The 56,622-nt window shown below is 44.6% G+C and carries 62 protein-coding genes (1 of these 62 only partly in view); 54 read left to right on the forward strand and 8 right to left on the reverse strand.

The window, feature by feature from the left end:
- The 7 genes from C508_RS0111570 to C508_RS18465 form a co-directional block, all read left to right on the forward strand.
- On the forward strand, positions 1-257 hold a 257-nt coding region (locus C508_RS0111570; protein WP_018703734.1), incomplete at its 5' end, for an IS3 family transposase.
- 131 nt (positions 258-388) lie between these two features.
- Positions 389-1,567: an IS256 family transposase gene (locus tag C508_RS0111575; RefSeq protein WP_018703735.1), complete on the forward strand. Its 1,179-nt coding sequence runs from the start codon at positions 389-391 to the stop codon at positions 1,565-1,567.
- A 305-nt stretch (positions 1,568-1,872) separates the two neighbouring features.
- The gene (locus C508_RS0111580; RefSeq protein WP_018703736.1) at positions 1,873-2,448 is read left to right on the forward strand and encodes an RNA polymerase sigma factor; all 576 of its coding nucleotides are present in this window, start codon (positions 1,873-1,875) and stop codon (positions 2,446-2,448) included.
- Between the two features lie 118 nt (positions 2,449-2,566).
- The gene (locus C508_RS18460; RefSeq protein WP_018703737.1) at positions 2,567-2,836 is read left to right on the forward strand and encodes a carboxymuconolactone decarboxylase family protein; all 270 of its coding nucleotides are present in this window, start codon (positions 2,567-2,569) and stop codon (positions 2,834-2,836) included.
- A gap of 31 nt (positions 2,837-2,867) precedes the next feature.
- Positions 2,868-3,221 (forward strand): putative zinc-binding protein, encoded by a 354-nt coding sequence (locus C508_RS0111590; protein WP_018703738.1) that lies wholly within the window; start codon positions 2,868-2,870, stop codon positions 3,219-3,221.
- 27 nt (positions 3,222-3,248) lie between these two features.
- The gene (locus C508_RS0111595) at positions 3,249-3,455 is read left to right on the forward strand and encodes a hypothetical protein (protein ID WP_018703739.1); all 207 of its coding nucleotides are present in this window, start codon (positions 3,249-3,251) and stop codon (positions 3,453-3,455) included.
- 23 nt (positions 3,456-3,478) lie between these two features.
- Positions 3,479-3,967 (forward strand): putative zinc-binding protein, encoded by a 489-nt coding sequence (locus C508_RS18465; RefSeq protein ID WP_018703740.1) that lies wholly within the window; start codon positions 3,479-3,481, stop codon positions 3,965-3,967.
- A 165-nt stretch (positions 3,968-4,132) separates the two neighbouring features.
- On the opposite strand, the gene C508_RS0111605 is transcribed toward C508_RS18465, so the two are convergent.
- Both C508_RS0111605 and C508_RS0111610 read right to left on the reverse strand, forming a co-directional pair.
- On the reverse strand, positions 4,133-4,942 hold the full coding sequence (locus tag C508_RS0111605; protein ID WP_018703741.1) for an arsenite methyltransferase: 810 nt from the start codon (positions 4,940-4,942) through the stop codon (positions 4,133-4,135).
- Positions 4,935-5,435: a MarR family winged helix-turn-helix transcriptional regulator gene (locus C508_RS0111610; protein ID WP_018703742.1), complete on the reverse strand. Its 501-nt coding sequence runs from the start codon at positions 5,433-5,435 to the stop codon at positions 4,935-4,937. Before C508_RS0111610 ends, C508_RS0111605 begins: the two co-directional genes overlap by 8 nt.
- A 256-nt stretch (positions 5,436-5,691) precedes the next feature.
- Here C508_RS0111610 and C508_RS0111615 point away from each other — a divergent pair, with 256 nt between their 5' ends.
- The 21 genes from C508_RS0111615 to C508_RS0111720 all read left to right on the forward strand — a co-directional run bounded on the left by C508_RS0111615 (position 5,692) and on the right by C508_RS0111720 (position 26,864).
- A complete protein-coding gene (locus tag C508_RS0111615; RefSeq protein WP_018703743.1) occupies positions 5,692-7,281 on the forward strand; it encodes an amidohydrolase in 1,590 nt (529 codons plus the stop codon).
- A gap of 20 nt (positions 7,282-7,301) precedes the next feature.
- A complete protein-coding gene (locus tag C508_RS0111620) occupies positions 7,302-8,033 on the forward strand; it encodes a sulfite exporter TauE/SafE family protein (RefSeq protein WP_018703744.1) in 732 nt (243 codons plus the stop codon).
- A 119-nt stretch (positions 8,034-8,152) separates the two neighbouring features.
- On the forward strand, positions 8,153-8,536 hold the full coding sequence (locus tag C508_RS0111625; protein WP_018703745.1) for an ArsR/SmtB family transcription factor: 384 nt from the start codon (positions 8,153-8,155) through the stop codon (positions 8,534-8,536).
- Between the two features lie 2 nt (positions 8,537-8,538).
- A complete protein-coding gene (arsD, locus tag C508_RS0111630) occupies positions 8,539-8,910 on the forward strand; it encodes an arsenite efflux transporter metallochaperone ArsD (protein WP_018703746.1) in 372 nt (123 codons plus the stop codon).
- Positions 8,910-10,676 carry an arsenical pump-driving ATPase gene (arsA, locus tag C508_RS0111635; RefSeq protein WP_018703747.1) on the forward strand — a complete coding sequence of 589 codons (1,767 nt, stop codon included), beginning with the start codon at positions 8,910-8,912 and terminating at the stop codon, positions 10,674-10,676. Before arsD ends, arsA begins: the two co-directional genes overlap by 1 nt.
- A gap of 145 nt (positions 10,677-10,821) precedes the next feature.
- Positions 10,822-12,501 (forward strand): FAD-dependent oxidoreductase, encoded by a 1,680-nt coding sequence (locus C508_RS0111640; RefSeq protein WP_018703748.1) that lies wholly within the window; start codon positions 10,822-10,824, stop codon positions 12,499-12,501.
- Between the two features lie 19 nt (positions 12,502-12,520).
- Complete coding sequence (locus tag C508_RS20370; protein ID WP_018703749.1) at positions 12,521-12,661, forward strand: hypothetical protein; 141 nt, start codon at positions 12,521-12,523, stop codon at positions 12,659-12,661.
- Between the two features lie 59 nt (positions 12,662-12,720).
- The gene (locus C508_RS18470) at positions 12,721-13,818 is read left to right on the forward strand and encodes a tungsten cofactor oxidoreductase radical SAM maturase (RefSeq protein WP_018703750.1); all 1,098 of its coding nucleotides are present in this window, start codon (positions 12,721-12,723) and stop codon (positions 13,816-13,818) included.
- 84 nt (positions 13,819-13,902) lie between these two features.
- Positions 13,903-14,277, forward strand: coding sequence for an ArsR/SmtB family transcription factor (locus C508_RS18475; protein WP_018703751.1), 375 nt, complete (start codon positions 13,903-13,905; stop codon positions 14,275-14,277).
- Positions 14,278-14,420: 143 nt separating this feature from the next.
- Entirely contained in the window at positions 14,421-14,906 is a 486-nt protein-coding gene (locus C508_RS0111660; protein WP_018703752.1) for a glutathione peroxidase, read from the forward strand.
- 261 nt (positions 14,907-15,167) lie between these two features.
- Positions 15,168-15,437: a glutaredoxin family protein gene (locus tag C508_RS0111665; RefSeq protein WP_018703753.1), complete on the forward strand. Its 270-nt coding sequence runs from the start codon at positions 15,168-15,170 to the stop codon at positions 15,435-15,437.
- 52 nt (positions 15,438-15,489) lie between these two features.
- Positions 15,490-16,878 (forward strand): class II fumarate hydratase, encoded by a 1,389-nt coding sequence (gene fumC, locus C508_RS0111670; protein ID WP_018703754.1) that lies wholly within the window; start codon positions 15,490-15,492, stop codon positions 16,876-16,878.
- Between the two features lie 246 nt (positions 16,879-17,124).
- Entirely contained in the window at positions 17,125-19,026 is a 1,902-nt protein-coding gene (locus C508_RS0111675; protein WP_018703755.1) for a DUF2207 domain-containing protein, read from the forward strand.
- 38 nt (positions 19,027-19,064) lie between these two features.
- Positions 19,065-19,709 carry a hypothetical protein gene (locus tag C508_RS0111680; RefSeq protein WP_018703756.1) on the forward strand — a complete coding sequence of 215 codons (645 nt, stop codon included), beginning with the start codon at positions 19,065-19,067 and terminating at the stop codon, positions 19,707-19,709.
- A 193-nt stretch (positions 19,710-19,902) separates the two neighbouring features.
- The gene (locus C508_RS0111685) at positions 19,903-20,529 is read left to right on the forward strand and encodes a TetR/AcrR family transcriptional regulator (RefSeq protein WP_018703757.1); all 627 of its coding nucleotides are present in this window, start codon (positions 19,903-19,905) and stop codon (positions 20,527-20,529) included.
- Between the two features lie 62 nt (positions 20,530-20,591).
- Positions 20,592-21,359 (forward strand): class I SAM-dependent methyltransferase, encoded by a 768-nt coding sequence (locus C508_RS0111690; protein ID WP_018703758.1) that lies wholly within the window; start codon positions 20,592-20,594, stop codon positions 21,357-21,359.
- Between the two features lie 206 nt (positions 21,360-21,565).
- Entirely contained in the window at positions 21,566-22,366 is an 801-nt protein-coding gene (locus C508_RS0111695; protein ID WP_018703759.1) for a MerR family transcriptional regulator, read from the forward strand.
- A gap of 205 nt (positions 22,367-22,571) precedes the next feature.
- Positions 22,572-23,756, forward strand: coding sequence for a trans-sulfuration enzyme family protein (locus tag C508_RS0111700; RefSeq protein ID WP_018703760.1), 1,185 nt, complete (start codon positions 22,572-22,574; stop codon positions 23,754-23,756).
- A gap of 24 nt (positions 23,757-23,780) precedes the next feature.
- Positions 23,781-25,352 (forward strand): BCCT family transporter, encoded by a 1,572-nt coding sequence (locus C508_RS0111705; protein WP_018703761.1) that lies wholly within the window; start codon positions 23,781-23,783, stop codon positions 25,350-25,352.
- Between the two features lie 185 nt (positions 25,353-25,537).
- Positions 25,538-26,113, forward strand: a complete 576-nt coding sequence (locus C508_RS18480) for a MarR family winged helix-turn-helix transcriptional regulator (protein WP_018703762.1) — start codon at positions 25,538-25,540, stop codon at positions 26,111-26,113.
- 430 nt (positions 26,114-26,543) lie between these two features.
- Positions 26,544-26,864, forward strand: coding sequence for a TfoX/Sxy family protein (locus C508_RS0111720; protein WP_018703764.1), 321 nt, complete (start codon positions 26,544-26,546; stop codon positions 26,862-26,864).
- A 143-nt stretch (positions 26,865-27,007) separates the two neighbouring features.
- On the opposite strand, the gene C508_RS0111725 is transcribed toward C508_RS0111720, so the two are convergent.
- Positions 27,008-28,060 carry a threonine aldolase family protein gene (locus C508_RS0111725; protein WP_018703765.1) on the reverse strand — a complete coding sequence of 351 codons (1,053 nt, stop codon included), beginning with the start codon at positions 28,058-28,060 and terminating at the stop codon, positions 27,008-27,010.
- 218 nt (positions 28,061-28,278) lie between these two features.
- On the opposite strand from C508_RS0111725, the gene C508_RS0111730 reads away from it, so the two are divergent.
- The 4 genes from C508_RS0111730 (at position 28,279) to C508_RS0111750 (ending at position 33,934) form a co-directional block, all read left to right on the forward strand.
- A complete protein-coding gene (locus C508_RS0111730; RefSeq protein WP_018703766.1) occupies positions 28,279-29,769 on the forward strand; it encodes an aminotransferase-like domain-containing protein in 1,491 nt (496 codons plus the stop codon).
- A gap of 232 nt (positions 29,770-30,001) precedes the next feature.
- A complete protein-coding gene (locus C508_RS0111735; RefSeq protein WP_018703767.1) occupies positions 30,002-31,123 on the forward strand; it encodes a DUF6765 family protein in 1,122 nt (373 codons plus the stop codon).
- Between the two features lie 228 nt (positions 31,124-31,351).
- On the forward strand, positions 31,352-32,551 hold the full coding sequence (locus C508_RS0111740; protein WP_018703768.1) for a DUF3800 domain-containing protein: 1,200 nt from the start codon (positions 31,352-31,354) through the stop codon (positions 32,549-32,551).
- Positions 32,552-32,992: 441 nt separating this feature from the next.
- Positions 32,993-33,934: an AEC family transporter gene (locus C508_RS0111750; protein ID WP_018703769.1), complete on the forward strand. Its 942-nt coding sequence runs from the start codon at positions 32,993-32,995 to the stop codon at positions 33,932-33,934.
- Between the two features lie 86 nt (positions 33,935-34,020).
- Here C508_RS0111750 and tsaA read toward each other — a convergent pair whose 3' ends face one another.
- The 4 genes from tsaA to C508_RS0111770 all read right to left on the reverse strand — a co-directional run bounded on the left by tsaA (position 34,021) and on the right by C508_RS0111770 (position 36,732).
- Positions 34,021-34,497 carry a tRNA (N6-threonylcarbamoyladenosine(37)-N6)-methyltransferase TrmO gene (gene tsaA / locus C508_RS0111755; RefSeq protein WP_018703770.1) on the reverse strand — a complete coding sequence of 159 codons (477 nt, stop codon included), beginning with the start codon at positions 34,495-34,497 and terminating at the stop codon, positions 34,021-34,023.
- Positions 34,498-34,586: 89 nt separating this feature from the next.
- A complete protein-coding gene (locus tag C508_RS0111760; RefSeq protein WP_018703771.1) occupies positions 34,587-35,132 on the reverse strand; it encodes a gamma-glutamylcyclotransferase family protein in 546 nt (181 codons plus the stop codon).
- 212 nt (positions 35,133-35,344) lie between these two features.
- Positions 35,345-35,746: a FosX/FosE/FosI family fosfomycin resistance hydrolase gene (gene fosX / locus C508_RS0111765; protein ID WP_018703772.1), complete on the reverse strand. Its 402-nt coding sequence runs from the start codon at positions 35,744-35,746 to the stop codon at positions 35,345-35,347.
- Positions 35,743-36,732, reverse strand: a complete 990-nt coding sequence (locus tag C508_RS0111770; protein ID WP_018703773.1) for an NAD(P)-dependent oxidoreductase — start codon at positions 36,730-36,732, stop codon at positions 35,743-35,745. Before C508_RS0111770 ends, fosX begins: the two co-directional genes overlap by 4 nt.
- A 190-nt stretch (positions 36,733-36,922) precedes the next feature.
- On the opposite strand from C508_RS0111770, the gene C508_RS0111775 reads away from it, so the two are divergent.
- From C508_RS0111775 to C508_RS0111795, 5 genes are all read left to right on the forward strand, one after another.
- Complete coding sequence (locus C508_RS0111775; RefSeq protein WP_026319496.1) at positions 36,923-37,267, forward strand: PAS domain-containing protein; 345 nt, start codon at positions 36,923-36,925, stop codon at positions 37,265-37,267.
- A 143-nt stretch (positions 37,268-37,410) separates the two neighbouring features.
- Positions 37,411-38,145 carry a sulfite exporter TauE/SafE family protein gene (locus C508_RS0111780; protein WP_026319497.1) on the forward strand — a complete coding sequence of 245 codons (735 nt, stop codon included), beginning with the start codon at positions 37,411-37,413 and terminating at the stop codon, positions 38,143-38,145.
- A 236-nt stretch (positions 38,146-38,381) separates the two neighbouring features.
- Positions 38,382-39,065 carry a LolA-like protein gene (locus C508_RS0111785; protein WP_018703776.1) on the forward strand — a complete coding sequence of 228 codons (684 nt, stop codon included), beginning with the start codon at positions 38,382-38,384 and terminating at the stop codon, positions 39,063-39,065.
- A gap of 210 nt (positions 39,066-39,275) precedes the next feature.
- Positions 39,276-40,463: an NAD-dependent dihydropyrimidine dehydrogenase subunit PreA gene (gene preA / locus C508_RS0111790; protein WP_018703777.1), complete on the forward strand. Its 1,188-nt coding sequence runs from the start codon at positions 39,276-39,278 to the stop codon at positions 40,461-40,463.
- 59 nt (positions 40,464-40,522) lie between these two features.
- Complete coding sequence (locus tag C508_RS0111795; protein ID WP_018703778.1) at positions 40,523-41,155, forward strand: hypothetical protein; 633 nt, start codon at positions 40,523-40,525, stop codon at positions 41,153-41,155.
- A gap of 10 nt (positions 41,156-41,165) precedes the next feature.
- Here C508_RS0111795 and C508_RS0111800 read toward each other — a convergent pair whose 3' ends face one another.
- Complete coding sequence (locus C508_RS0111800; protein ID WP_018703779.1) at positions 41,166-42,035, reverse strand: LysR family transcriptional regulator; 870 nt, start codon at positions 42,033-42,035, stop codon at positions 41,166-41,168.
- A gap of 247 nt (positions 42,036-42,282) precedes the next feature.
- On the opposite strand from C508_RS0111800, the gene C508_RS20375 reads away from it, so the two are divergent.
- The 17 genes from C508_RS20375 to nuoL form a co-directional block, all read left to right on the forward strand.
- Positions 42,283-42,441, forward strand: coding sequence for a hypothetical protein (locus tag C508_RS20375; RefSeq protein ID WP_018703780.1), 159 nt, complete (start codon positions 42,283-42,285; stop codon positions 42,439-42,441).
- A gap of 235 nt (positions 42,442-42,676) precedes the next feature.
- A complete protein-coding gene (locus tag C508_RS0111810) occupies positions 42,677-44,086 on the forward strand; it encodes a diguanylate cyclase (RefSeq protein ID WP_018703781.1) in 1,410 nt (469 codons plus the stop codon).
- Positions 44,087-44,173: 87 nt separating this feature from the next.
- Positions 44,174-45,508 carry a putative DNA modification/repair radical SAM protein gene (locus C508_RS0111815; protein WP_018703782.1) on the forward strand — a complete coding sequence of 445 codons (1,335 nt, stop codon included), beginning with the start codon at positions 44,174-44,176 and terminating at the stop codon, positions 45,506-45,508.
- Positions 45,487-46,311 (forward strand): TIGR03915 family putative DNA repair protein, encoded by an 825-nt coding sequence (locus C508_RS0111820; RefSeq protein WP_018703783.1) that lies wholly within the window; start codon positions 45,487-45,489, stop codon positions 46,309-46,311. Before C508_RS0111815 ends, C508_RS0111820 begins: the two co-directional genes overlap by 22 nt.
- A gap of 161 nt (positions 46,312-46,472) precedes the next feature.
- Positions 46,473-47,756 carry an MFS transporter gene (locus C508_RS0111825; protein WP_018703784.1) on the forward strand — a complete coding sequence of 428 codons (1,284 nt, stop codon included), beginning with the start codon at positions 46,473-46,475 and terminating at the stop codon, positions 47,754-47,756.
- Positions 47,757-47,943: 187 nt separating this feature from the next.
- Complete coding sequence (gene bioB, locus C508_RS0111830; RefSeq protein ID WP_018703785.1) at positions 47,944-48,927, forward strand: biotin synthase BioB; 984 nt, start codon at positions 47,944-47,946, stop codon at positions 48,925-48,927.
- Positions 48,928-48,952: 25 nt separating this feature from the next.
- Complete coding sequence (gene bioB, locus C508_RS0111835; RefSeq protein ID WP_018703786.1) at positions 48,953-49,948, forward strand: biotin synthase BioB; 996 nt, start codon at positions 48,953-48,955, stop codon at positions 49,946-49,948.
- Positions 49,949-50,096: 148 nt separating this feature from the next.
- Positions 50,097-50,681: a UbiX family flavin prenyltransferase gene (locus C508_RS0111840; RefSeq protein WP_018703787.1), complete on the forward strand. Its 585-nt coding sequence runs from the start codon at positions 50,097-50,099 to the stop codon at positions 50,679-50,681.
- Positions 50,682-51,159: 478 nt separating this feature from the next.
- Positions 51,160-51,516, forward strand: a complete 357-nt coding sequence (locus C508_RS0111850; RefSeq protein ID WP_018703789.1) for an NADH-quinone oxidoreductase subunit A — start codon at positions 51,160-51,162, stop codon at positions 51,514-51,516.
- Entirely contained in the window at positions 51,507-52,022 is a 516-nt protein-coding gene (locus C508_RS0111855) for an NADH-quinone oxidoreductase subunit B (protein ID WP_018703790.1), read from the forward strand. The genes C508_RS0111850 and C508_RS0111855 overlap by 10 nt, the downstream gene beginning before the upstream one ends.
- Positions 52,019-52,495, forward strand: coding sequence for an NADH-quinone oxidoreductase subunit C (locus tag C508_RS18490; RefSeq protein WP_018703791.1), 477 nt, complete (start codon positions 52,019-52,021; stop codon positions 52,493-52,495). Before C508_RS0111855 ends, C508_RS18490 begins: the two co-directional genes overlap by 4 nt.
- Positions 52,495-53,592, forward strand: coding sequence for an NADH-quinone oxidoreductase subunit D (locus C508_RS0111865; protein WP_018703792.1), 1,098 nt, complete (start codon positions 52,495-52,497; stop codon positions 53,590-53,592). The genes C508_RS18490 and C508_RS0111865 overlap by 1 nt, the downstream gene beginning before the upstream one ends.
- Before the next feature lie 42 nt (positions 53,593-53,634).
- Positions 53,635-54,675: an NADH-quinone oxidoreductase subunit NuoH gene (nuoH, locus tag C508_RS0111870; RefSeq protein WP_018703793.1), complete on the forward strand. Its 1,041-nt coding sequence runs from the start codon at positions 53,635-53,637 to the stop codon at positions 54,673-54,675.
- Between the two features lie 12 nt (positions 54,676-54,687).
- Entirely contained in the window at positions 54,688-55,164 is a 477-nt protein-coding gene (locus C508_RS0111875; protein ID WP_018703794.1) for a NuoI/complex I 23 kDa subunit family protein, read from the forward strand.
- Complete coding sequence (locus C508_RS0111880) at positions 55,164-55,676, forward strand: NADH-quinone oxidoreductase subunit J family protein (protein ID WP_018703795.1); 513 nt, start codon at positions 55,164-55,166, stop codon at positions 55,674-55,676. The genes C508_RS0111875 and C508_RS0111880 overlap by 1 nt, the downstream gene beginning before the upstream one ends.
- The gene (gene nuoK, locus C508_RS0111885; RefSeq protein WP_018703796.1) at positions 55,673-55,981 is read left to right on the forward strand and encodes an NADH-quinone oxidoreductase subunit NuoK; all 309 of its coding nucleotides are present in this window, start codon (positions 55,673-55,675) and stop codon (positions 55,979-55,981) included. The genes C508_RS0111880 and nuoK overlap by 4 nt, the downstream gene beginning before the upstream one ends.
- 25 nt (positions 55,982-56,006) lie before the next feature.
- A protein-coding gene (gene nuoL / locus C508_RS0111890; RefSeq protein ID WP_018703797.1) for an NADH-quinone oxidoreductase subunit L crosses the window boundary here: on the forward strand, positions 56,007-56,622 show its beginning. The gene runs 1,295 nt beyond the window's last position; the window shows 616 of its 1,911 coding nt (coding positions 1-616); it begins with the start codon at positions 56,007-56,009; its stop codon lies beyond the right edge, outside the window.

Raw genomic sequence — 56,622 nt, forward strand, 5'->3', positions numbered from 1 at the left:
CTAGAATGAAAAACGCGGGTCTTCAACGCTCCATGTCAAAGAAGGGGTGCTCTCCAGACAACTCTGCTTGTGAAGGTCTGTTTGGACGTTTGAAAAATGAAATGTTCTATAATCGTAACTGGTCCGGTGTAAGCATTCATCAGTTTATCGAAATCCTTAACAACTACTTAATCTGGTACAATGAAACAAGGATTAAAACGTCACTGGGAAATAGAAGTCCATTGGAGTACCGACGAAGTCTTGGATTGGTTGCTTAGGGTGTCCAAGATATCGTCCGCACCCCCTAAGGTAGAATAAGTTTCGCAAATTGGAAAAAGAAAAAGGACATGAAAGCAGCTCGATGGAAGAATAAAGTTACCACACCCATTCATCGAAAGGAGCTGCAAACATGTCTAATAAAATTATACAGTTGAACGAGGATGCCATCAAGGGAGAACTAAAGGAATTGGTTCGTAACAGCGTGGAAGAAACGCTGAACAATCTCTTAGATCAAGAAGCAAAAGAGCTAACGCAAGCGGCGAAATATGAACGAACCCAAGTCCGCCAAGGGTATCGATCCGGTCATTACAGCCGAAATCTAACAACGACCTCTGGTGATGTAACCTTAAAAGTACCCAAATTAAAGGGCGTTCCCTTTGAAACTGCCATTATTGAGCGATACCGCCGCCGCGAAAGTTCAGTAGAAGAGGCGTTAATCGAAATGTATCTAGCTGGCGTTTCCGTCCGCCGGATTGAAGATATTACCGAAGCCTTATGGGGCAGCAAAGTCTCGCCGTCTACCATCAGCGAATTGAATAAGAAAGCCTACGTGCACATTGAGGAGTGGCGAAATCGCCCGTTACATGGCGGACGATATCCGTATGTGTATGTAGACGGCATTTATTTGCGCCGCAACTGGGGCGGAGAATATGAAAACATCAGCATTCTTGTTGCTATCGGCGTAAATGAAGATGGCTACCGCGAGGTTTTGGGAGCTTCTGAAGGTATGAAAGAAGACACAGCTAGTTGGATGGAATTCTTCAAATGGCTCAAAGGTCGGGGACTAGATGGAGTTAAACTTATCATAGGAGATAAATGCTTAGGTATGCTTGGGGCGGCAAACGAGGTGTTCCCTGACGCCAAATACCAACGTTGTACAGTTCATTTTTACCGAAACGTATTCTCCGTAGTGCCTCGCTCAAAAGGAAAATTAGTAGCCAAAATGCTTAAAGCCATTCATGCTCAAGAAAACAAAGAAGCCGCTCGAGAAAAAGCAAAACAAGTGGCGCAAACGCTCCGCGAAATGAAGTTGAAAGAAGCGGCTGCTAAAGTGGAAGCCAGCATAGAAGAAACACTGACCTATATGGGCTTTCCCTCAGAACATTGGATAAAAATCCGTACCAACAATGTGATCGAGCGCCTAAACCGAGAAATTCGAAGGCGAACAAGAGTCGTCGGAACCTTTCCAGACGGCAATTCGGCATTGATGCTTGTTTGCGCTCGTCTTCGCCATGTTGCCGGAACCCAATGGGGCAGTAAAAAATATATGAGCATGAAGCATTTTGAGCCATCTTACTCAGAAGAGTAACTCGGTTTCCCTAGAGCTGCAAAAACGAATTTGCGAAACGATCTTGACGGTACCGATTTTTCTATGGTTGGCTTCAATGATTAATGGTGAATTTTAGGTAATTGCTAAAAAATATAGGGGGTTGGCAGGAATTTGAAAATGAGAATGGTATAGTTAACCGTGAACTCAATATATTGGACAGGTAACATTCAAAGCTCAATGGCAGAAATAAGTATTGCTAGTTGATTACGTAGTTGATTGTGGAATGCTGCTGCTTTCAGTGAACTAAAATAGAACTTTTATAATCTGTGCCAAGGAGGTGCCTTATGGAGCCGAAAAATCCTGATTTTACCGCTATATACCAAGAGTTTGCAAAACCAATAGAACGGTATTTGCTTAGGTTTTTGGAGCCTAGAGAAGCTGAAGAAGTTACACAAGAGGTTTTTTTAAAAGTAAATTCAAGCTTGGCAGACTTTCGGCATGAGGCAAAACTTTCTACGTGGATCTATAAGATTGCTACTAATATGGCGATCGATCGACTAAAAAAGGCTTCTTATCGCTTTGAGACAAAACAAATTTCGCTGCAAGAATCGGAGCGAAGTGTGCCAATGGAAGCGCAACATGCGAATTCAGTGGAGTCAAATACAATTCATAAAGAAATGAATCAGTGCATTCGAGGCGTTATTGATAAATTGCCGGAGAACTACCGGATGGTAATCGTATTAAGTGAGTTAGGGGGATTTTCAAATCAAGAGATTTCCGAGGTGTTGGGATTGAGCGTTGGCGTTGTGAAAACGCATCTTCATCGAGGCAAGACGCGGCTTAAAGAAGAGCTTATAAAGGCCTGTGACTTTTCTTGGGATGAAAGAAATGAATTTTCCTGTGATCCCAAAAGAGGATGAATTGTTTTCAGTGCTTATAAAATACCGTCTGTCTTATAAAGGCAAGCGGTATTTTTTTTGTTCAAGTGTATCTTTTTTGGTCTATTTCTCGTCTATATAAGAAAAGGAGGTGTAATATATGGCTATTTCTGAACAAGTTCGTTCTTTAATCTCTATTGGTGTTTCTGTAGGAGTTAATTGCCAGCCTTGTTTGCAGTACCACGTTGCAAAAGCAAAGGAAAACGGAATTGACGAGAGTGACATCCTTGAGGCGATTGCAGCAGGCAAGGCAGTGCGAAAGGGCGCAGCTTATAAAATGGATGAATATATTAAAGTAATTGCTGGAAAAAGCGCAACAGGAACGGCAGAGCGGGAATTGCTTGCTAGCCATAGTTGCTGCAAAAGCTAAAGAAACCATTGGATAAGAAAGGGGGATATAGATGTTAGGAGAAGAGAATAATGAGTTGGTTTTGCTTTTTGCATGCGCGGGAGGCTCTAACGTAGGACAACTGGCAAATGAAGCGGGGAAAGCCTTGACGATGGAAGGCAAAGGAAAGCTATTTTGTTTAGCTGGAATTGGCGGACAGGTAGAAGGGATTGTAACGGCAGCAAAAGAGGCGAAGCAAGTGATCGCTATTGATGGATGTAGCGTTCGATGTGCAGGAAAAACTCTTGAAAAAGCCGGAGTTGTGGTCCATCGTCATACTGTGCTGACAGAAGTTGGTTTTGAAAAAAATAGCAACTTATCGGTTAGTGATGAGGAAATTGCAAAGGCCAAGATGTATATTGAGTAGTTTGAAGCGAGTAAAGAGGTGAATCGAATGTGGTGGAATTCAGCGAGTTGTCTGAACGGAAGTGAATGGTTGTTTTGTTTCGCTGTGATGCTGGTGGTCGCAATGTTTTTTATGGGTGTTTGCTTTTTCTTTAGAAAGAGAATGGGTATGCTGTGTTGCTGCGGTTCCAATGCTCGTTCGCATTGCGGCGGTTTTTCTAAACTAGATACAAAAGACAATGACCAAGGAAAATAGTTGGAGCTTAAGGAGGCTGTTGTATGGGCGCTTGCCATGCGGGAAATAGCAATGTACGGGTTTGTCCGGAAGGAGCTCGATATGTTGAGAAAAAGATGGAAGGAGAACCCAAGATAGCCATAATGGCCTGTGAGGGAGGCTGCATCAAAGGTGAAGTCGCTAGGGTAGCTGCCAATATAGTAGCGTATCAACGAGCCAGAGAAGAAACGATTAGGATTTGTTTAGGAGATGCAATGACAGGGGAGTCTGGTTTTAGAACTATAATTGAAAGAGCTCCTCGCGTGCTTGTTATTGAAGGCTGCTTCTTGCATTGTGGAACCAAAATGATACAAATGCGTCTTCCAAGTTTTTCTCCTACCATAGTTGAAGCAACAACTTTGTATGATTTCGACAGAGAAAAATATTTTGAAATACTTGATCTTCCTCGGGAGCAGATTGAAGGTTTCGCCGTGCAGGTTGCTTCTCATGTTCAAGACGTGCTTGCAGAAAAGAGGCACAGAAGCGATTCTTAAGCGCTTTGTAAAGTATACAGTAAAATTAAAAAGCGATCTCTTGCGGCAGTGGGCAAGAGATCGCTTTGCTTTTTATGAGGCTATATGGTGCTAATGAAAAAAGGACACGTCATGCAGTTTGTTGGGAGAATAAAATTATCGTGGAAGAAATGCTAAACAATAAACTTATTTTGAAGAAGGTTTACTTGCGCGGATAAAAGCGCTTGCAATCGAATTTTCAAGATTTGCTTGTTCATCTGTAGTTAGTCCTGAATATATATCACTGGCGATTTCGGAAAACTCATAGGTTTGTGTAATTTCAACGTCAACTTTTTCGAAGCCTGCTTTGAGTAGTTTGTTTTGGTACTCTGAAATTGTCATAGCGCCGGAAATACAACCGGCCCAAGCTAAGAGATTTTTTCTTATCTTCTCGGGTAATTCGCGAAGAATTACAATGTCAGAAACGGCAAAACGTCCTTCGGGCTTCAATACTCGGAATGCTTCTTTGAGGACCTTGTCTTTATCGCCAGAAAGATTGATTACACAATTGGATATTATTACATCAACCGTGCTGTTTGGGAGGGGGATTTCTTCAATATGACCTTTGAGAAATTCTGCATTTGTAAGACCAGATAACTCTCGGTTCTTTTCTGCAACTTCCAGCATTTCATCGGTCATATCAAGGCCGTACGCTTTTCCGGTTGGCCCTACTCGTTTAGCAGAAAGTAATACATCGAGACCGGCTCCGCTGCCTAAATCTAGCACTGTTTCACCTTCATGAAGTTCAGTGAGAGCAGTTGGGTTGCCACATCCAAACGAAGAAGCGAGTATATCTTCGGGCAATTCGCTTACTTCTAAATGTGAATATAAGTTGCTTGTTATTTGACTTGTACCGCCGGTGCCACCACAACAAGAAGAACTATTGGCGCCGCAGCCAGTTCTGCTTTGAATGGCCTCTGCATATTTTTTCTTAACCGTTTGCCTGATCTTATTCATTACTTGACCCTCCTTTAACTTGTCTAGAGATTGAGTCTTCGATCTTGGTATCAAACATGGTGCTTTCCGTAATCGCTTTTAATAAATGCGGGAGAGCTTCATAGACTACGCTTCTAGTTTCGCTAGGAATTGAGTCGATAATTTTCGAGTAATATGCCTCCAGACTTTCATTGATTGAAGTAAATACGTTACGACCCTTGTCTGTTAATTCGATGGTTACATATCGGCGATCTTCAGGATTTTCCTTTCGATGTACCAAGTTGCCTTTAACCATGCTCTCAAGAGTGCGACTTACAGTGCTTCGGTCAAGATTCAGCAATTTTGCGCATTCGTTTGCTGCCATTTCTCCAGCGTTGCCTATTTCAATTAAGGCGTGACATTGTGTAAGTGTGACTCCACAGCAAGAAGTTTCTTTTTTTTGCAGATATCCTTGTTTTCTTAATGACACTCTTATGATGTCTCTAAGTAACATAGCTCCTTGTTTCGAATCCATAGTAAGCTCCTTTCATTAAAACTTGTTAGAATAATTGTAACATGCACTGATTGCAAAATACAACTATATTTATAAAGAGCTTGCAAGCAAAATCTAAATACCTATTCAATACAGAGAATATCTGGATTTGGCGTAAACCTGTTTTGAATTGACAAATCAGAAAAAAGAAAATATGATTAAAATTGAATATAAGCATACAAAGGGATTAATAAACGTAGCTTTGCATAGGACCTAAACAATAGAGAGGATGCTTTATATGCTTTTAGAGGAAAAACTACCCCCAAAGTATGTGTTGCTTCATGGGAATATTATTACCATGGATGATGCTAATTCAAAAGCAGAAGCAGTTGCGATAGATAATGGTCAAATTGTTTGTGTTGGCTCATTAAGCGATATGAAAAAATTTTTAGAGCAAGGCTGGCCCTATTATGATGTTGGTGGGAAGACCGTTATACCAGGCTTTATCGACTGCCATAGTCATTTGGATCTTACGGGAATCATGCAAAGCGGATATCAAGTTGATGAAATCTCAACCATTAGCGAACTGATACTAATGATTCGCCAACTTGCGAGTACAATACCGGAGGGGCAAACCATACTTCTTTTTGGCTTGGATGAAACCAAGCTTAAAGAGAGAAGAGTGCCGGGCAAGGATGACCTGGATCAAGCGTCGATACGGCATCCCATTGTCTTATTGCATTATACTTGGCATCAAACATTTTTAAATTCTACCGCTTTGCAACGATTTCAAATTACGTCAGGGCAACTGGGGGCAGTTGCAGATAACGGAGAATTGACTGGGGTTCTAAAAGACCCGGTTGCGTTTGAGGTTAATAGCGCTGTTATTAAGGAAATTCCGGAAGAAACAATTGAAAAAGGAATCGTTCAAGTAGTTGAAAAAGCACTACGGCATGGCCTTACAACCATCCATACTATGCAAGGTGCTATGGGATTAGATCAACTAACAGAGCTGATGCTTCGTTTGCAAGAAAAGCTACCGATTCATCTTCTCTTTTGGGAGCAATCCAACAATGTTGAACGAGCAATAAAAAATAAGCTTTCGAGAATTGGTGGTTGTGGCTCTATGCAGGCCGATGGAGAGGTCGGCAGCAATACCGCTGCGGTTTTTGAAAATAGTACAGAGCGAATAGTGCATAGAGGATTGCTGAATTATTCTCAGGACTACTGGGATAAGTTGATCTTGGAAGCGCATAGAAATCGTTTGCAATTTGCAGCTCATGCCGAAGGAGAAGCAGGAATTGAAGCGGTACTAAGCGCTTTGGAAAAAGCGCAGAAAGCCTATCAGCGAGCAAATTCCAGACATCGAATTGAGCATATGGAGCTGCCAACATTAGAACAATTAAACCGTATGTCTCAAATTGATGTTCTTGCCTCTATGCAACCTGCTTTCGCCAATGTAAAACCGAGTGAATTTAGAAAACTGCTCCGTGAGTATGGGGAGCAAAGAATGAGGTATTTCAACCCGTTAAAGAGCGTTTGCAGGCTCGGAATTAAGCTGGTAGGAGGCTCTGATAGCCCGGTGACGCCCTATGATCCGTTGTGGGGCATTCATTGCGCGTTGAATCATCCGGTTAAAGAGGAACGCCTTTCGGTATGGGAAGCGCTACGGATGTTTACTATTTGTGCAGCTTATAGTGGCTTTGAAGAAAATTTGAAGGGCACCATTGAAGAAGGAAAATTAGCCGACTTAGTAATTCTTTCAGCAAATCCTTTTCAAGTTAAACCAGAGGAATTTTGGCAATCTGTCAAAGTGACAGCTATATTGGTAAAAGAAAAATTATATCGTGCACAAAGCGATGGCGGCATGGAGCTGACATCAATTTAACGTTGAGAGGATGTGAAATTATGGAAGTTATAGTTGCCGGCTTGTTTGTGTTGGCAATTCTTTCTGGTATGTTGGGACTAGGCGTTGCTTTTGCAGCAGTACCTTTTTTGAGCTTTTTCATGCAAGACTTGGTGCATCAAGTTCAACCGATCAGCCTGTTGTTAAATGGTGTAACGGCGTTGTTTGCAGTTGCCGGTTTTGCGAGCAGCGGCTATGTGGTGTGGAAAAAAGCATTTACACTGGCTCTTGTGACAACGTTGTTTGCTCCAGTTGGGTCATGGCTGGTTCAGTTTGTGCCACAAAGCTATATTTGGTATATATACTTGGCTGCGGTATCTTTCTTGGTGTATCGACTGTTTCGGAAGGCGCAAGCCGCAACGGAAAAAGAGAATTTTAAGTTAGTATTGATACTGGCAGTTCCTATTTCTATACTAAGCGGATTTTTAGGTGTTGGCCCTGGATTTTTGCTAATGCCGACGCTCATCCTATTAGGATTTCAAGCGAAGCAAGCGGCGGGAATCAATGCGTTTGCAGTTACACCGCCTTCATTTTCTGCACTAATCCCGCATTGGCAAACCGCGCAATTTGACGTAGAGCTCGTAACGTATTTGGTTATTGCAGGAGCGGTTGGCTCTTTTATTGGCGCAAAGGTTACCAGTGTTTTCTTACCTAGTGATCGGTTGAAACAGCTTTTCGGTATCCTGATTATCGTAATGACTGGGTATAAAGTGTATCGCTTTATTTGTGGGTGAGGTGGTCTGAACGCTCTATAGTATTGAGCCATAGAATGGTGAAAATGCTATTGACAAAGGCCATAAGGAACAGTACCATATGATTGTATTCGGTTTTGTGAATATAAAAGGAGGTTCAAATGCTAGAAGTTCTAAAAGCCCTCGGTGACGAGAGTCGACTGCGGATTGTCCATCTTTTATTGCAGGGGCCGTTGTGCGTATGTGAGCTTGAATATGTACTGGCAATGAGCCAAACGAATGTATCGAGGCACTTGGCGAAATTAAAGCAGGCCAAAATCGTACAGAACGTTAAACAAGGGCAATGGGTTAATTACCAGATGGATGAAACTTTTCTAGCCAATGAAAGCGCGCTAATCGAATATTTAAAAGAAAAATTTCTTAGCAATGCGTCATTTCAAGAAGATTTGTCTTCCTTATTGAATCATCAAGTGGAGTGGGACAATTGTTTGAGTCCCTCCAGGAAGTATTTACAAGAAAAATCAAATCATAAAGGAGCTGTCTAAGCATGAAAAAAATTACTTTTTTTGAGCCTGCTATGTGTTGTTCCACCGGTGTTTGCGGTCCGAGCGTCAATCCGGAGTTGCTGCGGGTGTCAACTATGCTGGACTTGTTGGCTAAAAAAGGCGTAACCGTAGAACGGTTCAACCTTTCCACGGTTCCTCAAGCTTTTGTGGAGAACAAAGAAATCAGTCAATTGTTACAGGAAAAAGGGGTAGAAGCATTGCCTGCCATTTATGTAGATGGCGAGCTTAAGCAAACCGGCGGCTATCCAGCAACAGCGGAAGTGGCAGCTTGGTTTGGCCTGCAGGAAAGCGATCTGCAACCGGCGAAAAAGACGTCGTCATCTTGCTGCTGCGGTGACGGAGGATGTTGTTAATGAAGAGCTTTCCTTTATATCAGGCCAACGTAGCAACGGGGCTCAAGTATTTGTTCTTTACCGGCAAAGGCGGCGTAGGTAAGACGTCAACCGCTTGCGCTACGGCGGTATCCTTAGCTGACGCTGGCAAAAAGGTGCTGCTGGTTAGCACCGATCCGGCGTCCAACCTACAGGATGTATTTGGACGTGATTTGGATGGCAAGGGAGTTGCTATTGACGAAGTACCTGGCTTGGTAGTAGCCAACTTGAATCCGGAAGAAGCGGCCCGTGAGTATCGGGAATCTGTCATTGGACCTTATCGGGGTAAATTGCCGGACTCGGTGCTTAAAAACATGGAAGAGCAGCTGTCTGGATCTTGTACCGTCGAAATTGCCGCCTTTAATGAGTTTTCTCGCTTCATTACTGATGAGGCATTGCAGCAAAAGTACGATCATATTTTGTTTGACACGGCGCCTACGGGACATACGCTGCGGATGCTGCAGCTTCCTTCGGCTTGGAGTTCCTTTATCAGCGAGAGCACACACGGAGCCTCCTGCTTGGGTCAGTTGGCCGGCTTAGAAGAGCAAAAGGATATGTATAAGCAGGCGGTTGCTACGTTGGCAGACGGCAAATTGACTGCGCTAGTGCTGGTCACCAGGCCGGAAGAGTCGCCCCTTAAAGAGGCGGCGCGTTCATCCATGGAACTGCGTGATTTGGGTATTAAAAACCAATTGCTGGTGGTAAATGGCTTAGTTGCCGATGATATGGTGGCGGATGAACTGGCGCAAGCTATGCAAAGCAAGCAACAAGAGGCTTTAACGTCCATGCCGGAAGAATTGGCAGGCATTCCTCCTTACAGCATTCCTCTGCGTGCTTATAATGTAACGGGTCTGGAGAACATTCGCGCGATGCTCAAGCCAGAGCAGCCTATGACAGCGAGTGAAGAGGCGGTAGAACGTTTGCATAATTTGCCGGCTTTACGTACGCTGGTGGACGAATTGCATAAAACTGGTAAAAAAGTTATTTTTACCATGGGCAAAGGCGGTGTCGGCAAAACAACGCTGGCAGCGGCTATCGCACTAGGCTTGGCCCAAAAAGGAGCCAAGGTGCAGCTTACGACAACTGATCCGGCGGCGCATTTGGAGTTTGTCTTAAGCAAAGCGAAAGGCATTACCCTCAGTCATATTGATGAAGAAAAAGAGCTGGATGCATATCGCCAGGAAGTATTAGCGCGTGCGGCGGAAACCATGGGTGGCGACGATCTGGCTTATATCGAGGAAGACCTTCGTTCTCCGTGTACGCAGGAAATTGCCGTTTTTCGCGCTTTTGCCGAAATTGTGGCGAAAGCAGGCGACGAAGTGGTTGTTATTGATACGGCTCCCACCGGTCATACGCTGTTGCTCTTGGACGCGACGCAAAGCTATCATCATGAAGTTGAGCGCACGCAAGGGCAAGAAACGCCGCTATCAGTGCAGCAGTTGCTGCCGCGGCTGCGCAACGAAGCGGAAACGGAAGTGGTTATCGTTACGCTTCCCGAAGCGACGCCGGTTTTTGAAGCGGAGCGTTTATCCGATGACCTGGCGCGCGCCGGTATTCATAACAACTGGTGGATTGTGAATGCCAGCTTCCGGGCGACCAATACGACGCATCCCTTGCTGCGGGCCAGAGCGTTATCAGAAGCCGCTTGGATTGAGCGGGTAGCGGCGCGCTCGAAGGGGCATTATGCGGTTATTCCTTGGGAAAAACGAGAACTAAAAGATGAAGTACTGTTGGAGTTGCTCCAATAATCAAAAGAGCGGTATGTCGTAGCTACGGACATACCGCTCTTTTTCCAAAGAAGCTTAATCTTCATTTAACAATGCAGTTATAGCCAATTGGTTTTCTGTGCGCTATGCTGAACTATGATTACGATGCTAATGGAGGAGCTTTTTGATGAAGATTCTTATTATTGGCGGCGTTGCAGCAGGTACTTCTGCTGCAGCGAAGGCTAGACGCAACAATGAGACGGCGGAAATCAAGATTTTCGATCAAGATGAAGACATGTCTTACTCAGTATGCGGTTTACCCTATTATATCGGAACGGAAGTGAAAACAAGAGAGGAACTAGTTCCGAGAGACGCTGCTTTTTTTAAGAAAAAATACAATGTGGACGTATATATGGGGCATCAGGCAGTAGCCATTGATATAGCGAACAAAGTGATTATCGTGAAAAATCTTCGCTCGCAAGAGCAATTCGAAGAAGCCTATGATCGATTGATTTTGGCAACGGGTGCCAGCGTGCGAATTCCCTCCATTCCTGGAATCGAAAAAGAAAATGTATTTTCTCTTCGTAATGTACGCAGTGCTGACCGAATTAGAGCCTATGTACTAGAACAGCAGCCCCAAAGAGCTGTGGTTGTTGGCTCTGGATTTATCGGGTTAGAAGTCGCCGAAAACCTAAAGGCCAGGGGACTAGAAGTAACCATAGTGGAAATGGCATCGCAAGTCATGCCGGCGCTAGATGCGGATATGGCTATATATGTAGAAGCGGAGCTGCGCAAGAAAGGCGTGTCGGTTATTACCGAAGATTCGGTGGTTTGTTTTGAAGGCAAGGATCGAGTTAAGCAAGTCGTGTTAAAAAGCGGCGAAAAAGTAACTGTTGATATGGTGATTGTAGCGGCAGGCGTGCAACCGAATGTCTCTTTGGCGCAACAAGCTGGGGTTAAGCTTGGTGTTACCGGCGCAATTGAGGTGAATGCAAAAATGCAAACAAGCGCGCTGGATGTGTATGCTTGCGGCGATTGTGCGGAAGGGTTTTCTTTATTGACTCAAGCTCCCTTCTATCGCCCGATGGGATCTACTGCGAATAAAATGGGACGGATTGCTGGTGATCAGGCAACTGGAGGAATGCTGGAATTCCGCGGCGTTTTGGGAACGGGCATTGTAAAAATATTCGATTTGACGGTGGCGCACACTGGCATGAGTGAGCAGCAAGCTCGTAAGGAAGGCTATGCTGTTGTTGTGTGTCATAATATAAAGCCGGATAAGCCAGAGTACTTTCATGGACAGGAAATGGTCATTAAAGGGATAGCTGACGAAACGACAGGGCGCCTTCTAGGGGTTCAGATTGTGGGAAAAAGCGGTGTCGATAAACGTATGGATGTATTTGTGACCGCCATTAGCTTTGGAGCGCATGTAGAAGACTTATTTCATCTGGATTTAGCCTATGCGCCGCCTTTTTCTACGACGAAAGATCCAGTTTTATATACCGGCATGATTTTGGATAATGCCATTTCCCGAGGGCGAAAGCTGATAACCAGTGAAGAATTGGCGCGCAAACAGCAAAGTGGCGCGGAAGTCATTGTGATTGATGCCAGAGCAGCAGGGCAATATGAAAAAGACCATGTGCAAGAGGCTTTGAATATTCCTCAAGAAAAGCTAAGGGAAGCGGCAGAAGCATTAGATAAAACAAAGATGATTGTGACATATTGCAATAAAGGCGTAACAGGCAATGCGGCACAAAACATATTGCTGAACCGAGGCTTTGCACAGGTGTATAATCTGTCCGGCGGCCATAAACAGTATCAGAGAATACAACAACACCTCAGCCGGCAAGAAGACCCGGGAAAATAATTCGCCAGGAGGGAATTCAATGAGTGAGGGTAAGCCTCGGTTTTGCTGCAGCAGCGGCGAGTGCTGTTCGCCTGCGCAAGAAAGCAAGCAGGTGATATCAATTTTCTCTACCTGGACCTTAGCGTGTGTCAGCGCTGCCAAGGAGCGGAGCAAACGCTAACTCTTTGTTAGAAACTATAAAGAAGGATGTTCGGGAGTAGTTTGAGGAGGGCTTCTGACATGTGTAAAAAAGGGTATATTCGACTAGATACGGGAGAAGAAACAATTTTTTTACCGTTACGGTCAGATGTTAAGAAAATTTATATTGAAGTGACAACTAGCTGCAATTTTAATTGCATTACCTGCATTCGCCATTCTTGGAGTGACGAGGAAGCCTCCTTGTCTTGGCATGACTTTTTAGAGGTAGTAACGCAACTCAAGGAATTTCCAGAGCTTCAAAGTGTTCACTTGGGAGGGTTTGGAGAACCTATGATACATCCCAATATTTCAGATATGATTCGTCTACTTCATGCTCAAGGATACCAAACCGAAATGATTAGTAATGGGTCGCTATTGACGCCGGCTATGTGCGAGAACCTTTTAGACGCAGGTTTGGACTGGCTATTTGTATCGTTAGATGGATCTGATTCGGGAAGTTATGCGGCAATGAGGCCAGGGGCAGACTATACAGAAGTAGTAAGTAACTTAGTGTGGTTGCAAAATGAAAAGAAAAAGCGTCGCCAGTTAACACCTTTCTTAGGTGTAGAATTCGTCGCGACAAAAAGTAATTTCTCCCATTTGCCTCAACTTCGACGGGTGTGCGATAAATTAGGCGTGAGCCGATTGGTGGTAACTCATGTCTTGCCCTATCATGAAAGCATGAAAGATGAAATTCTCTATGATCAACAACGAACTTGGGAAGAATTTGGTTCCGAAGCTCCTCAATTGTCGGTTAAAACAGGATTGCCTTTAGAATTACGTACAGAGAGGAATTGCCGTTTTGTTGAAGGGAAATCCTTCGTAATTACTGCCGCAGGAAAAGTGGCTCCCTGTTATGCTTTTATGCATGAGTATGATTGCTATGTTCTGGGACGAAAAAAAAGGATGAAGCCATATCATATTGGCGATATCCGTGAAAATACGCTAGCAGAGCTTTGGCAGAAAGAAGAGTATGTGCGATTTCGGTGGGCGGTGCGAAATTCTCTTTTTCCTTCCTGCGTAGACTGCCTCCAAGCGGATGGATGTGTCTATTTGCTAGATAACCAAGGAGACTGCTGGGGGAATGAACCTTCCTGCGGCGACTGCTTATGGGCAAGAAAGCTCATCGTATGTCCATAGGGCGGGAGAAGGATTGAAAAAAGACTTGGAACGGAATATTATGTAGTTAGATTCCATTATGATATGAATTCCAAGGAGAGTAATATGATTGAAATAATGAAAGCCTTAGCCGACGAAAACCGGCTAAGGATAGTTCATCTGTTGTTACAAGAACAACTTTGTGTTTGTGAGCTTGAATATGTTTTGCAGATGAGCCAGACGAATGTATCTCGACACTTAGCAAAGTTGAAGAATGCCGGGATTGTTCAAAGCTTTAAGCAGGCCCAATGGATCAACTATAAGATTGCTCCAGCATTTCTAACCGAGGAGAAACTATTGGCTTCTTATTTGCAGGAAAGACTTGCTCAAGAACGTATTTGCCAAGGGGATCTGGAAGCGCTTAAGCGTCATCAAAGTGAATGGCAAGGCTGCATTGCACCGTCACGAAAAATATTGCAGCAAAAACGAGAAAATAGTTAAACGGTTATCAACTTCATGACGAAAAAGTTTCACCGTTGTTATTTCAAAATGTGATAGATGTGGTTTTTGGGGACGGAACAATGATAAGTATAAGAAGCCTTTTAGGCAATATAGTCTTACAGTGAATGAAAGGAGTAATGAAGATGGGACTTTATGATATTCATGTTCGAACCATTGAAGGTAATGAGCAGTCTATGGCCGAGTATAAGAATAAAGTTTTATTAATCGTCAACACTGCTAGTAAGTGTGGTTTTACTCCGCAGTACAGAGAACTGGAAGAGCTATATCAACTATATAAGCAGGAAGATTTTATCGTATTAGGCTTTCCTTGTAACCAGTTTTTGAAGCAAGAACCAGGCAGTAATACGGAAATACAGACGTTTTGTCAGTTGAATTATGGTGTTAGTTTTCCGATGTTTGAAAAAATCAAGGTAAGAGGTAACGACGCTCATCCTTTGTTCAAATATTTAACGGAGCAGGCGCCTGGGTGGTTCGGAGATGCGGTGAAATGGAATTTCACTAAGTTTTTAGTTGACCGTCAAGGTAAGGTAATAAATCGTTACGCTCCCACCACAAATCCGAGAGAAATTGCGCCGGATATAGAAAAATTAATAAAAAATGAAGAGTAATATGGGAAGTTCCGTTGTTCGCCTAGGCATTAGCCCTAGGCGATTTTTTCTTATGTGCGTAAGCATTTTGCTCAAGCCACGTCAGTAAGAATTGGGCTATGTATGTCGTAAAACGAAGGGCCAAGCAGGAGAATTTAGAAAGCGAGAGAATGTTATTAATAAAGAATCGTAAGAAAAATGTATTGTTGAATTCCGGATAGACCTAATAGGGAAAATAGATACTGGCAATTTAGAATGCAAGTATAAGGAAGGTGATTGCTTATGAAAGATATTACGGTGCTTATAACAGATTGGTGTCCTCATTGCAAAAGAGCAATTAACTGGATTGATGAGGTAAAACAGGAAAATCCCAAATATAAAGAGATCAAAGTAGAAATTATTGATGAAGAAAAAACGCCCGAAATGGCCAAGCAATACGATTACTATTATGTGCCAACGTACTTTGTAGGAACGCGTAAAGTCTTTGAAGGCGGTACTACGAAAGAGATTGTGCGCAAAGTGTTTGAAGAGGCTAGTGATATGGAAGCTTAGCTCTGAAAATGGGGTCATTTTGAATACCTTGCATGGAAAAGGAGGAATTGTTATGGAATACCGCATAGAAAAGGACTCGATTGGAGAAATAAAAGTGCCTGTTGATAAACTATGGGGGGCTCAGACACAGCGGAGTTTTGAAAATTTTCGTATCGGTACTGAAAAAATTCCGATGGAGTTGGTCGAAGTATTTGGCGTGCTGAAACGAGCTGCCGCGGCTGTAAATAAGGAGCTAGGCTTGCTGGATGAAGTTAGAGCCGACGCGATTATTGCAGCTTGCGATGAATTGCTAGAGGGTAAACTGGAAGGAAACTTCCCTTTATCCGTATGGCAAACAGGCAGCGGTACCCAATTTAATATGAATATTAATGAAGTGCTGGCCCATCGGGCTGAACAAATTTTAGCGGCCAAGGGGCAAAAAATAAAAGTGCATCCTAATGACCATGTGAATCGTTCACAAAGCTCTAATGATATTTTTCCTACCTCCTTGCATGTGGCTGGGTTGACGCTGATTCGCAAGCAATTGTTACCGGCGCTAGAGGCATTATTGCATACGTTGCAGTGCAAATCGGAAGAATATAACAGCATCATAAAAATAGGGCGGACGCACTTAATGGATGCGACGCCGTTGACGCTCGGACAGGAAATTAGCGGCTGGGCGGGGATGCTAGAGCGAAATCAAACGATGCTTATTACAGGCCTTGATTTTTTACGCAAGTTGGCTATGGGCGGGACGGCGGTAGGGACGGGAATTAATTCGCATCCTGACTTTGCGGTTGCCATTGCAGCTGAAATCAGTCGGCTTACGGGAGAGCATTTTGAGACGTCGCCCAATAAATTTCATGCGCTTACCAGTAAAGATGAAATGGTGGCCGTACATGGCTTATTGAAAGCCTTAGCCGCGGATTTGATGAAGATTGCGAATGATGTCCGATGGTTGGCCAGCGGACCGCGATGCGGCATTGGTGAAATTACGATTCCGTCCAATGAACCAGGAAGTTCAATAATGCCCTCCAAAGTGAACCCTACCCAGGCAGAAGCGTTGACGATGGTAGTCACGCAAATTTTTGGCAATGATACTACAGTGTCTTTTGCGGCGAGCCAGGGAAATTTTCAGCTAAATGTATTTATGCCGGTTATTGCGTACAATTTTATACAGTCCGTTCGGCTGCTTAGTGACGCTATGAATTCTTTTAACGAAAAGTGTGCAGTGGGGATTGAGCCTAATTTGAAAAAAATTGATCATAATTTAAATCAATCCTTAATCTTGATTACCGGCTTAGTTCCTCTGATTGGCTATGATAAAGCGGCTGAAATTGCAAAGAAGGCGTTTCGCGAAAATATCACCTTAAAAGAGGCGGCTATGGCGACTGGCTATGTGAGTGAAGCGGATTACGATTTGCATATGGACCCTTCTAAATTGATAACGGCGCATAGTTAGAACCTACTTCTACCATCGTATAGCCGATTAACTATAGCAAAGAAAGTTGAATGATGGATTGTTGGGTAACAGCTCCTAGTATAAAAAGGCTAGGAGCTGTTATTGTTTTGCAATTTGAGCTAAACGCGAGGAACTATAAATAAAAAACACAGTAAAATATGTAAGTCTTAGCTAAGTTTGTAAATTGGTCGATATAAGGTATGTCAGATTGACCAGGAGATTCTTATTAAATGGAGATAGCGGCCAATGAAACAATATGAAGGCAAAAAACTAATGGTATTTTTGACAGGAACGCTGTTGGCATTGTTTTTTTTCCTACCTGTCGGTATAACGGCGCCTATGCTCGATTCGGGTAAAACAGACCCAATCATCCTAGCTTTTAATGGTTACAAAATCACGAGGTATGATGTTCAAATTAAGGTTCAGGAAAATAATTTCTTGGATGTTACAGAGAATATAACGGCTCAATTTGAGGAGCCAAAGCATGGGATCTATCGAAATATTCCGCTTGTCCATAAAGTCCGCGAACCTATGAACCAAGAAACGGTTGCTTATACACAAAAAGCGAAAATAAGTAATCTATTGGTAATGGACGGTCTTACCGGACAAACCGTGCCAATCAACCAAGAAAATAAGTCCGGGCAGTTGGCGCTCAAAATTGGAGATGCTTCGCAAACCTTCACTGGCGAAAAAACATATTGCATTCGCTATACATATTCAGTCAACAGTGACGGCGGTAAATCATTTAACGAGCTGTACTACAACTTGATTGGCGATGGCTGGGATACTTATATTGGCAATGTCAGTTTTGCCATTGAAATGCCTAAAGCATTTGATCCGAAAAACATCGTCTTTATGCTTGGCGCAAAGGATGCAGGCAGCCGAGTCAACTATCAAGTGGAAGACAATAGAATAACAGGTAAAGTCAATAGCGTCTTGGCTAGAGGAGAAGGACTGACGATTCGACTAGCGTTGCCGCAAGGGTATTTTCGCAGAAGTACCGATGACCATAGCGCTATTTGGAAGGGGATCTTGGCAGGCTTAATATTGGTGAGCTTGCTGCTATTTTTCCTGGTTGGCCGAAATTCTCGCCTCCAGAGGGAGGGGGCACTTCCTTTGCCGCTGACTTTCACTCCGGCTGAAGCCGGTTATGTTTTGGGCGGAGATGCTGCCAAGAGGGGCAGAACCGCGTTGCTGTTATATTGGGCTGATAAAGGATATTTGTGTTTTGAGAAGAACGGACAAGATGACGTTACTCTGGTCAAACTAAAAGATGCGGATGCAGGGTTGAAACCGTATGAGCAAACCCTCTTTAACGCCCTATTTGTAAATGGCGATAAGGTTACAGCTGAACAGCTGAAAACGCAGGTTGCTGGTGTGCTGTTCCAAACAGAACGGGAACTGCAAGACTATTTTTCCGTACCGGAACGGCGGATATATACAGTGCCAAGCAGCAAAGCTCGAGGTGTTTGCTATTTGCTTACCTTATTGGGCATGGTGATATTTTCCGCTAAAATTTACGGTGATGTATATTCGTGGACCGATTTGCTTACGAGTATGGTATTGGTAGGAGTTTGGGCGTTTGTTCTCTTTCCGTTTATCCTGTTTGTTGATTATTACGCACGTAAAAATGGCACGGGAGCAATGAAGGGGTTGCTGATTAATAGCATTGGCTTTTTGCTGATGCTTGGCGTGCTTTTGGGACTAGCCTCGTATGCGGATGCATTGGATCAGGAAAGCTGGCTTATTGTAGCGGTTATGGGCGTAAGCGGTTTTTGCGGCGCTTTTATGAAAAAACGCACTGCGTTTGGAAATATGTTGCTTAGCCAGGTTCTTAGACTTAAAAAGCAGATGGGAACCGGCGATCTTGCTACTTGGCAAACATCTGAGCCATTTTATTCATTGCTGCCGTATGCCTATATGTTTAACATTTCCAAGGAATGGGGGACTCTTTTTGAGCGAATTGAGCTTCAGCCGCCTGAATGGTTTAAGGGCCAGATGTCGGATCTGTACGTTGCCTTATCTTTTAGCAATATAGTTAATGAACAACTCAGCTTGTTTGAAAGTAACATGACGTATTCTGAGTCCTCTGACGGCAGCGGAGGGGGAGGAGGAGGGACTGGCGGAGGCGGCGGAGGAAGCTGGTAAGCAAGTGTATTGCAAAAAAAGTTTGGGAGGTTGTAGCAATGCAAAACTATAAGCAAGCCTACCTTATGATCTGGATTCTTGTTCTAGTATTATTCGGGGCTAGCTTGCGCGCCGTCAACGCTGGCGGCGATTCCATCCGGTTTATGGGAGCGAAGTTGAACTTGGCTAGCGGCTCGACATATCAGCTTTACAAGGTAACCGATACGTTGGCATTCGAACTAGGCCGGCAGCAACTATCTCTCGTCAGTTATGAAAAAACATCCGGTTTATATTCGTTAGCAGGCGACTATCAACATGCGGCAGTCGATGCTGCGGGCAGCGTATTTTTGATATCCGCAGACTACTTGAAGGATGATTATATCTACACATCGTATCCTATAGGTCGTACTAGCGTGGTCAATATCAAAACTGGCGAGAAGCTAGGGCCCTTGGTAAAGCCTTCTTCCTCTTCCGCAGAGTATAAACCAGTGGATGCGGGGCAGCTTCCTGAATACCGTCAACGTGGTCTTGTGTTGGATGAATCCTATAAAATCACGCCGGATCAGGTTAAAGCAAACTATTTACCGCTCAATACATATAGTGAGAAACTATTCATGGTACAAGCGGCTTTTGGCTTGATATTCACTTTGCTGACGCTCGGCGGTATTCCGCTGGTGATTTCCAGGTTAAAGCGAAGCGGATAATGAAGTTGTGCAGCGGTCTCTCAATTAGATAAAAGATAAAAACGCGCCTTATAAAGACTTTAGAAAGAATGAATTTTCTTGGTTAAAGTCGTATAAGGCGCGTTTTATGATTTGTAATATGGCATTGACAGGTAAACGATCGTTAACTAAAATAAAAGTAAACGTTCGTTTACTAAACGAGGAGGGCTTTTCAATGGCCGACACCAAAGTGAATATTTTACATACGGCGCTTCGGTTGTTCGCGCGGGATGGCTATGAGGCTGCTTCGGTTAGCGACATTGCCGGAGCGCTTGGTATGACCAAAGGCGCTTTGTACAAGCATTATAAGAATAAGCGAGAAATATTCAACAGCATTGTGGAGCGTATGTATCAAGTGGATGCAGAGAGAGCGAAAACATATGAAGTGCCGGAAGAAACCTTTGCGCGATCGCCGTCTGCTTATCGCCAGGTCGCTATGGATAAAATCAAGATTTTTATCAATGCGCAGTTTCATTTTTGGACGGAGGATGAATTTGCCAGTAGTTTTCGGAAGATGCTAATCCTAGAACAATATAGAAATCCAGAGATAATGGAACTGTACCAAAAATGTCTTTTAAGCGGACCGATTAGCTATATGGAAGACGTATTCCGTGAAATGATGGAAGAACACAGTGCTTGGAGTAAAAGCGATCCTAAGCAGCTGGCCCTCGCTTTTTATGCGCCTTTTTATTTATTGCTAAGCATGTCTGATGCAACATCTGATAAAAAAGAGGCAGCGGAACTATTAGCAACCCATATAGAACGATTTATAGAAAAAAACTTCCCTGAAAGGCGTAGCTGAAAGCTGCTGGATGAGCCAACGAATGAAACCCAAGAAAATTGCACGGATAAGGAGCATATACCATGGAAAACGGAAGCATTCACGAATTTGACTTTACCCTCATTAATGAATTTTTTACAGGGTTAGAACGGCAAGGCCCGGGCAGTGCGGAGGAAACCCTTAAGGCATTAAGCTTTATCGGCCCTCTTTCCAGCAAAGCAAAAATAGCCGATTTGGGTTGTGGCACAGGATTTCAAACCATGGTGCTGGCGCAACATACACAGGCGGAGATTACCGCGTTGGATCTGTATGCAGGATCCATTGATAAGCTGAACGCAACAGCAGGAAAGCTCGGCTTGCAAAACCGGGTCAAAGGCATAGTCGGTTCAATGGATAATTTGCCATTTCAGAAAGAAGAATTTGATCTTATCTGGTCTGAAGGGGCGATTGGTAATATCGGTTTTGAAAAAGGATTGAATCATTGGAAGAAGTTCCTTAAAAAGGGTGGTTATCTAGCTGTATCTTATGAGTCCTGGTTTACGGAGGAACGCCCTTCTGAAATTGAAAAGTGGTGGGTGGATGCGGTTCCGGAAATCGCAACCATAGGGCATACGGTTTCTGTTATGCAAAAAACAGGGTATATCCCGGTGGCCGTCTTTGTACTGCCGGAATCTTGTTGGCTAGAGCATTATTTTATTCCGCAAAAAGCGCGACAAGAGGAATTCTTAAAAATCCATGCAGGCAATAAAACGGTTGAAAATATGATTGCATTTATGAGGCGCGAGGCGGAGTTGTATTTGAAATATAAGCAGTATTACGGCTATGTATTTTATCTTGGGAAAAAGATATAGAATAGGAAGGGCGGATGGCTGTCAAACTTTATTGCTACAATAAAGTTTGGTCGCCGTCTCGGTTGTTTCGAGAGAGACAATGGAGGAAGTCTATCTATGTTATAATACTAAATAGCCGCTGACGTAGAGCAGGGGGATGCTGTAATGGTTTAGGTTTGCTGGGAAACAACATTTTTACTCTAGGCTTACTGCGAGGAGTCGTGCATATGAAAAAGCATTATACGATTGGTGAAACGGCAAAGCTGCTTGGGGTTACAACGCAAACCTTGAGGCATTACGAAAAAATAGGCATCTTAGGGCCAACGCATATTGACGCCCAAACTGGCTACCGATACTATGAATTCAATCAATTCCATATGATTGATCGCATTAAATATTTGCAATACCTAGGTCTGTCTTTAGGAGAGATTGGTTCCATTCTCAAAAAGGGTACTGTTGACGGCTTGTTGCCAGCCCTTGAAGAGCAGTGGCAGCAAGCTAATCGAGAAATGGAAGCCGTTCGCGCTCGCATTAAGGATGTGGAATGGTACATTGATTACTTTACTTATTTGAGCAAAATGGATGCGGCCAAAGTCTTGTATCGCATGCATTTGGAGACGAGGCATTTAATTCAAGTGCCTTGTTATGAACAGGATGAGCTGGCAGATATGGAGATTCGTCTGGCGGAAGCGCGGAGCCAAGAAAAGCTGCATGCTTTATCCTACCGGCGTCAGTACGGGTATGAGTTGGCAACGAAGGCTTTGTTTGAACGACGATTTAAACCTAAAAATTACTTCATCTACATAAAAAGTAGGCCTCCTTTTTTTACTCCGTATTACAAGGAATTACCGGCAGGCGAGTATTTATGCTTTCGGACTAAATTGCTGCAGGAAGCTTGGGATACGACTATTTTGAAGAAATTTTTTGATTCAATTCCTCGTCCGACAACAACCATTGCCTTGGAGTTTGAGGATAATTTAGTAGAATTTATGAATGCTGATTATGAAGTGCAAATGTTATTGGAATAAGGGCTACTTGCGTTGTTTATCGCCGGGCCTATGTAATAAGTGAGAAACCTTGTGGCTGCTGCTATTTTGTAGAAGCCGCAGGGTTTCTTTTTGTTTTAATGATGCGTATTATTCTGTTTTGTCAGAAAGTTAGCGTTGACTTTTTTCTAGGAATAAGGTTTATGCTTGAGGCTGTAAGTAACTCGACGATTAGGGAGGAATCTTGTTGAAAGACAAAGAAGTACGCCGGGAAACACATATTCTGTACACGGGCAGTGAAACTACGCTGCCGGTTGAACGGCCGGAAACACCGCCTATTTATCATTCTACAGCCAATATTATTTGCGATATGGACGATTATGATTTTGCCAGCGGCGGCGGGAAGTATTACTACTGCCGGACGGCCAATCCCAATCGTGACGGCGTAGCCGAAGCAATATCCTATCTGGAGCGAGGCGAGGCGTCTCTCGTTTGCGCATCTGGAATGGCGGCTATTTCCACTGCGCTAGTCTCGTTGGTAAAGGCTGGCGATCATATTGTGGCCAGTCGCTCGATTTATGGAGAGACAATAGAGCTTTTTGATCGTGTGCTGACTAAACTGGGAGTGGTAATAACGTACGCCGATTTTACGAAAACAGAGCAAGTAGAGAAGGCTATACAAGAAAACACCACGATATTATATACGGAAATCATTGCCAATCCTTTAATTGAGGTCATTGATCTTGATGCAATTTCAGCGATTGGACATCGTGCAGGAGCAATGGTGTTGGTGGATAGTACCTTTACAACTCCGTTTGCGATTCGGCCTCTTGAACATGGCGCTGATATTGTATTGCACAGTTTGACCAAATATTTCGGCGGACACAGTGATATTACAGCCGGTTCGATTACTGGTTCGCAGAAAGTCATTAAAAAAATATATGGCGACTTTTTGTTGTTAGGCGGGTGCCTGGACCCTAATAGCGCCTGGTTGATGCTGCGCAGCATTCGCACGATGGAAATGCGGGTGAAGAAGCAATTTGAAAATGCGAAGAAAATTGCGGAAGCCCTTGATGCGGACGCTCATGTACGGTATGTGAACTACCCGACGCTTTCGAATCATCCGCAAAGAGAACTGGCGAATCGGCTGATGCCGCAAGGCTGCGGGGCCATGCTAAGTTTTCGGGTGGAAGATGACCGCGAGAAAGTCAATGAATTTATGCATCGCTTGCAATTGGTGAAATACTTAGGCACCTTGGGCGGTTACCGCACGACGATTGCTCATCCGGCTACGGCTTTCCGCAATGAGTTTACACCGCAGCAGTTGAAAGATATGGGCATGGAAGAAGGCTTGATTCGTATTTCCGCGGGCGCTGAAGCGACGGACGATTTAATTGCCGATTTTAAACAAGCTTTGACGGTGTTTGCATAAGCGTAAGGAAGAAGGGGGCGCAGCATGTTTAAGAATATTAATTTGCCAATCGCCTTACTGGCGGTAGGATTGTTGATTGCCATGGTGATTCCGATGGCGTTGTATCCAGACGCCAGTGCGGCGGTTATTAATATCTTTTATTCGATTATGACGCTGAACTTACCCTGGTTGTTTTTACTGATTGCTTTTTTGAGTGCAGTCTTCGCTGTTTTTATCATGTTTTCCAAGTATGGAGATATTCGGCTGGGCGGGGCTGAGGCGAAGCCGCATTATCCCTTTTTCACTTGGGCGGCAATGAATATGTGTTCCGCTGCCGGAGCTGGAATCTTGATTTTCGGCATGGTGGAATGGATGTACTATGTGAAAACGCCTCCATTCGGTCTGGAACCTATGTCCATTCAGGCATATGAATATGCATCGGCGTATGGCATGTTTCACTGGGGCTTTTCCGCTTGGGCGATTTACCTTCCGGCATCGTTGGCTTTAGGCTATATCTTTTGGAACAAAAAAGCCGATTCTTTAAATCTTTCGGATTTGTGTCAATCGGTGCTGAAGGGTGAAAGCTTGCCGGTGCGTGTATTGCGTACTTGTATTGACGGCGTTGTGGCTTTCGGCTATATTGGCGGTTTAGTGTGCACCGTAGGCTTGGGAACCGCCATCTTGGCGGAACTGCTCGGGCATTTGCTGGGAATGCCGGTAACCTTTGAATTGCGTATTGGCGTTATCTTGGTATTCTTCTTGTTTTTTCTTCTATCGACCTCAAAGAGTATTGCCAAGGGAATCGGCATTATTAGTGATTTTAATGTGAAATTGGCGATTGCATTTTTCTTGTTTGTATTTCTCGTAGGGCCGAAATCTTTCATTTTGAATAACTTCGTCATGGCGATAGGGACGAATATTCGCGAATTTGTTCATATGAGTTTTAATACGGACTCGATTGCGCAAACTGGTTTTATTCAAGAGTGGACGGTCTTTTATTGGGCCTGGTACGTGGGCTGCACCATTTCGGATGGTCTTTGGCTGGCTCGAGTTTCTTATGGACGGACCTTCCGCGAAATTGCGATTGTTCGCTGCATCTGGACTTCCTTGGCGTGTTGGCTGGCCTTTGCCGTACTAGGAAACTATGGTATCAGTCTTGAATTAAGCGGTGCGCTTAATTTATCGCAACTTGTAGCGGAAAGCGGGAATAATGCTGCGGTGTTAGCGGTCTTGAAAACACTACCTTTTTCTGGATTGGCAATTACCGTGTACATGGCGGTTGTGTTTATTACGCTAGCGTGCGGCGCTACTGCTGCTTCGACTGTTGTTTCGATGCTTACCTCGAAAAACCTGAAAAGCGAAGAAGAACCAGCAAGCTGGTATAAAGTTTTTTGGGCGTGCTTGGTCTTGCTGTTGCCGGTAAGTATCTTGTTTTTAGAGCACATGGTACCCGGGTTAAATGTTTTAAAAACAATTCAGTCGGTTACTACTGTGTTTGCGATCCCCATGCTGTTTGTCATTGCTTTATTGTTGTGGACGTTCTACAAAACCTTGAAAGCGGATATTGAACGTCGCAATATCCCCGTTGCAAAAAGTAAACTCATTAAATGGAACTAGGCTTTCCTCTTAGGTAGTGAAGAGCCAGTATATACGAAGGAATTTTCGTATATACTGGCTTTCTTGTTTTCTTTTAGCAAAGGGGTATTATGGGCGTTTCAAAAAGAGTTGTTGACAATGCGAAGGTACCTTGCTATTATAAAAACAAAGGTACCTTCGTAAAATAATTCAAAGGGGAAATGAAAATGAAGAAACCAGAAACACTTACAGAGCACTTTATTGTCCTTAGCCATTTGATGATGCATCGTCATCATCACCGGAAAGGGCCTGCTATGCACAGCCCATTTCGAGGACAAGGTAGAATCTTGTCGCTTTTGCAGATGGAACCGGAAATGAGCCAAAAGAAGCTATCCTTCTTATTGGGAACTCGGCCGCAATCCATCGGGGAATTGCTAGCCAAGCTAGAGCAAAATGGACTGGTTGTGCGCAAGCCTTCCGAGGAAGACCGGCGTTCGATGATTGTGCAATTGACGGAAAAAGGAAAAGAAGAGGCTGTTTCGGAAGAAAGCCTTCATGAGTACGAGAAGAAAGCCGATGAAATCTTCAACTGTCTTACCGAAGAAGAGCAAAATCATCTAAAAAGCTATCTGGAACGAGTGATTTCAAGCCTCAAGGAAACTATGGGAGACGAAGGCGAATTCATGGAACGCCACATGCATCATCATGGTCATTGCATGGGCGGACACGGTCATCACGGGAGACCTCATGGCGGTCCTCATGGACACCACGGTCATCATGAAGAATCCGAAGACGACGAATAAGCGTTAGCTGCAAGCTGCGTAGAAAGGGGGCGGACGATATGGGCTTGTTAAAGCGTTTGGCTTATCTCTTATCCGTAAGACAGGGCGGACATCGAGGGCGTCATGGCGGAAAGTTCCACAAGCGACACCGGGGAAGGACCGTAGTGTCGACACCGAACGCTGTGTTGGTTTCTAGTGAACTCCAAGCTGAAGTTTGCCCTATGTGCAAAAATCATTGCAGTCTTGCTACGCCAAAATGTGATAAAGGAAAGACTTATGCCCAAGAACAGCAAATCCAGGTTAAAGGCATATCATAGCTAAATGCAACTAAAAATAGGAAGGCTTTCGAGATATTCGAAGGCCTTTTTGTTGTTGATGGGGTATAATTAAGATATCCAATCTTAAATTGACGATTGTGGTACTGCAGATCGTTACTGAAAAGGAGGTCGGGATGAGCACTTCTTTGGATTTTATTGAATACGTTTGTGAGCAAATTGCAGGAGTCGGCCCAATTCGCTATCGAAAGATGTTCGGAGAGTACATGGTGTATGTGAATAATAAACCCATCCTGCTGGTGTGCGATGATACGGTATTTGTGAAGCTTCTTCCCTGTTTGGATGAAGTCATGCGCGATGCGGATAAGGGAATTCCGTATAAGGGAGCCAAGGAGCACTATATTTTGGACATTGATAATGCAAGTCTTAGCAAAGAAGTGATTACCATTTTGGAACCCATAACGGCAGTACCAAAACCGAGAAAGAAGAAACAATAAAAGAAACGGAGCTTTATCCAGGCTGTTGCACAAGGTTGCACGTGCGGAGTTGAAAGCGCCAATGTGTACGAAAAGAATGCGTACACATTGGCGCTTTTTTTTCGTTCGCAAAGAGGAACAAGATAATATGGTTCTGGCGTAAGTCAGTCTGAAGAACAAGAGTTATGCTGGTTTATTATTTTAGTGAAATCTTCTTTGAAAGAGCGAATGGCTTCTTCCTTGGTAGCCCATGACGTACAAAAACGAATACAGGTATGTTCGCTATCAGGCTTGCTCCAGATAGAGGTAATATACTTTTGAGATATCGCGTCCACTAACCAGTTAGGAAATATGGGGAATAGCTGGTTAGAATGAGGTTCAGCAATAAAATCGAAACCGGCATCCTCGAAAATTTCCTTCAGCAAATAGGCCATTTTATTTGTGTGCGCTCCCAATTTGAAATATAAATCATCCTTGAATAGCTCTTCAAATTGCATACCAAGAAGCCATCCTTTTGCTGAAATGGCGCCACGTTGCTTCATATTGAAGCGGAAATCTTTTTTTAAAAAATCATTAATAATGACCAAAGCCTCTCCGAATAAAGCTCCCGCTTTTGTTCCGCCAATATAGAACGCATCGACAAGTTTTGGCAAATCGGCAATGGTAATGTCATTTTCTCGAGCGGTTAAGCCCATTGCTAGCCTAGCCCCATCTAAATAGAGCAACAGATTGTTTTCCTTGCAATAGGTAGAAAGCGCTTCGAGCTCTGCTTTAAAGTAGATGGTGCCAACCTCGGTCGGATTGGAAATAAAGACAATTTTAGGTTGTACCCAATGCTCATCTTGATGTTGGTCAAGAACGGGCTGAATTAGTTCCGGCGTCAGTTTGCCATTAGGGGTTACAATATCAAGGATTTTATGCCCGCTGGCTTCGATAGCTCCTGTTTCGTGAATATTAATATGACCGAAATCTGCAGAGATGACAGCTTGGTAGGGCCTTAGAGAATGGGAAAGAAATGTCAAATTAGCAATCGTTCCGCCAGGAAGAAAGTGGATATCCGCATTTTCGTATTGAATAACATTTCGAATCAAAGCTTTTGCATTTTCGCAATGCGAATCCATGCCGTATCCGTCGTTTTGCTCTAGACCGGAAGCAACAATCGCTTTTAGGATATTGGAATGAGCGCTTTCACTATAATCGTTTTTGAAACTATACATTGGATAATCCCCCTTCGAAAATAAGTTGTTGGATGGGTAAACTGTTTTATTGCTGTAACACCATAACCTCCTGTGGTTGAAGCCTCTTGGCTTGTATACTCTTCATGATCCTGATAATGATTGAATTGTTATCAGCTTTGGCATAGTATAATAATAAGGCTGCTATATGTATAACAGTCAATGTGGATGTATAACACTAAGGCGTCTGGAGGAAAGCGTTGAATATATCGATTGATCGACATGCAAAAACGTCTATTCAAGAACAGATTAAGCTCGAAATTGCCCAGCGCATTCGTTCGGGCCTGTTGGAAGAAGATTGTGCGCTCCCGTCGGTTCGAGAGCTAGCACATGGTTTGGATATAAGTTTGGTTACCGCACATAGGGTATATAAAGCACTTGAGAAAGATGGATTAATTAGAACCATTCGCGGAAAAGGAACGTTTGTAAAAGGCCATAGCGCTATACAAAATGGCGTTCCGCAAGATAATGACCAAAGCGGTGTTTCTCCGTACAATTGGCATGTATCAATTCAAGATTATCTTCCGCGGGCAAGCTTTTGGAGCCAGAGCAGCGTAAGACTTCCTTCTCAATTTCTGGATATGGCTACCGCTTCTATACATCATTCCTTATTTCCCGTTACCATGTTGCAAGAGTCCATACAAGAAGCGCTACAGAAATACCCTCAAGCGCTTGGAAGCCGCTCCCCATACCAAGGAGATCCGGAGCTGCTAAAGCAAATTTGCAACTATTTAGCAAGCCAGGGAATACCAACTCAGCCGCATCAACTGTTGGTTACCAATGGGACCCAACAAGGAATCGATTTATTTGCTAGGACGTTTTTAGGCCCCAAGGATGTTGTGGCTATGGAAACTCCCTGTTTTTCCGGCGCTATTGATGCATTTCGTTTTAGTCACGCCGTAATTCAGCCAATACCCATTGACGACGAGGGAATCCGAATTGACATACTAGAAGAGCTTGCAACACAAACAAAAATTAAAGCCATATACACAGTACCAACATACCAAAACCCAACCGGCGCAATCATGTCGCTTCGACGTCGCAAAGACCTGCTTGAGTTTGCGGAAAATAATAATATTCTGATCCTCGAAGACGATCCCCATAGAGAGCTAGCGTTTTCCAATAGTCTTTCCGCCATGAAAACACCTCCGACACTTACCTCATTAGATCGCTCTGGACGAGTAATTTACCTCAAAGGATTTAGCAAATTTCTTTTTCCAGGACTTAGATTGGGAGTTATGGTGGCCCATGGGACTATATTTAATCGATTGCTGGCGGCAAAATCGATTTCTGATCTGGGATCGCCCTTGTGGCTTCAAAAAGCGCTTGTTCCGCTCTTTGCCAATCCACAGCTGGTCACTTTTATAAAAAACTTGAACCAGAAATTAACGGCTCGAAGCAGCTTGGTTAGTAAGAGTCTTACTGAGAAGCTTCCTCCGGGCTTTAAATTTAAAAAAATCTGTGGGGGAATGTATCTTTGGCTCACGTTGCCACCAGAAATATCTGCCGATGACTTGCTTAGTACGGCTCATAACCAGGGGATTCACTATTTGCCCGGTTCTATTTTTTACCCTGGGGAGCCGGAACTCAATCATTTGCGAATCTGCTGGACGAATCTTTCCGATGCAGATCTACCTAAAGCACTGGATATACTTTGCAAGATACTTAACCAGGCCATCGTAAATCCATAAGTGGTATTTTGGAAAACTCAGTATGAGCTCGCGAACCGCTTGGGAATTATCATAAAGAACATAAGGAAGCGCCAATGCGTACGGAAAAAATCCGTATGTATTGGCGCTTTTTTGTATAACTGGAAGAAAAAAGCAGGAAATTGAAGAAAAACAAGAGAAGCTCCTAACATAACTTCATCGTGATATAGGTTGATTGGTAAGAGCTTGAATTTCTAAGGAGGGGATAGCGTTTATGCAAAAAGACTTTCATTATGATGTCGTGTATGTACTGGCGAAATGGGCCGGTTTTAATGATTCGGAGGCATACACGGTAGCCTATGCCTCGCAATATGTTGATGATGCCAATAATAGCGGACATATTGAATTTTATACGGGAGAATCCTATACAAGAACGAGCTCGGCGCATGAAACCTATGATGTAAAGGACAACGCTGATAATACAGAAAATCACAATGTTTGGCTGCCGTTTCACTTTTTGCCGGGTTACTGCGGAGAAACAAAGGACGTGCTGGTCGCAAAAGATTTGTTTGAAAGAGTAGTGTGCACGCCTGATAGTTTTGTTGCACGAGAAATGCTGCAGGATGTGATTCGGAGCCGAGATGAAAGTTATGGACTTCACCGTTTTGGCATCGCTATACATACTTATGCCGACACGTGGGCGCATCGTGGTTTTGCAGGCGTTAGCAACCGTATCAATAAAGTAGCAGAAATCGTTAGTGCGGTAGATGAAAAAGACAAGGAGCTGTTATCGCTAAAGGATGAGTTTCTGAGGCAATTTCCTAAATTGATACCGGTTGGGCACGGAACTGCCCTGCATTATCCGGACCTTCCGTACGTGAAGGAATGGAAGTTTGTTTTTGAAGAAGATCGTGAGCGTGGAGAGCAGACGTATAATAACACCGATGCATTTATTGAGGCGGCAGATTTCCTGCTCCGGTTAATGCGTTTGTTTTTGGGCGTGCGCGCCAATACGATCGTGTTAGCAGATAATGTAGAAAACCTATATGGTGATATTGAAGCGTTAGCGGGTGAGCAAAGAGATTTTTTGAGAAGAATCTTTAATGAGAATAACGATGATAATGGTGACGTGCGTCATGAAAAGTGGCTTGAATTATCATCAAACGGAAGTATTCAGGGCGTAGGCAAAATACCGGACTACGCTCCGAAAGGGATTGGTTCTTGGAAATATGAAGCCTTGAATACGGTAAACGAAATCGATGGGGAAGAAGAGAGATTCACTTTTACAGATGAATTTTTCACATCAGACTGGAAAAAGTTTCACGATGCTCTTCAAATCCAGCGGCAATATATATTGCTAAAGCTTCTTCCAAAGTACGGAATATGTGTATCGTGACTGGTAGCCGGGAAGAAAGACATGGAAAAGATTTAATGCTGAAAAAGTGAAAGTTGAAAGGCTGCCTATGCGGCGAATAGAAAGATTTGATGGAGTTCCGTGTGGAATAATAGCAAGAAGTTGATAAAAAAGGAACGTCCCCACTGTCTGCTCCTTGCTTCTGGAAAACTTTAAAGAATCCTTGGGAACATTAACCGAATAAGCAAATATGTTGCAAGGAGGGTTACAATGGAAGACTATCAGTTAACGTTTGAAGATATTGAGCGTATAAATACGCTGGCTATACAGCCAGGACGTACAGCATATGTTGATGAATGTGGTAACTTTGGCTTTGACTTTAGAAAAGACGGTGTTTCTACACACTATATTGTTTGTGCAGTTATAGTTAATAATGAGAATATACTTGAAATTGAGAAGAAAGTTAATGAAATACGCAAGCTTAATTTTTCAAACAACGAAATGAAGTCTAGTTCGATTGGCAATAAGCATTCTCGAAGAGCTAAAATTTTAACCGAATTGCTGCTCGTTGATTTTTCGCTTATTATACTTATTGCGGATAAGCAAGCATTTTATAATGATTCTCCTCTTACAGAATATAAAGGCACTTTTGTGAAATTCCTTCATCAGAAACTGTATGAGTCCATGTATACTTGTTATCCGAAGCTGAAAATTGTCGAGGATGAATACGGGAGTTCGGAGTTTCAATCAGAATTCAAGAAATATGTTTGTAAAAACAGACCGACTCCAAATCTGTTTAACGAATATGATTTTGATTATTTCGATAGCCGCAAATGTAATATAGTACAAATTGCGGACATTATTGCTGGATCTACCATGCAGCATATTATTGATGTAACGGCACCTGACGTACTTAAAATATTCAAAGGAAAAATCATAGAGATTATCAATTTCCCTAAGTCCTTTATTCCCTATAAGGCTGGAGAGAATGCAGATACATCGTTCGACAAACAGATTTACATGTTAGCGGACCAGTGTGCGACAGCCTACATTGACAGCAACAAAAATTCTAACGAAGAAGACGTTCGATTGCGCATTTTGTTCTTGAAAAAATTGCTATTTACAGTGCGCAATATCAATGACTCTATATATATCCACTCAAGTGAAATAACCAAAATGCTGTCCAATATTTTGGAACAGAAGGTTACGCGTGACTATCTTTATCGTCGAATTGTAGCACCGCTAAGAGACGCAGATGTACTAATTTCGAGTAGTTCGCATGGATATAAAATTCCCACTTGCGTCGATGATATATACACCTATATTAATCAAACAAGTGGAATTATTAGTCCTATGCTTAGCCGAATTGAAAAATGTCGCTCGCTTATAAAAAAGCAGACTGACGGCAAGCTGGATATACTGGATGGCCCGGCATTGACTAAGTTTAAACGCTATTTTGGGGATTATTAAAAATATTATCACTTTCACTTTATAGGATAGAAGGGACGTTCCTTTTTTGTCATGCTTTTTCAAAGTGATAGCAATTATGATGAATCGGAACTGTGCGTGGAAGTGGCCAAGTTGCCGCAAAACGCACTCGCGGAGATAGATGCCGGCCATGCGCTACGGCTACCAAAGGCCCTTCTAACATACTGATAAACGGCAGGCTGTGTGAAACGTAACCTTCACATGGCCTGTCGCGTTTTACTATATTGCTAAGCTAGCTGGGAGATGTGAATGCTAGAAGATGACATTAGATGCGAATAAACAAAGAAGCAGGAGTTTGAGGGAAAATAGGAGAAGCATTGTTAAAAACTATGTCTCGCTAGCTTGCTTGATCAATTTTCACAGTGGAGTAAACGGAGGCTAATATGCGCTGCGTTGATGTAACAATTTGTAAAGGGGACGCTTATGGAGTCTTTTTATCTGGTACTTACACAGTTGGAAATTTTTACAGTGATGATTATCATTGGCGTTATTGGGATAAAAACAAAAGTTATAAACGAGAATTGTCTGGGGTATTTATCCAGGTTGATCATGCGCTTAATTCTTCCCATTATGATTTTTCACAAGTCAATCAATGGAGCGACCCGCAACGACATTCTTTTTTCTTTTATAGAGGTTCTTTCATCTGCTATTTTCATGTTTGGAGTGCTGTTTATTACAGGCTTTCTTCTTAAACGGGTCTTTTCTTTGCATGGAAATTATGGACGCATCTTTCATGCTTCAACCATGTTTGGGAATGTAGGCTTTATTGGAATTCCTTTGATTTTAGGCGTTTTGCCGGAGCGTGGCATGCTGTATATGGCGCTTTTTACTATCGTGGATCAGATGTTGCTTTGGAGTGTTGGATTTCATCTGACGTTGCCAAAGGAAAAACTGGCTCATAATTCGTTAACGGCGAATCTTAAAAATTTGGCAAATCCAGCCATGATCGGGATTCTTTTGGCTATTCTTTTTATAATCATGGAATGGAAGCTGCCTGTTACATTAAACAAGGCTCTCGGAGCGGTTGGGGATATGACAACGCCACTGTCACTGATTTATATTGGGGGAACTTTTTGTTTTTGCAATGTAAGGAGATTTTTGACAAAGATAGAATACTATTCGATTGTTGTTGTAAAAATGATAGCGGTTCCGTTGGGAATATTTTCGGTGCTGCGGCTGTTCCAGGTTCAACCGGAAATTATTACATTTATTACGTTGCTTGCGGGAATGCCAAGTATGACCGCCATTGCCATGTTTGCAAGGACGAATGAATCCGATGAGGAGTGCGCTGTTGGCGCTATCATGATGACGACCATTCTTTGCTTGGTTACCTTACCGCTGGTTGCTTATCTTACGAGTTGCTAACTTATAATAATAATGAAACAACGAAGTCTAGATGAATTTTTTCTAGACTTCGTTGTTTCACTTTTATATGCATTTACGGAGTAGCTTTACCTTTTAAACCGTCCGTCATCCTTTACCGTATACATTTTATGGATTGAGTGCTGAAACCAACCAATTTTCTCCACCTGTCGGTGATCAAACTCACCTATATAAGGTTTTATATCCAAGATAGGCGTTTGATCTAAAATATCAATATCTTCAATATATAGAAGGTTTCCTTCGACCCCTTTAAGACGCACCACTGAAAAGCCGATTGGATTGGGTCTAGCTGGAGAGCGAGTGGCAAAAATTCCATGCAAACAATCATCTAAAAACGGTTTTACTAGCAATTTTGCTTCTTTTATTTGATGAAAATGATATAGCAAAATTAAATGAGAAAATCCATCTATGTCTTTTAACCCGTCGATATACTGGTTGTAAACTTCAATAATCGCCTTACTGCCAACGGAAGCGGTTGCCTGGATGGGTGTTCCTTCTGGTTTAGAAAAAGCGGAATGGACAATACCTATCGGACAGACTTGCATATTCTTAACTCCTTTTTTCATGAATATAGAAAACTACAATTTGTGCAAGCTGTAATGATTTATAGAAAAATGAATAAGCATTATTGATTTTAGGAGCAACTGGAGCAATCACTCGTGAGTGGAATTCCTTTTTTTCGAAAACGGGGAACAGGGTATGAGGCCGGAACCGTCTCAATTTGACGTAATTTCTCAATATAGTGTTGGGGAAGTTTGTGGGCGATGGCGCCTTGAATAATAAGATCCAGGTATTCGGAGCTGGGCTTTTTTTGTTCTCTAAGTTCGGCTTTTTTGTACAAGGTTGTCTCTACGCATTCGTTCTTTTCGGTAAATACTTCAACAGGGTAATGAAAATATTCTCCGGTTCCGTCCAAACGAACGTCTTGAAAGGTATCTAGCTGGTCCCATTCATAGGCCGTAAGTTGATATAGGACTCCCCAAACTTTGGAAGTTTTGTCGGGAACGACCGTTTCTATAGCGCCGTCCCAGACGGCAGAATGTCCATGAAAGCTTATGACGTGATTTTTTAGGCGAGCAAGACCTACCATGTGAGCACCTTTTAAAATGGAGCGCATGGTAGATTGGTGAAGGTGTATGCCGTAGGCAAAATAAAGGCGTGGAGAGATTGGCGTAGACATGAGAAAAACCTCCTTTTAATGGTTACTATAAATTGGCACATTGGTAATAAATGGTGAAAATAAAAATGCCCTAACCGAAAGAATTCGGTTAGGGCATCATAGCCTCTGACTTCATAAGTAAACGCAATTTTTTATAGTATAACATGAACTATGACGGTTTACCATGTTGATTTATACGGATGGTTTCTTGAATGTATGGATCAAAATATAGATTATTGGTTATATCGATCCAAGCGTTGCGAAAGTGTTCCAGTATGCAGCTCAAACAAATGATTGTCGAAGTCATAAAAATATAAGGAACGTCCTTCGCCGTCCACGCGCGGACGCGGCGGTTTGAAATCAAGTCCCAGCTTGCGAATGCGCTCTTGATAGGTCTCGAAATCAGCTTCTGATATTTTAAAAGCGACATGGTTGTAAGTGCGAGTGGGGAGGGATTCCCCCTCCATAACGGCGATCCATTGGTTTCCAACCATGAAGAATTTTTCTTTTGATACGGAAAAGGTGGCGTCTCCGCTAGCGTAAACTTCTTCGGCGTCAAAGATTTCTTTGAAAAAGGTAGTGGCAAGCTTCAGGTCTTTAACGATGAACGTGATATGGCTGATGCCTTCAATCATGGGAGTTCCTCCGATTCATTTGTTTTGTCTGTATCGCAGGCTACGAGCTGATTGAGCTTGCTTTCCGGCTCTTCGCCGTTGGCTACGCGGTTTATATTGCGGATAAAGAAGTCATAGCGTTTCTTGTGAAATTTGCGGCCATCGGGTAAGCCTGCCGTGTGGGGCGTAAGAATCACATTATCCAAAGTTCGAAGTTCGCTGGACATTGGGAGCGGCTCCGATTCAAACACATCGAGGCATGCGCCCAGTATGTCTCGATTTTTTAATGCGTCGATTAGGTCGCTTTCTTTGACGATTCCCCCGCGGGCAGTATTGATAAAAAGAGCGGTTTGCTTCATTTGCTGGAAGACGGTCTTGTTAAATAAGTGTCTGGTTTGCTGTGTTAGAGGTACATGCACGCTTATGATATCCGCTGTGCTGATGAGGGTATCAAAATCCGTTATTTTTACCAAGTCATCAGAGGTTACAGCTGGATTTCTAACACAAGCCAGCACGTTCATATCCAAGGATTTGCAAAATGAGGCCACTTTTTTGCCGATGGCGCCCAAGCCGACAATTCCTATCGTTTTGCCAGCTAGTTCGCTTCCGGTATAGTTCAGTTGACTTTCATCCAGTTTGTTCTTCATGAAGGCGTCAAGAAACGGTATGTTTTTATAGTAAGACAATAGCGACGCCAGGACATGTTCTGCTACGGCCTGCGCGTTTACGCCAGCGGCGTTGGCGGCCCAAATGCCAAGCTTTGTGCAGGCGTCAACATCTACATTGTCATAGCCAGCGCCGGTTTGTACCAGTTTCAAATGGGGAGCGGCAGAAAGCAGACTGTGGTCTACTTTGATATGCTCCGGTATGAGTACCTGGCAGTCTTTTATGTGCTGCAGTACGTATTCTCCTGGCGGGACAATCACAACGTCCCAGTTTTCGGGAAAGTGATTTGTAACGGTTGTTTTTGAGGTTTCGCTAAAATTTCCAACGATGAGAACTTTCATGGTGAAACCGCCTTTCCAGCTTACACAGCAAGAAATAATGAGAGCCGCTTTTTTGTTTTCTATTGAAAATTTGACCGTCGTCATTATTAATGATAATTTTAAACATAGCGGATTACCAGCCTTTTATCTTACGTACAGGAATGAGTTGCTGAAAAACTGTCTTTTGGCAATGTTGCTAGGAGGAAAAAACATGGAACTTGAAAAAATTAAGACCTGTATTTTAAACAGCATCCCTTATCCGATTTTATTTGTTAATTGCGACCATATCATAATGTATATGAATGATGCCGCCCAATATCATTATCATAAAGAACGAGGCTATGAAAATCTGCTGGGCAAGTCGTTATTTGCTTGTCACAATGAAAAGTCAAAACAAAAAATATTAGAAGCCTTTGATAAGATTAAAAACCATGGAAATGAAGTTTTCATTGGCGTAGGCATAAAAAACCAGAGGATCTATATGAATCCGGTGCGTGATGAGCAAGGCGAGTTAATCGGTTATTTTGAACGATATGAGCTGAATCTGGAAAAATAATGGAGATCACGGAGGCTTTTTCGAAACAGCAAGGTGAGCGGATAAGCAAGTGAAGCACAATGATTTATTATCAGTATTGTCAACTCCTGCCTTGGAGAGTATACTGGCAGCAGTATGAAAAAAAGGGGGGCTGCGCGTTGACTATGACAGCGATTTATTTATGTTTGACCGTAATCTTTGCTTCGACGGTGCAAGCGGTTAGCGGCTTTGGTTTTAATATCGTTGGCGCGCCTCTTTTGATGCTGTTTATTGCCCCTAAGCAGGTGATTAGTTTAACGATTTTCGGCGCTCTGATCTTAAATCTTATGGTCATTCATAAGACGCGAGGGCAGGGAGATTTCTATTTGATTTTACCTATGTTTGCTGCTAGCATTGTGGGGGTTCTTCCAGGCGTGTATTTCCTGAATCTGGTTGATGGAGCAATGCTTAAAGTAGTGGTGGGAACCATCGTAATCCTCATGTCGATTGCACTGGCTGCTAATTTTTCAGTGCAGATTCGGCGTCAACGCATTGCTTCTATTATCGCCGGGGGTATCGGCGGTTTTATGGGCGGGGCGACAAGTATGAGCGGGCCGGTAGTGGCGATGTTTCTCATGAATCAAAAGCAGGATAAGGTTGCATTTCGAGCCAATTTGGTGCGCTTCTTTTGCTTGAATAATATTGTTATCTTGGGAACCATGTATGTCATGGGGGTTATGGATGTAGAGGTATTACCGTTGATTAGTTATATTGTTCCAGGCGTTCTTATTGGTACCTGGCTGGGGGAAAAGGCGTTTCATCGCGTTTCTCCCGCCGCTTTTCGGCAAGTGGTTATTATGGTGCTCATTAGCTGCGGTTTGATGAGCGTGGGGCCGGAGGTAGTTAAGCATTTTCTTTAAAACCGTCTTGAATAATGGATTTACTAGCAAAAGAAAAGAACGGCAGCACAACGTGCTTCCGTTCTTTTCTTTTGTAAATGGAGAAAGCAAGTAAGCAGGAATTTCGCAAAGAGAATTAGAAATAATTGCCAAAACGGACTAGGGTGTGCAAAAACCTCTTGCGAGCATAGTGATCAAGTGGACCGGCTGTTTTAATTGGTCAGAAACGAGTCCTATAACGACAAGGAGGTAGTAGTATGAGAAAAATCATGACATTGGCTGTTATCGTTTCGGTACTATTTGTTCTGGCGGGCTGTGGCGGAAGTGATAAAACGAGTACGTCCTCATCGAACCAGTCTACGGCTAAACAGGAGTCGGCTGCGGACCTGTTGGCTAAGGGCAAAAACCTTCCCGGCCTTACCTATGATTACATCATAAAAGCGAAAGAAGGTCCCGCCATGAATGGCAAGGTTTGGCTGGCCGGCAAGAAAATGAAAACGGAAGCTACTATGGAAAATCAAAAGATAATTACGTTTTTGGATGGGGATGCTAATGTAATCTATAATTACATGCCTAGCCAGGCCAGGATTATGAAGATTCCTTTTGATCCGACGAAAGCAGCCAAATCGCCTGACCAGTACAGCCAAGAGACAGATGCAGCTAAGGTGAAAATCTTGGAAACTGTTAGCTATGATGGCGTACCGTGCAAGGTCTTGCTGAGGGAGGAGAAAGCGGGTCAAAGTCAGGTCAAAATGTGGGTGCGCGAGGACTATGGCATTCCTGCCAAAGTTGAAGTGACAGAAGGCGGAATCCTGCAGATGACTGCTGAATACAAAAATATAAAAGTGGGGTCTGTGCCGCCGGAAACATTCGCCTTGCCCCAAGGCGTCCCGGTTATCGATATGGGCGAAATGATGAAGCAAATACCGGTGAAGCCGTAGAATGGGCATTGATAAACTAAAGCAATTGGTTAATTTTACGTAGCGACTTTTAGTTAGACTTAAAGAACACAAACCAATGAAAAACCGCTTGATGTTGCTTTCGCGTCTACAACAAGCGGTTTTTTAGGCCTTACAGTGCAATTAATACTGCGATGAAAAGATGTTATAGTAGGAAACGTTTTGGAGTGCGAAGACGACTGGAGGAAAACCATGAATCAGAGCTTGCAAGTGCAATTTTGCGGAATACAGCTAGAAAATCCTTGTTTGCTTTCTTCGGCTTCGCCAACGCAAAGCAAAGAAGGAATTGCGAAAGCGTTTAAGCTGGGATGGGCCGGGGCGGTAACCAAAACTTGTATTCCTGATGAGCTAATCACGCCTGATGCTCCGAATCGATTTGCAGTATTGCGGAACAAGGATCGAGAGATTATGGGGTTTGAAAACCTCGAAGGTATGACGCAAAAACCGGTAGCGTATTGGGAACAGGCTATACATGAGCTGAAGAAAGAGTTTCCTTCTAAAGTGGTTGTTGCCAGTATGATGGCGGACGCCAATCTAGAAGCATGGCGAAATCTTGCGCGGCGCCTGGAACATGCGGGGGCGGACGCGGTGGAGTTAAATCTGTCTTGTCCTCATTTTCGCTTAGCGGACCAGATGGGGGCGGCTGTGGGCAAGGACGAAGAAAAGGCAGCTGCCATCGTCGCTTGTGTAAAAAAAGAGGTAAAAATTCCTGTTTTAGCTAAATTGACGCCGAATGTCAGCAGTATTCAGGATGTGGCAGCGGCGGTGGTCAAGGCAGGAGCCGACGGTATAGTGGCAATTAATACCGTGCAAGCGCTTTTAGGCGTAGATATTGATACCTTGGAACCATTGCCGGCAGTTAATGGGTATAGTGCATTTGGGGGTTATTCAGGTATTTCGGTTAAACCCATTAGCTTACGATGTGTGGCGCAAATCGCGCAGATCGCTGATGTTCCGATTCATGGCGTAGGAGGAATTACAGCTTGGCATGATGTCATAGAGTATATGGCTGTAGGAGCTAGCTGCGTCCAGGTTTGTACAGCGGTAATGTTGAATGGGTATTCTATTATCACGCCGTTATTACGCGGTTTGGAAGAATATGTGCAAAAAAAAGGCCTGCATAGTTTGCAGGAAATTATCGGGGCGGCAATACCGAAATTAATTGCGCGCGAGCAATTAAATATGAATTGGGACGTGCGCTCAACAGTGGTTGCTCCGGAAGATTGCGTGCAGTGCGCGAAATGTATGGTGGCTTGTCAGGAGAGCGGCAAGGCGGCGATTAACTTTGTTGATCAAAAAGTGACCGTTGATCTGCAGCGTTGCGATGGTTGTTCTCTCTGCACTCATGTGTGTCCTTGCGGTGTGTTGGCGTTGCGGTAGAAAAATATTGCGCAATTTTTCTTCTGAAATTGGAAATGGTGAAAAGGAGCTGGAGTGCTATGTTGGATATTTTAGGCACTGCATGGTTTATTGGAGCTATTTCCTTTTTAGTGGGTTTTATTGGCCCCATTTTGTTTTCAACCAGCAATTTGGGGCCTTTGCTGGGCCTTTTTATAACGGGACCCCTTGGCTTTCTCATGGGAGGGGTTATTGGTTTTTGGCGCTTGATTGCGAATCCCAGGCGCAATTTGAAGCGAAGCGATTGGGGGACTTTTTTTGTCCTGTGGCTGCTTATGTTGGGATGGTATGGCTTGTTCTGTTGGTTTGGCTTTTTTGCAATCTGGTGCATCGCAATTTTGCAGGTGGTTTGTGCCGTAAGAACTGCTTTTTTGTATTGGCGGCGAAACCAGGGAAGCTGGCTTGCCAAGCAACAGCGTTTTTATGTATGGTTGGCGGCAGCGCTGTTGCTGGTTGTCACCGAACTTTTCCCTCCGGTGACACATCCGTGGTGGGCAAAGCCTCATGACGGATACTTACCGGAATTGCCTTTAGTTGCTTATGTTGGAGATGAAAGAATGAATGCGAGCCGTAAGGTGCCGCAACTGGCGATTGATCGTCCGCAATTGTTGATTTTTTGGGCAGGGATTATGACGGCGGCAGTTATTGGAAGCTATGGGAGAAGCAATGAATAAAATGCAGCCCCTAAGACGTGGAAGTTTTTGCACCGTCTTGGAGAAGTGAGAGCAGGCTCGCAACCGCGCGGGACTGCTTTTTGTTTTTATGGAAGGCGGTCCAGATACTGAAGGTAGAGCGGGGCACATTGGCAAATTCCAGAAGCGTGCCAGACTCCAGCAGCTCTCGTACCAAAAGCAAGGGCATGGCGCCGCAGCCAAGACCTTGAAGAATGGCATTTTTCATGGCTTCTGATTCACTATATTCGATGGTGGCTTTGACTCCTTTTTGTCCCAATGTTTTTTCATAGAGCTGATAAAACAGCCCTCCGGCGCGATAGGAAAGCAATGGATAATCGGCAAGACGAGAGCTGTGCTGATGTTCTTCCAGCAGCTTGGGGTGTATGACCCAAACCAGCTCTTCTTCAGACAACTTGAAGCCGGTTAACGAGGGGGATGTGTTTTCGTTTTGAATGAAACCTAAATCGAAGCGATTTTCAAGGATTCCTTCTTCTACTTCTGACGCATTAGCGCAAAGCTCCAACGATACGGAGCATTGGGGAGATTGTTGCTGAAATTTCTTAAGAAAGGGCAGCATTAAGTGGTTGATCATAGCAGCGGAAATGCCCAGATTGATCTGGCTGGGATGAAGGCTCAAGGCTTGTTCTGCTTCGGCATAGGCGCTCATCAGCTTTTCAGCATAGGAAATGAGTTCGCGACCTGCCGCTGTGATAAAAAGCTTTTTGCCAACTCGCTCGAAGAGGAGAACCCCAAAATGCTGCTCCAAGGCGCGGATTTGTCCGGTGACCGCGGGCTGGGTAAAATTTAGACGGGATGCTGCTTGGGTCATGTTGCCCAATTTAGCGACCGTCAAAAAGGTCTGGAAAAGCTGAATGTCCATCGGGCGCCTCCTAGGTAAACGTACTCTAAAGCTTAATATACGCAATGATTCGGGTGTATTCCTTCTGCTAGGACGATATTATAAGCAAGAAAGTCGGATTCGATTGCTGGGGACTTGGGCGAGCGCTTATAAGGAACGCTTATGGATACGATAATTACTGCCAATTTCACAAAACAAGCGTCAAGACTTACACTATAAGTGAACCAGGAACAATGGATGTTGGGTTTTGCAAAGGGAGGGATTTTCCATGGGAGTGGTAGTAAGCGCATTATTAATGCTGAGTGTGTACGTCGCTTTTCGCGTGTTTGTTTGGGAAGCTCTTGGAGCTTCACAAAAGCAAGAAGCGGAAACTCGTCGTTTAACGCGGATGAGACAGGCAATGCAGTCCGTTCATACAGCCGGGTAAGTTGAAAAAGTATATCGTATCATGCAAAAGACCTTGAGGCTAGGCGCTTCAAGGTCTTTTGTACGTAAGGCCGCGTTTTGTCGGCAAAGAAGAGTGATGGCGGGAAAATTAAAGGAAATGATATATTAATGCGAGAATAATTGTTATTAAGAAAAATAAAACTGTCTTAAATTCAAGGTGAAACAGAGATGGATGCATGCGACAGCAGGCAATTTTATAGTAGAGAGGGCTATGTATGAGTGAGGAAGCCGGTAAGGAACTCGATTTGAATGCGACACTGGCGGAATTAGTATCGGCTATTATTCGGCCGGGAATTACTTTTGCTGAAATGTACCAAATCGTCTTGCAAAAATCACAGGCCCTGACTGAAAGTCAGCATGGCTTTGTTTCTTCTATTGATCCTAAAACGAATGCCCATGTTAGTGATACATTGACAGAAATGCGTAAGGATGTTTGTTCCGTGAGCTCCGCGTTATATTCGCTTCCGGAGGGGCCGCATCATTTTTACCATGGTCTATGGGGGCATTCCTTGAATACGCGAGAAGCCTATTTTACGAACCATCCTGGGGAGCATCCGGCAGCGAGAGGCTTGCCGGAAGGACATGTGCCGTTGATAAATTTTTTATCGGCGCCTGTTATGTTTGCAGGGGAATTATTGGGGCAAATTGCTTTAGCGAATTCTTCACGAGATTATACGCAAGAAGACCTTGAAGTCATTTCAAAGATAGGTAAAGTATATGCCATAGTGCTCCATAACAAGCAGCAGGAAAATGAACTGCGCAATAGCGAAGAGCGTTTTCGCCTGATGATCGACGGCGCGCCCTTTCCGATTGTTGTCTGTGGGTTGGAGGAATATTCGATTCTCTATAGCAATCAGTTGGCTGCAAGTTTTTTTAACATATCGCAAGAAGAGGCGATGCTTTTAAAAATCACTGATTTTTATGTGGTGCAGAAGGAACGTTTAAAAATGTTTGCTGAATTGCGGAAGCAAGGAAGGGTATTAGGGCGGGAACTGCAGCTCAAGAACCGTAAGGGTCAAATTTTTTGGGTCATTGTATCGGCGGTAAAAATGGAGTGGTTTGGCAAGCCGGTGGTCATGGTAGCGATTAATGATATTAGCGCTCGCAAAAAGATGGAAGAAGAATTACAGCGTTTAGCAACGACCGATACATTGACAGGCATTTTGAATCGACGGCAGTTTTTCATTTTAGCCGAGCAGGAAGTAGAGCGTTCACGCCGCTATGGCAGAACCTTGGCCTTGCTTTTATATGATATTGATCATTTTAAGCAAGTAAACGATACTTTTGGGCATCAGGCAGGCGATGTTGTTTTGCGAGAACTTGCCAAACTTGTGCATGAGCAGTTGCGAAGAAATGACATTGAAGGGCGCGTGGGGGGAGAAGAATTTGCTGTTTTATTGCCGGAAACAACAATTTCTGAGGCTGTAGTGTTGGCAGAACGCATCCGGGGAATTATTGAGAACTTTGCTATTAACATAGGAGAAACGTCTTTGCATATAACCGCAAGCTTTGGCGTGACTGCTGTTAAAGAGACCGATGTAGCCTTAGATTCGATTTATAAAAGAGCGGATAGCGCCTTGTATGAGGCAAAAAATGCCGGACGGAATCGCGTCGGCAGAAAGTGAAAACAAAATACGTAAAAACCTTGAAGCGAACATTTGTTCTGTGATACAATGCAGATAAGGATGTGAGTGGAAAAGGAAGTGGCGCTAGTGGACGTGTTCGAAAAGCTGAAAATCTTAACCGATGCAGCTAAATATGATGTTGCCTGCACGTCCAGCGGCGTGAATAAGCGAGCGCAAGCCGGGCAAATAGGGAGCGCTGCCGCCGCTGGCATCTGTCATAGTTTTTCCGCAGACGGGCGCTGTATTTCTCTTTTGAAAGTGCTGCAGACCAATGTGTGTATCTATGACTGCCAATATTGCGTCAATCGCTGTTCGAACGATACGCCGCGTACTTTTTTTACGCCGCGGGAACTTGCGGAATTGACGATTAACTTTTACCGGCGCAATTATATTGAAGGCTTATTTGTCAGCTCCGGCGTCATCAAAAACCCGGACTATACTTGCGAACAGTTAATTGCAACGCTGCGCATTTTGAGGGAGGAATATCGTTTTCATGGGTACATCCATGCCAAAGCTATTCCGGGCGCCGATCATCGTTTGACCGATCAATTGGGATTGTTGGCGGATCGAATGAGCATCAATATAGAACTGCCATCGCAGCGGAGTCTGGAACTGTTAGCTCCCAATAAGTCAAAACAGGCGATTTTAGCGCCTATGAAGCATATTAAAGAACGAATTCTGGAAAATACCACTGACATTGTCAAATATCGTCATGCTCCTAAGTTTGCTCCGGCAGGGCAGAGTACGCAGATGATTGTGGGAGCGACGCCGGATACGGATCGGCAGATTCTTAATTTGACAGAAGGTCTGTACAAGTCCTATCGGCTGAAGCGCGTATTTTTTTCCGCCTATATGCCGGTAAATGAGACGGCGTTGCTGCCAGCGTTAGATACGAAACCGCCGTTATGGCGGGAGCACCGGTTGTATCAGGCGGATTGGCTTTTGCGGTTTTACAATTTTACGGCGCAAGAACTCTTGGATGAGGACAATCCTAATTTCAATCCTTTTTTGGACCCCAAATGCCAATGGGCGCTGCAGCATCCGGAATGTTTTCCGGTAGATGTTAACCGGGCTAGCTACAAAGAACTTTTGCGGGTGCCGGGCATTGGCGTGATTAGCGCGAAACGGATTGTGGCGTCGCGACGAACCGTGGTTTTGCGTCTTGAAGGGCTTAAAAAGCTTGGGGTAGTGTTAAAACGCGCGCAGTATTTTATTACTTGCGGCGGTGTAGGCGCTGCCGAATTGCGAGCTAAGCGTTCACAAGTCGTGCAAGCGCTGTTGACCGATTCGGAAGGAAGAAGCGTGCGGCGAGAAACGGCTTTAGGGGAACAACAACTGTCATTGTTTGCTGCACCGGAAGAACGCGGCGAAAGAGAGGCTAGAGGGGAGGCGTTTTTGTCATGTATGCGCGCCCTGAGCTGATCTATCGGTATGACGGTACACTAGACGGGTTGCTTTGTTGCGTATTTGAAAGCTACGCTCAAAAAGAATTGCCAGGGGATATTGTGATACAGGGAGAAGCGGTAGAAACGCTGCTTTTTGAAGGAAAAGCCATTCCAACGGATCTGGAAAAGGCGCGGCGGGTTCGTGTATCGATCCCGCAGAAAATTTCTCCAGAAGCTTGGGAGTTTGTACAAAAAGCGTTTCTTACCTGTTTGCCTCGCAAGGAAGTTCATTTGCTGCTTTTTTTACGATTGGGATATCGGCATGGCGCAGAAATAATGCAGATGCTGGCGAATGATACAGTCCATACGCTGTTCAAAGCCGTGCGCCATTTAGAGCGCGAAAGCCATCTGTTTAAAGGGTTTATTCGCTTTGTGGCTGGTAATGGCGTACTAACCGCCCAAATTGAGCCGAAGAATTTTGTTTTGCCGTTGCTGGCGGAACACTTTTGCCAGCGTTTCCCAGAAGAGCGTTTTCTGATTCATGATCAAAGCCATGGTGTGGCGCTGGCATACCAGCCATATCAGTATCGGATTTGTCCGGTAGAAGAATTGGAGCTCCCGGCTCCGGATGCAGAAGAACAAAATTATCAAGAGTTATGGCAACTGTTTTATAAAAGCATTGAAATCAAGGCGCGTCATAATCCACTTTGCCGTAGGACGCAAATGCCGCAACGATATTGGAAAAACATGACGGAAATGGTTGAGGAGCTTGCTAAATTGCCGGGAAGCGGCAAGGCTGCAAAGCAACTTTTTCAAGAACCTCTTCACCGTTTAACATGATGCTTTTTTTAACCGCGTAAGCGGTTTTTTCTTTTTGTAAATAAATTTGCAACTTGTGACAAAAGCGAAAGGATTTGAGAAAGATACTGCGAATAAGTACAACATCCTAATGTTATGTTATATTTACAGGAGCCACAAACCAAATAAAGGAGGGTGAAGGAATGGAAAACATGGGTGCTGCAATGGGCGAAAAGCCCACAAAACAGCGGGTTATTCTTGTCTTGATTTTGTTAGTTACCCTATTGATTGCCTATCTAGACCGAGTCAATGTTTCCGTACTGTTGGCGGATAATACGTTTCTTAGCGACATGGGCATCAAAGGACAGCCTGTGCAGATGGGCTTGCTTATGACCTTATTTTTAATTGCTTATGGTATTTCCAATGTTTTTCTCAGCCCCATTGGAGACTACTTGGGACCTCGAAAAGCTATGTGCTTATCCATCTTGTTGTGGTGCTTGTCATTGTTCATTGGCGGCATTGCGGCAACCTTCACCATTATGCTGGCAGCTCGGGTTATTCTTGGTATCGGTGAAGGCATGCATTGGCCCATGCAGAGCAAGTACGTCAAAAACTGGTTTCCTCCCCATGAAAGGGGCAAGGCGAACGCTGTGTGGGTTGTCGGGTTGATGGCTGGACCGGCGTTGGCTATGCCATTTTTGACCTGGGCTATTCAGTCGTTTGGCTGGCGTACGAGCTTCTTCATCCTTGTTGGCTTTGGTTTGCTGCCATTGATCCTGCTGTGGTTTTATACGACTGATCATCCGCATCAGCATAAAGGTGCTAACCAGGCGGAGCGCGATTTGATTGAAGAAGGCCAAAAGGCTGAAAAAGAGCTAGAGGCGCAAGCCGGGCATAGTACGTTATGGGATAATATGAAAGCTTTTATATTCAATTATCGCTTTTGGCTGGTTACGTTGTATTATTTTTGCTTGGCTTCGATTTTTTGGGGAACCATGGCGTGGCTGCCTTCGTATCTCAAAGTGGCGCGTGGCTTTTCTTGGGCGGCTATGGGCGCTTGGTCGTCGCTTCCTTATGTTCTCGGCATTGTCAGTGTTTTGGCGTCGGGCTATATTTCAGACAAAATTGGTCGGCGTGCGCCTCTGTGCTTTGTATCCATGCTTGGCGCGGCGGCAGGTATCTATTTCGGCGCCTATGCACCGGATAACACAACCGCTGCATTGTTGATTTCCATAGGAATTGCTTCCATTGGTCTGGGGATTGCCCCGGCTTGGGCGATGGTGCAGCATATTGTACCCGGCAAGGCTATCGGAGCTGGCGCTGGTATGATGAATGGCGTTTCTAACGGCGGCTCGGCTTTTTCGCCGGTTCTTATCGGTTTCTTTATTAGCGCTTCCGGCAGCTATGTTGGCGGGTTGATGTTCTTGGTCGGCTTAGGAATGCTGGCAGCTTGTTGTGCAGCTGTATTGGCATACCAAAAATATTAAAACGATAAAGATAGCGCCCGGTTCTTTAAGAACCGGGCGTTGTTTTTTTGCCGGTTGTTTAATTGTTAACCAGCAGAGCGGATGTGGTTTACTTTTGGCGAAAAATGCGATATGATAAAGGCAAACGTCAATACGACGTTATTTTTTTATCGATAAAGTTAACTTTGCTTTTCGAAAGGGTTAACCAATGAAAACAAATGCATCAGAGATTATCCGCTTAGGGGAACAGGTATTGACTGGGCGTCAATTAAGCGGCGAAGAAGCGTTAGCTTTGACCCGTATTGATGTGACCGATATTCCTCTTTTGGCGGCGTATGCCCATAAAGTTCGACAAGCGTTTGGCGGGAACCATGTGGATATGTGCGGCGTTTTGAGCGCGCGGACGGGGCAGTGTTCGGAAGACTGCAAGTTTTGTTCACAGTCGATTCATTACAGTACTCAAGTAGCGCCGCATGCGTTGTTGCCAATCGCTCAATTGGTTGAAGAAGCAAAGGCTGCGGAACAAGCAGGGGCCAAACGCATTAGTTTAGTTACCAGCGGCAAGGGCATGGAAGGGGATGCTGATTTTGAGGCCATTATATTACGCATCCAAGCGATTGCTGCAGAGACGAAGCTGCAAGTGTGCGCTAATCTAGGAACGTTGAATCGGCAGCAAGCAATGCGGCTTCGCGATGCGGGCGTACGGCGCTATGCGCATAATTTGGAAACAAGCGTACGGTTTTATCCAGATATATGTACGACGCATCCTTATCAAGAGCGGGCGGCTACACTGGCTGCGGCGAAAGAAGCGGGGCTGGAACTTTGCTCTGGAGGTATCATTGGGTTGGGCGAGGATTGGCAGGATCGCATCGACTTAGCGCTGGCTTTACGTGAGTTTGCAGTCCAGTCAGTGCCTATTAATATCTTGAATCCCATTCCGGGAACGCCGCTAAGTGAACAGAAACCCTTGCCGGTATTAGAAATTTTACACACGATTGCGTTATTTCGTTTGCTGTTGCCAGAGCCGATTGTGCGTCCTGCAGGAGGGCGCGAAATCAATTTGCGAGATATGCAGGGAGCAGCGATGTTGGCAGGAGCCAATGGGTTGATTGTGGGGCATTATTTGACTTTTTCCGGGCGCAATACGGCTGCTGATTTTCAAATGGCGGCTGATGCGCAATTGAAGCCATGAAATACTAAAACGAAGAGGTGCAAAGATGAGTTATGATTTGATTTTTTCACTGGGAAAGAAAGTGTTGGCTGGCGAGGAACTGACTTTCGAAGAGGCCTTGTCCTTGAGTCAAATCGAGGAAGAAGATATTCCTTTGCTGTTAGCCGTAGCTAATAAAGTGCGTGAACAATTTACGGGCAAAGCCGTGGATACTTGTGAAATCGTAAATGCCCGTTCCGGCAACTGCTCCGAAGACTGCAAATTTTGTGCGCAGTCAGCGCATCATGAAGTAAAGTTTGAAGCTTATCCTTTAATGAAAGAAGAAGATATTGTGGCTGCGGCTAAAAAAGCCGAACAAGACGGCGCCTACCGATTTTGTATTGTGACGGCCGGCTGTGGCATGGACGGCGATAAGGATTTTGAGAAAATATTAGGAGCCATTCGGCGTATTGGCAAGGAAACCAAATTGAATCGTTGCTGTTCTTTGGGGATCCTAGAGGCGGAACATGTTGCCGCCTTGAAAGAAGCGGGGATTACGCGCTACCACCACAACCTGGAAGCTAGCGAAAGCTATTTTTCTGAAATTTGTTCTACTCATACTTATGAAGAGCGCATAGAGACCATCAAGCGAGTAAAGGAAGCGGGTCTGCAGAGCTGTTCCGGAGGAATTATTGGCATGGGCGAGTCTTGGAGGCAGAGGGTGGAACTTGCCTTTGCTCTAAAAGAGCTGGATGTGGATTCGGTGCCTGTCAATGTATTGAATGCCGTGCCGGGAACCGCTTTGGCGCAGCAAAAAAGACTGCAGCCACTCGAAATTTTACAAGCTTTTGCCATTTTTCGTATGGTGCTGCCTAAAAAAATCATCCGTTATGCAGGTGGTCGGGAACACAATCTAGGAGAGCTGGTGCCGCTAGGATTCTTGTCCGGTATTAACGGTATGCTGTTGGGCAATTACTTAACTACGTCCGGCCGCGGTCCGGAGCAAGACTTAAAAACGGTAAACGGCTTGGGCCTTAGCCCGTTGTCGTTGGAAGAACGCTGATAGAAAAATTCGTACTGAAAGACCGCGCAGGCGGTCTTTTCTTTTTGCAGCAGGGGGCGTAATCAGCGAGAAATGGCAGGAATCTTGAAGGAATTTGAAGAATTGAATAGTAATAAAATTAAAATCTGGGCGAAAAGAGGAAGTATGCATGTCGGTGCCGGAAAAAAAGAGAGTCGTTGTAGCTATGAGCGGAGCCAGCGGAGTGGTTCTGGGAATTGAAATTCTACGGGTGCTGAGAGAAATCCCTGCGTATGAGACGCATGTCGTGCTTTCGCGGGGAGCGGAGCTGACCATTGCCGCAGAGACGGAGCATACGGTAGAGGAAGTGCTGCAATGGGCTGACTATGTATATGACAATAGCAATGTGGGGGCGCGTATCGCCAGCGGCACTTTTAAGACGGAAGGCATGCTTGTGGTACCTTGCAGTATGAAAACGGTTGCCGGTATTGCCAGCGGTTATTCGGATAATCTGCTCTTACGCGCAGCGGATGTTACTCTTAAAGAGCGGCGGCCGCTAATTTTAGCGCCGCGGGAAAGTCCATTGGGGATTATTCATTTGCGGAATTTGTTGGCGGTAGCGGAGGCTGGGGCGCTTCTTTTGCCTCCGGTTGTTTCTTATTACCAGAAGCCAAAGAGCCTTGCAGATATGAATCGGCAGATTGCCGGGAAAATTCTCGACAAGTTGGGGATTGAAACACCTGGTTTTCGGCGCTGGGGTGACGCAGAACAATAGTAAATAAGAAAAACTGTCATGAATTAGTTCCTATTTATTGGAAAATTCTGTTCTTGATGATATACTATAACTATACTAATTGCTGTACAATCGGATACTGAAAAACTGAAGCGAATTTTTCTAAAAATAGAGGCATTCGCAAGAAGTTACACTGCGAAACGATGCTATTTTTAGGCATCGTTTTTTAGTTTCATAAGGCAGTAAATGCTTTTGCAATAAAAGAAACTGTGATGAAATATTACAATAATAACCGGTTCGTGATTTTGAAAGGCTATTTTTTGCTAAAAAGTGTTATTTTCAGAATTATTATTGAAAACTAATTAAAATTGACACTATGAGCAAGGAAGTCTAAAATATAAATATCAATAAATGTATACAGAATACTTTTATTTAATTTAAATTAATACGCAAATGTTGCGATGTAAGCGGTATCGTTTCATGGCAATCATTTGCGGAAAAGCAGAAGGAGGATGGTAAGATGTTGCAGGATTTTGGGAATGTCGGTTTGCTGTTAGCGGTTGCTTTGGTATTTCCTTTGATGGCCTTGGCAACTGCATTTTTCATTCGCCCCAAAAATCCAGGAATGGAGAAGTCCATGCCATATGAATGTGGCGTCGACACAGTAGGGGAGACTTGGATTCAGTTTCGGGCCAGTTATTTCCTTTATGCACTTGTATTTGTCGCTTTTGATATTGAAACTGTATTCTTGTATCTCTGGGCTATTAAATTCCAGCAGCTAGGCGTTTTCGCCTTTGTAGAGATGTTTATTTTTCTGAGCATTTTGCTGGTTGGTTTAGGGTATGCCTGGAGGAAAGGGGCTTTGGAATGGAAATGACCAAATTGCAGACGCAGGCGGAGAGAGATCAAGAGCTCTTGCATAAAAATATACTTGTTACCAGTATGGATATGGTTTTGAAATGGGCGCGAAGCAATTCTTTGTGGCCATTATCTTCGGGCCTTGCTTGCTGCGCGATTGAGATGATGTCCGCCGCTGCAGCGCGTTTTGACTTGTCTCGTTTTGGTTATGAGGTGTTTCGGGCGTCACCGCGTCAGGCGGACTTGCTGATTGTTGCCGGCACGCTTACTTGGGCTATGGCTGGACCGCTGAAGCGTCTTTACGAACAGATGCCGGAGCCTAAATACGTTATCTCCATGGGCAGTTGTGCGAACTCCGGCGGCCCTTTTGTGGATTCGTACTCCGTAGTACCGGGCGTGGATCAGATTTTGCCGGTAGACATTTATATTCCTGGTTGTCCGCCTCGGCCGGAAGCGTTAATTCACGGCATGCTGGAGCTGAAACGTAAAATTCGGGACGGAGAAATTGTGAGGGATAAAGCATGACGACGACAGAACTGCTGACAGCTATTCAAGCGTGTCATAGCGATTACTGCGAGATCATTGGCGAAGAAAGCCAGCAAGTGCTACAGGTGGAAGCCGCGCGAGTGGCGGAGCTTATGCTGTGGCTGCGCGATCACGAGGAATACCAGTTTAATATGCTGCGTAATTTGACAGCTGTGGATTACGCAGAGCATTTGGACGTGGTTTATCATGTGTATTCCATGGCGCTGCGGCAGATGATTGTAATAAAAACACGTTGTCAGGCGGAAAACTCCGAAGTGCCGTCGGTGACCTCCGTATGGCCTGCTGCGGATTTTCAGGAGAGAGAAGTTTTTGACTTAATGGGAATTCGCTTTACGGGGCATCCTGACTTACGGCGTATTTTGATGCCGGAAGAATACACGGAGCATCCGCTGCGTAAATCTTTTAAGCTGGGCGCTGGCAGCGCCGCAGTGGTACAGAGAGGGTGTAACTGATGGTAAAAACAGAAACATACACGCTCAATATGGGACCGCAGCATCCTAGTACCCACGGCGTTCTGCAGGTGGTGTTGGAGCTGGACGGCGAAGAAGTGGTGCAGGCGGTGCCTCATATGGGGTACTTGCATCGCGGTATTGAAAAGCTGGCGGAAAGCCGTACCTATGCGCAATTTATTCCCTATACGGATCGCTTGGATTACGTTTCTTCCATGTGTAACAATTTAGGCTACTGTCAGACCGTGGAAAAATTGATGGGTCTTGAAATTCCGGAGCGAGCCGAGTATTTGCGTATTATCATGGTGGAACTCAATCGGATTGCCAGCCATTTGATCTGCATGGGGTCCCTGGCGATTGACCTAGGAGCCTCAACCGGTATGATGTTTGGCTTTCGCGGGCGCGAACGCATTTTGGACTTGTTCGATATGGCTTGCGGCGCGCGGCAGACCTATAGCTATATTCGCTTTGGCGGCGTAGCGGCAGACATTCCGGAGGCGTTTGTACCGGAATTAAGGCGTTTTTTGGCGGATTTTCCGGCTATGATCGAGGAGTATCACGGCCTCTTGACCGGTAACGAGATCCTCTACGAGCGTTTGAAAAACACAGCTGTCATTTCCGGCGAACGGGCGATTGCCATGGGGCTGACCGGCCCAGCGCTGCGTGCGTCCGGTGTGGCGTATGACCTGCGTAAAATGGAGCCGTATGGTATTTATGACCGCTTTGATTTTGAAGTTCCCCTGGGAGAAGTAGGGGACAGCTGGGATCGCTATGTGGTGAGAATGGAAGAATTAAAACAAAGCATGCGGATTGTGGAACAAGCGCTGGAGCAACTGCCGGAAGGGCCTGTGATGGGCAAAGTGCCGAAAGTACTGAAACCGCCGGTGGGGGAAGTGTACCATGCGGTGGAAAATCCTCGTGGTGAATTGGGATACTATATTGTTAGCGATGGTTCTCCAAAGCCATATCGTATTCATGTGCGTCGGCCTTCGTTCATTAATTTGCAGATGCTGAACGAAACTTGCCAGGGCTTGCTGATTGCCGATGTGGTTGCTGTGCTGGCTACGCTGGATTCGCTAATGGGAGAAGTGGACTGCTAGTTGGTTCCATAGAGAGAAGCACGTAAAGGAGAGGCATAAGGCATGCAAGAAGTAACTGGTTTGTATGTAATCGCGGCATGGCTGCGACAAATTTTAGCAATGTATCTGCCTGGGCAGCAATGGGTGGATTTGTGCATGAGTTTAGTGGAGATTGGCGCTATCTTTGGCGTTATTTCCTTGTCTGCGGTTGTGCTGGTGTATGCGGAACGCAAGATCAGCGCATTTATGCAGCGGCGTTCCGGGCCGAATCGCGTGGGGCCTAAGGGCTTACTGCAGACAACGGCGGATATGATTAAGCTGATGGCAAAGGAAGACATTATGCCCACTGGCGCTGATAAGTGGATGTGGATGTTGGCGCCGATGCTGCTGTTTTTGCCTGCAGCTATGGGTTATGTGGTATTTCCCTTTGATGAGCAAGTTATTTTCGCGGATCTGAACATTGGTATTTTTTATTTCATTGCTATTTCTTCTCAATCGGTACTGCCGTTTTTGATGGCAGGCTGGGCTTCCAACAATAAATATTCCTTGGTTGGCGGCATGCGTACGGTGGCGCAGATGCTGAGCTATGAGGTGCCGATGGTGCTTTCGATTTTGGGCATCGTCATGCTGACCGGCTCCATGAAGATGAGCTCCATTGTAGCGGCGCAGCAAGACATCTGGTTTGTGGCGCTGCAGCCGATTGCTTTTGTGGTATATGTCATTACGGCTACGGCGGAAATCAACCGGGCGCCTTTTGACTTGGTCGAGGGGGAATCCGAGCTTGTAGCAGGACCGTTTACGGAGTACACCGGTATGCGCTGGGCTTTGTTTTTCCTGGCGGAGTATGCCAATTTGCTTGCGGTTTCTGTTATTGCGACTACGCTGTTCTTGGGCGGTTGGAGCGGCCCCTGGCTTCCTGGGTGGATTTGGTTTTTGCTGAAAGTGGCCGCAATGATTTTTCTCTTCATGTGGTTTCGCTGGACGTTCCCTCGACTGCGTATTGACCAGTTGCTGGCATTCGGGTGGAAGCTGCTGTTGCCGCTAGCGCTGTTGAATGTCATTATTACGGGGATCGGCATTTATCTTTCCGAGTTTTTCATTTAGGAGGAACCTCTTATGCTTGGTAAAGGCTTGCTACAGGGAATGGGCATTACCTTGAGGGCGTTTTTCGCCAAAAAGGAAACATTGCAATATCCCGAAGCTAAATTAGTGATGCCGGAACGCTTTCGGGGCGGCGAACTGGAATTGGACCATAAAAAATGCATTGCCTGCGGGCTGTGCGCGATGGCTTGCCCTAATCATGTAATCAAACTAACTACGAAGATGGATGAACAGAAAAAACGTCATCTAGAAACCTATGTCTATCAGTCCGGCTTGTGCTTGTATTGCAATTACTGCATCGAAGCCTGCCCGACAAAAGCGATTTGCTGGGACAAGAACTATGAAAACTCCCGTTATACGAAAGCGGAATTAGATGTGGACTGTCTGGCTCTTTCAAGGGCGAAGCAACCCGATGAAGTGGCGGAACCGCCTGTATCTCAGGAGAAAGCGGCGGCTGATGAGGCGTCGTCTAGTCAAGGGAGGGATGCTTGATGAGTGAATGGGCTTATACGATTGCCTTTTTTGTCTTTGCATCTATTACCGTGGCTGCGGCGTTTGCGGCTGTAAGTAAAACGAATCTGGTGCATAGCGCGCTGTTTTTGGCATTGTGTTTTATTGGCGTCAGCGGCTTGTACGTACTGTTGCAGGCGGACTTTATGGCGGCCGTGCAAATCTTGATTTATAACGGCGCTATTGCCATTGTGTTCGTATTGGGGACGATGCTGACAAGGCGCAGCAGTTACCATGGAACCAATGCAACAGCTCGGGATATTCCTTCGCGTTTGGTGTTGGCGGTTAGCTCTTTGTTTGTCGCCATTACGATGGCGGTTATTGCAACGACGCCGTGGCGCTACTCCAGTGCGCCGCCGGTGGAAGATACGCCTTCGCTTTTAGGGCAGTTGATCCTTACGGACTATATGGTGGCGATGGAAGTGGCGGCCGTCCTTTTGCTGGCGGCGATGATCGGCTCTATTGTTCTGGCAAAAGGAGTGGAGGAAGAATGATAGGCTTAACGCACTTTTTGGTAGTGGCAGCCATGGTGTTTGCCATTGGCCTATATGGGCTGCTGACGAAGCGGACGATTATCGGTTTGTTGATGAGCATTGAGCTGATGCTCAATGCGGTAAACATTAATTTGATTGCGTTTTCGCGTTTTATTACGCCTGATGCCCTGACAGGGCAGGTGTTTGCTATTTTTACCATTACCGTTGCGGCTGCGGAAGTAGCGGTGGGGTTGGCCATGGTCTTCCGTGTGTATCATGACCGCAATACGGTGCATGCCGCCAGATTGGACGAGATGCGCTGGTAAGCGAGTATCAGAGAGTAGGTGAGGAATGTTGTTTATTCAATATGCGTTGCATCATGCCTGGCTGATACCGCTGCTGCCGGCCGCCGCCTTCGTGCTTGTCGGCTTCTTCTTGCGTCGTTTGCCGACGGTTACGGCAACGGTATCGCTTCTGCTGAACGGCCTGAGCCTTTTGTTGGCGCTGGGCGTTGCTGAAGGCGTAATAAGCCGGGGGATTAGCGTGGAGCAGCCGCTGCTTCAAAAGGTATCCTGGCTTTCACTGCCAGGTCTTTCCGTGGATATGGGCGTCTATATTGATCCGATTTCCGCCATGATGCTGGTGGTAGTGACGCTGGTATCGTTTTTGGTGCAGCTGTATTCGATTGGCTATATGCACGGTGAAGAAGGCTTTGGGCGCTTTTTTGCGTATTTGTCGCTGTTTGCCGCCTCCATGCTGGGGTTGGTTTTGGCGGTGAATTTTGTGCAAATGTTTGTATTCTGGGAATTGGTCGGTCTTTGTTCGTATTTGCTGATTGGTTACTATTTCCACAAGATTTCCGCCAGAGAGGCGGCCAAGAAAGCCTTCATTACAACTCGAATTGGCGATTTCGGTCTTTTAATGGGCATTTTGTTTTTGCAAATTCTCTTTGGAACTCTTGATTTTC

This window comes from Anaeromusa acidaminophila DSM 3853 (assembly GCF_000374545.1).
Lineage (GTDB): Bacteria > Bacillota > Negativicutes > Anaeromusales > Anaeromusaceae > Anaeromusa > Anaeromusa acidaminophila.

Coding starts and splice junctions, on each gene's coding strand:
- nuoK (WP_018703796.1), top strand. CDS start 55,673: ATGATAGGCTTAACGCACTTTTTGGTAGTGGCAGCCATGGTGTTTGCC.
- C508_RS0111795 (WP_018703778.1), top strand. CDS start 40,523: ATGTTGGATATTTTAGGCACTGCATGGTTTATTGGAGCTATTTCCTTT.
- C508_RS0111580 (WP_018703736.1), top strand. CDS start 1,873: ATGGAGCCGAAAAATCCTGATTTTACCGCTATATACCAAGAGTTTGCA.
- C508_RS0111785 (WP_018703776.1), top strand. CDS start 38,382: ATGAGAAAAATCATGACATTGGCTGTTATCGTTTCGGTACTATTTGTT.
- C508_RS18480 (WP_018703762.1), top strand. CDS start 25,538: ATGAAGAAACCAGAAACACTTACAGAGCACTTTATTGTCCTTAGCCAT.
- C508_RS0111595 (WP_018703739.1), top strand. CDS start 3,249: ATGTGGTGGAATTCAGCGAGTTGTCTGAACGGAAGTGAATGGTTGTTT.
- bioB (WP_018703786.1), top strand. CDS start 48,953: ATGAGTTATGATTTGATTTTTTCACTGGGAAAGAAAGTGTTGGCTGGC.
- C508_RS0111780 (WP_026319497.1), top strand. CDS start 37,411: ATGACAGCGATTTATTTATGTTTGACCGTAATCTTTGCTTCGACGGTG.
- C508_RS0111690 (WP_018703758.1), top strand. CDS start 20,592: ATGGAAAACGGAAGCATTCACGAATTTGACTTTACCCTCATTAATGAA.
- C508_RS0111850 (WP_018703789.1), top strand. CDS start 51,160: ATGTTGCAGGATTTTGGGAATGTCGGTTTGCTGTTAGCGGTTGCTTTG.
- C508_RS0111775 (WP_026319496.1), top strand. CDS start 36,923: ATGGAACTTGAAAAAATTAAGACCTGTATTTTAAACAGCATCCCTTAT.
- C508_RS18470 (WP_018703750.1), top strand. CDS start 12,721: ATGTGTAAAAAAGGGTATATTCGACTAGATACGGGAGAAGAAACAATT.
- C508_RS0111840 (WP_018703787.1), top strand. CDS start 50,097: ATGTCGGTGCCGGAAAAAAAGAGAGTCGTTGTAGCTATGAGCGGAGCC.
- C508_RS0111610 (WP_018703742.1), bottom strand. CDS start 5,435: ATGGATTCGAAACAAGGAGCTATGTTACTTAGAGACATCATAAGAGTG.
- C508_RS0111725 (WP_018703765.1), bottom strand. CDS start 28,060: ATGTATAGTTTCAAAAACGATTATAGTGAAAGCGCTCATTCCAATATC.
- preA (WP_018703777.1), top strand. CDS start 39,276: ATGAATCAGAGCTTGCAAGTGCAATTTTGCGGAATACAGCTAGAAAAT.
- C508_RS0111750 (WP_018703769.1), top strand. CDS start 32,993: ATGGAGTCTTTTTATCTGGTACTTACACAGTTGGAAATTTTTACAGTG.
- C508_RS0111695 (WP_018703759.1), top strand. CDS start 21,566: ATGAAAAAGCATTATACGATTGGTGAAACGGCAAAGCTGCTTGGGGTT.
- C508_RS0111615 (WP_018703743.1), top strand. CDS start 5,692: ATGCTTTTAGAGGAAAAACTACCCCCAAAGTATGTGTTGCTTCATGGG.
- C508_RS0111875 (WP_018703794.1), top strand. CDS start 54,688: ATGCTTGGTAAAGGCTTGCTACAGGGAATGGGCATTACCTTGAGGGCG.
- C508_RS0111575 (WP_018703735.1), top strand. CDS start 389: ATGTCTAATAAAATTATACAGTTGAACGAGGATGCCATCAAGGGAGAA.
- C508_RS0111620 (WP_018703744.1), top strand. CDS start 7,302: ATGGAAGTTATAGTTGCCGGCTTGTTTGTGTTGGCAATTCTTTCTGGT.
- C508_RS20375 (WP_018703780.1), top strand. CDS start 42,283: ATGGGAGTGGTAGTAAGCGCATTATTAATGCTGAGTGTGTACGTCGCT.
- nuoH (WP_018703793.1), top strand. CDS start 53,635: ATGCAAGAAGTAACTGGTTTGTATGTAATCGCGGCATGGCTGCGACAA.
- fosX (WP_018703772.1), bottom strand. CDS start 35,746: ATGATTGAAGGCATCAGCCATATCACGTTCATCGTTAAAGACCTGAAG.
- C508_RS0111640 (WP_018703748.1), top strand. CDS start 10,822: ATGAAGATTCTTATTATTGGCGGCGTTGCAGCAGGTACTTCTGCTGCA.
- C508_RS0111685 (WP_018703757.1), top strand. CDS start 19,903: ATGGCCGACACCAAAGTGAATATTTTACATACGGCGCTTCGGTTGTTC.
- C508_RS18460 (WP_018703737.1), top strand. CDS start 2,567: ATGGCTATTTCTGAACAAGTTCGTTCTTTAATCTCTATTGGTGTTTCT.
- C508_RS0111855 (WP_018703790.1), top strand. CDS start 51,507: ATGGAAATGACCAAATTGCAGACGCAGGCGGAGAGAGATCAAGAGCTC.
- C508_RS0111705 (WP_018703761.1), top strand. CDS start 23,781: ATGTTTAAGAATATTAATTTGCCAATCGCCTTACTGGCGGTAGGATTG.
- C508_RS0111800 (WP_018703779.1), bottom strand. CDS start 42,035: ATGGACATTCAGCTTTTCCAGACCTTTTTGACGGTCGCTAAATTGGGC.
- bioB (WP_018703785.1), top strand. CDS start 47,944: ATGAAAACAAATGCATCAGAGATTATCCGCTTAGGGGAACAGGTATTG.
- C508_RS0111665 (WP_018703753.1), top strand. CDS start 15,168: ATGAAAGATATTACGGTGCTTATAACAGATTGGTGTCCTCATTGCAAA.
- C508_RS18465 (WP_018703740.1), top strand. CDS start 3,479: ATGGGCGCTTGCCATGCGGGAAATAGCAATGTACGGGTTTGTCCGGAA.
- C508_RS0111760 (WP_018703771.1), bottom strand. CDS start 35,132: ATGTCTACGCCAATCTCTCCACGCCTTTATTTTGCCTACGGCATACAC.
- C508_RS0111680 (WP_018703756.1), top strand. CDS start 19,065: ATGCAAAACTATAAGCAAGCCTACCTTATGATCTGGATTCTTGTTCTA.
- C508_RS0111825 (WP_018703784.1), top strand. CDS start 46,473: ATGGAAAACATGGGTGCTGCAATGGGCGAAAAGCCCACAAAACAGCGG.
- C508_RS0111605 (WP_018703741.1), bottom strand. CDS start 4,942: ATGAATAAGATCAGGCAAACGGTTAAGAAAAAATATGCAGAGGCCATT.
- C508_RS0111590 (WP_018703738.1), top strand. CDS start 2,868: ATGTTAGGAGAAGAGAATAATGAGTTGGTTTTGCTTTTTGCATGCGCG.
- C508_RS0111810 (WP_018703781.1), top strand. CDS start 42,677: ATGAGTGAGGAAGCCGGTAAGGAACTCGATTTGAATGCGACACTGGCG.
- tsaA (WP_018703770.1), bottom strand. CDS start 34,497: ATGCAAGTCTGTCCGATAGGTATTGTCCATTCCGCTTTTTCTAAACCA.
- C508_RS0111720 (WP_018703764.1), top strand. CDS start 26,544: ATGAGCACTTCTTTGGATTTTATTGAATACGTTTGTGAGCAAATTGCA.
- C508_RS20370 (WP_018703749.1), top strand. CDS start 12,521: ATGAGTGAGGGTAAGCCTCGGTTTTGCTGCAGCAGCGGCGAGTGCTGT.
- C508_RS18475 (WP_018703751.1), top strand. CDS start 13,903: ATGATTGAAATAATGAAAGCCTTAGCCGACGAAAACCGGCTAAGGATA.
- C508_RS0111770 (WP_018703773.1), bottom strand. CDS start 36,732: ATGAAAGTTCTCATCGTTGGAAATTTTAGCGAAACCTCAAAAACAACC.
- arsA (WP_018703747.1), top strand. CDS start 8,910: ATGAAGAGCTTTCCTTTATATCAGGCCAACGTAGCAACGGGGCTCAAG.
- C508_RS0111675 (WP_018703755.1), top strand. CDS start 17,125: ATGAAACAATATGAAGGCAAAAAACTAATGGTATTTTTGACAGGAACG.
- C508_RS0111740 (WP_018703768.1), top strand. CDS start 31,352: ATGGAAGACTATCAGTTAACGTTTGAAGATATTGAGCGTATAAATACG.
- C508_RS18490 (WP_018703791.1), top strand. CDS start 52,019: ATGACGACGACAGAACTGCTGACAGCTATTCAAGCGTGTCATAGCGAT.
- C508_RS0111735 (WP_018703767.1), top strand. CDS start 30,002: ATGCAAAAAGACTTTCATTATGATGTCGTGTATGTACTGGCGAAATGG.
- C508_RS0111820 (WP_018703783.1), top strand. CDS start 45,487: ATGTATGCGCGCCCTGAGCTGATCTATCGGTATGACGGTACACTAGAC.
- C508_RS0111865 (WP_018703792.1), top strand. CDS start 52,495: ATGGTAAAAACAGAAACATACACGCTCAATATGGGACCGCAGCATCCT.
- C508_RS0111660 (WP_018703752.1), top strand. CDS start 14,421: ATGGGACTTTATGATATTCATGTTCGAACCATTGAAGGTAATGAGCAG.
- fumC (WP_018703754.1), top strand. CDS start 15,490: ATGGAATACCGCATAGAAAAGGACTCGATTGGAGAAATAAAAGTGCCT.
- arsD (WP_018703746.1), top strand. CDS start 8,539: ATGAAAAAAATTACTTTTTTTGAGCCTGCTATGTGTTGTTCCACCGGT.
- C508_RS0111880 (WP_018703795.1), top strand. CDS start 55,164: ATGAGTGAATGGGCTTATACGATTGCCTTTTTTGTCTTTGCATCTATT.
- C508_RS0111625 (WP_018703745.1), top strand. CDS start 8,153: ATGCTAGAAGTTCTAAAAGCCCTCGGTGACGAGAGTCGACTGCGGATT.